Below are 56,424 nucleotides of genomic sequence, written 5' to 3'. Positions count from 1 at the left end.
GCCCGCAGCTCCTCGATCAGAGCGGCCAGAACCGCATCGCCCGTCGCATCCACCTGACGGTGCAGGCGATGGACCAGATGGTTGCGCCATTCGGTGAAGTTCACAATGCGCCGCGCGAGACCGGCCGGGTGGATGCTCAGGCGCAGCACGTTGACGGGCGGCTTCATCAGCGCCGGATCCACGTCGCCGATCAGCGACACGAGAGCATCGTTCGCGGACACGAGCGACCAGTGCCTGTCGACCGCAAGTGCGGGATAGGGATCGTGTCCCTTCAGCACGAGATCGACCGCCTGGCGCATGCTGGCAAGGGCCGGATCGTCCAGGGAGCGCTGCGAATAAACCGGCGCGAAGCCCGCCGAGACCAGCATGATGTTGCGCTCGCGCAGGGGCATGTCGAGTTTCTCCGCAAGCAGCAGCACCATTTCCCGGCTCGGCTGCGAGCGGCCAGTCTCGAGGAAACTCAGATGCCGCGTTGAAATCTCAGCTTCGAGGGCGAGATCCATCTGGCTGAGGCGACGGCGCTGACGCCATTCACGTAGATAATCGCCCACATGTCGGTCGGTGTTCACGGGTCGGGTGCTCGCTGTTGTCATGAGCGGACCATAACGTGACACGCGTTCATCTTCCATGACCTCGGAGGTAATCGACCGCGTTCAATCATTGCGAAATCCTGCATCCACGGTTGAGGCCTTCAGCCGATCGATGACAGGAGACAACCATGATGAATATCCAATCCTCCCCGCTTCTTCGCCAGGCTCTCTTAGCCGATGCCACCACAAGCGCCGCCTTCGGCCTCATGCTGCTGATCGGCGCCGGAGCCTTGAGCGGCATCTTCGGCCTGCCGGAGATGCTCCTGCGTGTCGCGGGCCTGGTTCTCCTGCCTTACGCGGCGTTCATCGGCTGGCTCGGCCTGCGGGAGCAGATCCAGAAGCCGGTGGCCTGGGCCGTGGTGCTAGGCAATGCCCTCTGGGTCCTCGACAGCGCCCTGCTGCTGATGAGCGGCTGGGTGTCGCCGACGAGCGCAGGCTATGCCTTCGCGATCGCGCAGGCGCTCGTGGTGCTGATGTATGCGGAATTCCAGTATGTCGGCCTGCGGCGCTCGACGCAAGCGATGGCGTGATCATCCATGCATCGCACGTCATCCCTCGCGCGGGAAAAGAGGAGGCGAAGGCTGGAAGCGAGTTCACCACGCAAGTCGCCTCCACACGTCATCACCGGCCTTGTGCCGGTGATCTCGATCGGAAGAACTATCCTCTCGTATCCCGCCCATTGAACGGGACAGGCTTGATCTCTGCCAGGTCCACCGTTTCCAGACAGCGCACGTTGATAGCAGCCATGGCTTCGCCCGTCGGCTGCTTGCCTTCGCCGAAGGTTGCCGATCCGCAGGTGGAGCAGAAGCGATGCTGGATGGTGTGCGTGTTGAATGTATAGGTGGAGAGATCCTCCTCGCCGCGAATGACATTCAAGGCACCGCGCGGCACGAAGGTGAGCAGATAGCCTTTCCGGCTGCAGATGGAGCAGTTGCACTCGATGACCTGATCGAGATCCGTCTCGACCTCGTACGCCACCTTGCCGCAATGACATGAGCCCTTGTGCAGCGCCATTTCCCGTCCCCTTCGATTTTGTTAGTCGAAAGCTATCATCAGCGTCACGATCAGGCCAGCGCCGATCACCGCCACGAAGCGATCGCCCATGGTGAGCGGCTCCGCCCTGCCCTGAACGGCGAGCTGGCCGATCGCGAGATCCAGGATCAGCGACACGGCGAAGGGCCACGCGGCCGGCGGCACGACCATCTGCTGCCAAGCCGGATTGAGGCGTGCGACGTAACCGAGGACGATGCCGGAAACCAGCACCGTCCCGATATAGAGAAGGCGGGAGCGAGACAGGACCATTTACGCCTGGCTCGTAGCCTTGTTTCCGAGCGCGGCCTGCGCGGCCGCAAGACGCGCAATCGGTACGCGGTAGGGCGAGCAGGACACGTAGTCGAGCCCAACCGACTGGCAGAAATGGATCGACGCCGGATCGCCGCCGTGCTCGCCGCAGATTCCGAGCTTGATATCGGCCCGAGTCTGCTTGCCGCGTTCGACCGCAAGCCTCACCAGCTCGCCCACGCCCTCCTGGTCGATGGTCACGAACGGATCAGCGGGCAAAAGCCCCTTCTGCGTGTACGGCCCCAGGAACGAGGCCGCGTCGTCGCGCGAGATGCCGAGCGTGGTCTGCGTCAGATCGTTGGTGCCGAAGGAGAAGAACTCCGCCGATTGAGCGATCTCGCCCGCGCGCAGCGCGGCGCGCGGCAGCTCGATCATCGTGCCGATCTGGTACTCGACCGCAACGCCGCATTCCTTGGCCACGGCCTCCGCCATGGCGACGATGCGCGCCTTGACGAGGTCGAGCTCCGCCTTCGTCATCACCAGCGGCACCATCACCTCCGGCACCACCGGCCGGCCGGTCTGCCGGCCCGCCTCCACGGCCGCCTCGAAGATGGCGCGCGCCTGCATCTCGGCGATCTCAGGATAGGCGACAGCCAGGCGGCAGCCGCGGAAGCCGAGCATCGGGTTGAACTCGTGCAGCTCGATGGCGCGGCGCTTGAGCTTGTCGACGGGCGCGTTCATCGCCCGTGCCACTTCCTCCATCTCGGTATCCGTGTGCGGCAGGAACTCGTGCAGCGGCGGATCGAGCAGGCGGATCGTGACGGGCAGGCCGCTCATGATCGTGAAGAGTTCCACGAAATCCTGGCGCTGCATGGGGAGCAATTTGGCAAGTGCTGCCCGGCGGCCCGCCTCGTCGTCGGACAGGATCATCTCGCGTACGGCGATGATGCGGTCGCCCTCGAAGAACATGTGCTCGGTGCGGCACAGCCCGATGCCCTCGGCCCCGAAGCTGCGGGCGGTCTTGGCGTCGAGCGGCGTCTCGGCATTAGCCCGCACCTTCATCCGGCGCACCGTGTCGGCCCAGCCCATCAGCGTGGCGAACTCGCCCGACAGCTCAGGCTCCAGCATCTTCACCTGGCCCAGCAGCACCTGGCCGTTGGAGCCGTCGATGGTCAGCACCTCGCCCTTCTTGAGCGTCTGGCCGGCGACGGTGAGCGTCTGCGCGGCATAATCGACGCGAATCGAGCCTGCGCCCGACACACAGGGCTTGCCCATGCCGCGGGCGACCACCGCCGCGTGCGAGGTCATGCCGCCGCGCGTGGTGAGAATGCCCTCGGCCGCATGCATGCCGTGGATGTCCTCCGGCGAGGTCTCGACGCGCACCAGGATGACCTTCTGGCCGGCCTTCTTGGCCGCTTCCGCATCGTCCGAGTTGAACACGATCGCGCCCGAGGCGGCGCCGGGCGAGGCTGGCAGGCCGGAGGCCAGGATCTTGCGCTCGGCCTTCGGATCGATGGTGGGATGGAGCAACTGGTCGAGGGCGGCTGGCTCGACGCGGGTGATCGCCTCTTCCTGGGTGATCAGGCCTTCCGAGGCCAGCTCCACGGCGATGCGCAGGGCCGCCTTCGCGGTGCGCTTGCCGTTGCGGGTCTGGAGCATCCAGAGCTTGCCGGTCTCGACCGTGAATTCCATGTCCTGCATGTCACGGTAGTGCTTCTCGAGAATGCCGTAGATGCGCACCAGCTCGGCGTAGGCGTCCGGCATCGCCTGTTCCATGGAGGGCTTGTCTGAGCCCGAGGCGATGCGTGCGGCTTCCGTGATGTCCTGCGGTGTGCGGATGCCGGCCACCACGTCCTCGCCCTGGGCATTGATCAGGAACTCGCCGTAGAGCAGCTTCTCACCGGTGGAGGGATTGCGCGTGAAGGCCACCCCGGTGGCCGAGGTCTCGCCCATGTTGCCGAACACCATGGCCTGCACGTTGACCGCGGTGCCCCAGCTGGCCGGGATGGCGTGCAGCTCGCGGTACTTGATGGCGCGGCTGTTCATCCAGGAGCCGAACACGGCCCCGATGGCGCCCCAGAGCTGCTCCTGCGGATCCTGCGGGAAGGGCCTTCCGAGTTCCTTCTCGACCAGGGCCTTGTAGCGCGGCAGGATCGCCTGCCAGTCGGCGGCGGTCATGTCGGTGTCGAGCGAGTAGCCCTTGCGGTCCTTGTACTCGTCGAGGATCTCCTCGAAATGGTGGTGCTCGAGGCCGAGCACCACGTTGGAATACATGGTGATGAAGCGGCGATAGCTGTCATAGGCGAAGCGCTCGTCGCCCGCGCCCTTGGCGAGCGCCCCGACGGTGACGTCGTTGAGGCCGAGATTGAGCACAGTGTCCATCATGCCCGGCATGGACGCGCGGGCGCCGGAGCGGACGGAGACGAGAAGCGGGTTCTCGGCATCGCCGAAGGTGCGTCCGGTGAGCGTGCCGACGGCCGCCAGCGCAGCCTCGACCTGGGCTTTGAGCTCCGGCGGATAGGCGCGGCCGTGGTCGTAGTAGTAGGTGCAGACTTCCGTCGTGATGGTGAAGCCCGGAGGCACCGGCAGGCCCAGATTGGACATCTCGGCCAGATTGGCGCCCTTGCCGCCCAGCAGGTTCTTCATCCCCGCTTGGCCCTCGGCCCGACCATCCCCGAAGGTATAGACCCACTGCGTCATCGCTCGATCCCCTGGCTCCGAATACGCCCTGCTGCAGCGCAGGTGTTGGCTTGAAACATATGGGACCCAAACGCAAGCTGAACAGCCGAGGTATCATCCAAGAAGGTTGGCAAGAGGGCGGGACAGATTTTTCGCCTCGCAAAAAAGACTATTCCAGCCGACTACAACCAGAAGGATATTACCTAGACATTCAATATGAAATATTATTACTATTTTCAGCTAGGTCGAGTTATGCCTTCTCCCGTCATTATCGAACAAGATCAAACCGCTTCCGTCGTCCTCACGGCCGATGTCTCCTCCTTGACCATCAACCCAGTAACAGTCACTGCCCCGACGGGTCAGAACGGAGTGGACGCGACGGCCGGTACAGGCGGCGACATTGCAGTTTACGGCAGTGTCGAGGGGGACTGGGGCATTCTGGATGGCTCAGCCACAAGGTTGAGCTACCGCGTTACCGTCTATAGCGGCGCATCAGTGACGGCCCGGGCGGTGAACGGCATCGGCGTTGCGCTCGGTGGAACCTCCATCATCAATCACGGGACGATCCAGGCCGAGAATGCTATTGGGATCAGTATTGGCGGCACGAGCGACAATACCGTTCTCAATACAGGCGCGATCACGGCTACCCGTGCGATGGAGATCCACGGGGCGAATCTCGTGATTACCAATGCCGGTTCGATCAATTCCGGCCACGGCATCTTCACATATGGCCAGAACACGACAATCACCAATTCGGGGCTGATCGAATGCGAGGGCCATGGCGTCGTCATGAAGTGGGTGGCGTCCTCCCCTCCCAGCCTGAACGTCTTCAATAATACAGGAACAGTCATTGCCGGTCTTTACTCGGTCGCGAGTGAGGGTGCGAATGTCGATCGAATCGTCAATCGTGGCCTCCTCGTTGGAGATATCAAACTTTTTGAGGGAAATGACTCGATCGATAACCGTCAGGGAACCATCCGTGGGGTCGTCGATATGGGGAGAGACAACGATACATTCCATGGCGGCGCAGGCGATGAGATCATCCGGCAGTGGCTCGGCGATGACGTCATCGACGGTGGAGATGGCATCGATACGGTCACCTTCGAGAGCACCGACATTGCTGCGGTTGTTGACCTCAGCATCACCACGGGGCAGGCGAACGGTTGGGGAAACGATGTCTATCTCAACATCGAGAACATCACCGGCGGCCTTGTGGCAGATCAGCTCAAGGGCAACGACAGTGCGAACCTGTTCGTCGGCAACGAAGGCGATGATACGCTCGCAGGAGGACGTGGCGATGATACGCTGATCGGAGGAAACGACAACGACGTGCTGGAGGGCGGCGAAGGCGAGGACACGGCGAGCTTCGAGGGCAGGAGCGCCGTAGCCGTCGATCTTAGGCTGATTACGGCCCAGGATACCGGTTACGGCCTGGATACTCTGAAAGGCATCGAGAACGTCATCGCCGGTTCGGGCGCCGACTCTCTGATCGGCAATTCAGACGCCAACCGACTTGTGGGCAATGGCGGCTTCGATACTCTGTCCGGTGATGCAGGCAACGACACGCTCGAAGGCGGCACCGGCAACGACACCATTCATGGAGGCTCGGACCAGGATCTGCTGCTTGGCGGAGATGGTTCCGATACTCTCACGGGGGGCACCGGCAACGACACGCTCGATGGCGGCAGCGGCGACGATCGGGCCATGTTCTCCGGTGCGAGAAACGATTACATCATTACGACCCTGGGCGACGGCAGCGTAACGGTGACCGATAAGGTGGCCGGTCGAGACGGCATCGATCTGCTCCGCGACGTCCAAGTCATCCAATTCGTTGACCAGACGCTCGATCTGCCTTTGCCGCCTGATCCGGTTGTTCCTTTGAGTACCAACTTAGTCCTGACGGGAACGCAGAAGGCGGACCGTCTGACGGGAGGCTCCGGAAACGATCAGCTTTCCGGGAGCGGCGGAAACGACATTCTCGTCGGCGGATCGGGGAGCGACACGCTCCGAGGCGGCGCCGGCATCGACTCACTCAGAGGCGAAGCCGGCAAGGACGTATTCATGTTCGACACTCGCCCAAGCAGCAGCAACTCGGACAAGTTGCTCGATTTCCGTATGGACGAAGATGTCATCTGGCTTGACGACAAGTTCTTCAAAGGAATCGGCAAAGGCTCCCTCGATAAGCCCGGAAAGCTAGTGAAAGCTGCGTTCTGGAAGGGCGCAAAAGCGCACGATGCTTCCGATCGGATCATCTACGACAGCAGCAAGGGCGTGCTCTACTACGATCCCGACGGCACGGGCGCGGCAGCGCAGATCAAGATAGCCACGCTTCCGAAAAAGCTGGCGCTGAGTCACACAGCTTTCTTCGTGATCTGACGGGCTGCGGAATCCCACATAGTCATGAACGGTCGGCCCACGTCAGGCGACGCAGGCCGGTCACGTCGATCAGAGATCAGACCCTATAGCGCCCGTTGCGCTTCACATAGACCGTCGTGCCGACGGGGACGCGCTCGTAGAGATCGGCTACGTCCTCATTGAGCATGCGCACGCAGCCCGAGGAGACCTGCTCGCCGATGCTCCAGGGCTCGTTGGTGCCGTGGATGCGGAAGAGAATATCGTGGCCGTCCTGGTAGAGATACAGTGCGCGGGCGCCGAGCGGATTGTCGAGCCCCGCCTCCACGTAGCGCGGCAGTTCCGGCTTGATTCCGACCATGGTCTTGGTGGGCGACCAGTTGGGCCACACGCCCTTGCGGCCGACGGATGCTGTGCCCCTCCAGGAGAACCCCTGCTTGCCGACGCCGACGCCGTAGCGCATCGCCTTGCCGTCAGACTGGACGAGATAGAGCATGCGTTCATCGATATCGACCACGATGGAGCCCGCCTTCTCGGGGCCTTTGTACTCCACCGTCTGGCGGGCGTATTTCGCGTCCATCAGACGCCGGTCGACCAGCGGGATGTCGTGCGGCTTGTCCGGCATGGTGCCGATATACCAAGCGGAATCGTCTGTTGCGGCAACCGCGTTGGGTTGCTGCTGGGCGGTCTGGCAGGCAGCGAGGGGCGCGCTCAGGAGAGCGGCGATCAGCAGGCGTCGAATCATGGTCACTCAACCAAGTGAATCAGTTGCCGCCTACCTAGGGCGTTGATGGCGGCTTGGCTGTGCCCCCCGCGCAACACCTTAACATGATTTAGCCCCGCCGGCCTCTCGAGAGATTGTCTCCAAAGGGGTGAGAACATCCCCCTTCCGAGGCAGACGAAGGACTTCGGAAGCCCGATGCCCCTATCCCTCGATGCGGGAGAAATCCGCCACGGTGCGGGTCGCTTCGCGGATGTCGTTGAGGAGCCGCAGGCGGTTCGCCCGGAGGTCTGCGTCCTCCGCGTTGACGGTCACCTTGTCGAAGAACGCATCCACGGGCTGGCGCAGCCGCGACAGGGCGCGCATCGCCCCCTCGAAATCTTCCGCCTCGATGGCTGTCTTCGCCTCCTCCTTGGCACCGTGGAGAACCACGGCCAGTGCCTTCTCCTCGATCTGCCCCTGATCGTTCACGATCTGGAGGTCGGGCGCCTCACTGTAGGCGCGCCCATCCTTCTTCTCCTCGATGCGCAGGATGTTGGCCGCGCGGCGATAGCCCGCGAGCAGGTTCCTGCCGTCCTCCGTGTCGAGGAAGCGGCCGAGCGCCTCTACCCGGCGGACGATCATGAGCAGGTCGTCCTGTCCTTCCAGGGAGAACACCGCATCGATGAGATCGTGGCGCGCGCCCTGGTCGCGGAGATAGACCTTCAGACGATCGGCGAAGAATGAGAGGAGGTCGAGCGCACGCACATACATGATGCGCGCGAGGCTCTCGGAATTCCCCAGCTGCCGCTGCCGGAAGATGGATTCGAGATCCGGAAGAGTTGGATGAGCGACAAGCCCCGCGATGGCGCTGTCGTCGATCGCCTCGACGAGCTTCTTGGCCTGCATGAACTCTTCGAAGAGAACGTCCTTCGCATCGCGGGCGAAGGGCTTCGCCAGCAGAGAGATCAGCGGCAGCTTGAGATTGTTCTCGAGCACCAGCCGGATCACGCCCAGGGCCGCACGACGCAAAGCATAAGGATCCTTCGATCCCGTCGGCTTCTCGTCGATGGCCCAGAAGCCCACGAGAGTGTCGATCTTGTCAGCAAGCGCCACGGCGACGGAAACCGGATCGGTCGGCACGCGGTCGGACGGGCCGAGCGGCTTGTAATGTTCCTCGATGGCGGCCGCCACGGACGGGTGCTCGCCCTGCAGCGTCGCATAGTAGCGGCCCATGAGACCCTGCAGCTCGGGGAATTCGCCGACCATCTCGGTGACGAGATCGGCCTTGGCGAGACGCGCTGCCCGCTCCGCCAGCGCCGGGTCGGCACCGACGATGGGTGCCAATTCCTTGGCGAGCGCCGCGATGCGCTCCACGCGCTCGTACTGCGTGCCGAGCTTCTCGTGGAACACGATGGATTTCAGCTTCTCCAGCCGGTCTTCCAGCTTCACCTTCTGGTCCGTCTCCCAGAAGAATTTCGCATCGGACAGGCGTGCGCGCACCACGCGCTCGTTGCCGCCCACGATGGTCTTGCCGCCGTCGCCGGCGATGAGATTCGAGGTCAGCAAGAATTTGTTGGCAAGCTTGCCGGTGTTGAAATCGCGCAGCACGAAGCATTTCTGGTTCGCCCGGATGGTGGTGCGGATCACTTCCGGCGGGATGTCGAGAAACGCTTCGTCGAACGAGCCCATGAGCACCACGGGCCATTCCACGAGGCCAGCGACCTCCTCGAGCAGGCCTTCATCCTCGACGAGTTCGAGGCCCTGCGCGAAGGCGAGATCCTTCGCGTCGTGCAGGATCATGTCCTTGCGGCGATCCGTATCGATCACGACCTTCGCGCGCTCCAGCGCGGGCGCATAATCGTCGAAGCGCTTCACGCGGATCTCGTCGGGAGCAAGGAAGCGGTGCCCCCTCGTGACATCGCCCGATGCGATGCCGTCGATCTCGAAACGCACCACTTCCGGATCCTCGGTCTCGGGTCCGAAGGTGCAGATGACGGAATGGAGCGGACGCACCCAGCGCAGGCTTCCGGGCTCGCGCGACGCTGCTCCCCAGCGCATGGATTTCGGCCAGGGGAAGTTCTTGACGATGCCGGGCAGGATTTCCGCCAGGACATCCGGCGTCGAGCGGCCGGGCCTCTCGATGACGGCGACGTAGAACTCGCCCTTCTTCGGATCGCTCTCGATCTTCGCCTGATCGATGGATGACAGCCCCGCCCCTTTTAGGAAGCCCTGGATCGCCGCATCGGGCGAGCCGACGCGCGGGCCTTTGCGCTCCTCGCGCACGTCCTGCCCCTTCACCGGCAGGCCGGCCACATGGAGCGCCAGCCGCCGCGGCGTGGCGAAGGTCTTTGCGCCCTCATAGAGGAAGCCGCGCTCCACGAGCGCATCGGTCACAAGCTTCTTCAGATCCTCCGCCGCACGGCGCTGCATGCGGGCGGGGATTTCTTCGGAAAAGAGTTCGAGGAGAAGATCGGGCATCGGAGAACTTTATGTCTGAGGGAAGTCAACGGATGGGGACGGCACTCAAGCCGCCACGCCTCCGCCCTCGGTCTTCAGCCATGCCGCGCCGCAGGCCTTCGCCAATTCGCGGACGCGCAGGATGTAGCTCTGGCGCTCGGTGACGGAGATCACGCCGCGGGCATCGAGCAGGTTGAACATGTGGCTGGCCTTGATGCACTGGTCGTAGGCCGGCAGCGCCATCAGGTGGCGGTTGTCGTTGGAGCCGGGCTTCGGCTCGCCGTCTTCGAGATACTTGCGGCAGGCAGCCTCCGCGTCGCGAAAGTGCCGGAACAGCATCTCGGTGTCGGCATATTCGAAATTGTGGCGCGAATATTCCTGCTCGGCCTGGAGGAAGATGTCGCCATAGGTGACCTTCCGGTCGCCGTCGAGCCCGTTGAAGTTGAGTTCGTAGATCGATTCCACGCCCTGAAGATACATGGCGAGGCGCTCGAGACCGTAGGTCAACTCGCCCGCGACGGGCGAGCATTCGAAGCCCGCCACCTGCTGAAAGTAGGTGAACTGCGACACTTCCATGCCGTCGCACCAGCATTCCCAGCCGAGACCCCAGGCGCCGAGCGTCGGACTCTCCCAGTCGTCCTCGACGAAGCGGATGTCGTGGACGCTCGTATCGATGCCGATGGCCTTGAGTGAGCCGAGATAGAGCTCCTGCAGGTTCGGCGGGTTCGGCTTCAGGATCACCTGGAACTGGTAATAGTGCTGGAGCCGGTTCGGGTTCTCGCCGTAGCGCCCGTCCTTCGGGCGGCGGGAAGGCTGCACATAGGCGGCGCGCCAGGGCCTGGGACCCAGAGCCCTCAGGGTGGTCGCCGGGTGGAACGTGCCCGCTCCGACCTCCATGTCGTAGGGCTGGAGAATGACGCAGCCCTGTTCGGCCCAGTAGCGCTGGAGGGTGAGGATCAGGCCCTGGAAAGAGCGCGCAGGGTTCATGTGCGCGGGTTCGCTCGTCATATCGGCGTCCGGTTCGTCTCGAAAATGTCAGGCGAACCCTTGGGATGGCGGGCGGCCCAAGTCAAGCGTTGGAGCATCCGGGCCCCTCACAACCCCAGCCGCGCCCAGGCTGCCCGCTCCTCGAGGGCGCCGACGATCTCGCCCGGGTCGATCAGGCTGCTCTGCCCGAGGGATCGGCGGCCGAACAGGCGCCCCAGCAGCGGCGAGCGGGCAGGCTCGATCATGCGGAATTGCACTTTCTCGCCGAAGCGCTGACGCAGGATGGTACGGATGTCGCCGAGCCCGTCGATGAGGCCGAGATCGAGCGCCTCCGCACCGACCCAGAAGGCGCCGGAGAAGAGATCGTCATAGGAATCGTTGAGCTTTTCGCCCCGGCGATCGCGGACGAGATCCTCGAAAACCTGGTGGATCTGGCGCTGGAGCCCCTTCAGGCGCACCACGTCGTCCGGGTTCTCGGGCCGGAACGGGTCGAGCATCGCCTTGCTCTTGCCTGCCGTATGAACCCGCCGCTCGATGCCGATGCGCTCGATCAGCTCATGGAAGCCGAAGCTGGCGGAGACGACCCCGATGGAGCCGACGATGGAGGCCGGATCGGCATAGATCTCGTCCGCCGCGCAGGCGATCATGTAGCCGCCGGACGCCGCCGCATCCTCCACGAAGGCGATCACGGGGAGCTTCTTCTCCTCCGCGAAGGCCCGGATGCGCTTGAAGATCAGGTGCGACTGCGCGGCCGAACCGCCCGGCGAGTTGATGACCAGCGCCACCGCCTTCGCGCCCGGCACCGAGAAGGCGCGCTCCAGGAGCGGCGCCACGCTCGCCATGGCGAGCCCCGCCCGCAGAGGCATCACGGCGCCGATCGGACCTGACAGGCGCACGACGGGCACGATCGGATCGGGATAGGTGCGATATTTGTTCGGAAGGAGAAATTGCAGTCGCGACGGGAGCATGGAGGAGAACGATGTTTGAGCCATGGCAGTTATGTAGGGTGCACGGCACGGCTTCCCAAGATGAACATACCGTTAGGGAAAATGTCGGGCTGCGTTCAGTTAAGACGGTTTAAATCTTCATCATGGACAACAGCCCGGTCGTGACACCGTTTCACCCTGGTGTCGGGGCGGTGTTGAGGAGAGAATGAATGCGTAAGCTGATGTTCGGCCTTCTTGGTTTTGCGGCTTTGGGCGTCGGCGCCCTGTCGGTCCAGCCGGCGGAGGCGCAACCCTATTATCCGGGATATGGCTATCGGGGACCTGCCGTGACCGTTCAGTACGGGGGCCCTCCTTATGGCCGCCCCTATTATGGGCGTCCCCATTACGGACGTCCCTATGGGGCTTACGGCCCGGTTCGCGCTGCGCGTCGCTGCTGGGTCGAGCCGCGCCGGGTGTGGAACGGCTATCGCTGGGTGCGCCGCCCCATCGAGGTCTGCCGCACGGTGGGCCGCCCCGGCTATCGCTACTAATCTCAGAAAAGGGCGCCGAAAGGCGCCCTTTCTCATAGAAGCGTGGCCTCCCCCCGATGCAGAGCCTCAGCCTGCGGGGTAAACCGCCCATCAGGCCCATTCAGGATCAGCGGCGGCAGGATGCTCAGCGGCCCCCTGCTCCCCTTGATCCCCGTCAACAGAAGGCGGATCGCCGGTCGGTCGGCGCTCGGGTGAACGAAGCGAAGCTCCAGGCCGCCGAGCCATTTTTCGACGACCCGAAGGCATTCGGCGGTCCGGTCGGCCCGGTGGATCAGGACGAGCCGCCCTTTCGGCTTGACCAGCCCAGCGCAGGCCTTGAGCCATGCCTCCAGCCCGCCGACCGGCAAGGCATGGGCTGCCGCCCGGCGTCCATCGGGCGAAATCCGGGCCTGCCCCTCCTCCAGGAACGGCGGATTGGTGAGGACGAGATCGGCACTTTCGGGATTGAGGCCCGCAGCTTGGCGAGAAACCTTGTCCAGCACATCCGCCACAGCCACTTCGCCCTCCACGCCGTTGTCCCGGCAATTGCGGAGGCACAATTCGGCCAAATGCGGATCGCGCTCCACGAAGACGAAGCGCGCGCGCCTCTCACGCGCCGCCACCATGAGCCCGACCGCCCCCGTGGCCGCCCCGACATCCACCACCACATCGTCCGGCCTCACCGGAGCCGACGCCGCGAGCAGCACCGCATCGGTGCCGGCCCGATGCCCCTTTTCCGGCTGGACGAGGTGGACGCGTCCGCCGAGCAGTAAATCCTCCGTGATCTCACTCATGGCGCAGCTCGGCCTCGAGCCCCGCCTCGACGATCAGCCGACGCGCCTGGAGCAGATGGTCCTCTGGCACCAGAATCCGGCGCGGGAAGGCGCCCGTCATGCCCTCCAGGGCGCTCATATGTGTGTCGGCGACGAGCACGGGGATATTGGCGTTTTGCAATAGGGATTGTAGGAAGCCGACCAGAACGAGATCGTTGGTGCGGACGATTTCGACCATCGGCGTGAGATCCTTCCTCTGCGGTAAGCGTTTGCATTGCAGCATGGAAAGTGCCATGCCAGTTGATATTCCTACCGGCCATGCCGGCCGGCAACCCGGGTAGTGACAGTGGGCGTCGTCGTTCCGTTCGAAGACAAGCATCCCGAGAAGAATGCGAGCATCGAGAAGCTCGTGTCCCTTGTGGCCTCCGACATGGAACGGGTCAATGCGATGATCCTGTCGCGCACGGGTTCCGAGGTCACGATGATCCCGGAGGTGGCGAACCACCTGATCTCCTCGGGCGGCAAGCGCCTGCGCCCCATGCTGACGCTGGCAACCGCCGGCCTCTCTGGCTACCAGGGCGACGGGCACGTGAAGCTCGCGGCCTCCGTGGAGTTCATGCACACTGCCACCCTCCTCCACGACGACGTGGTGGACGAGAGCGACATGCGCCGCGGCAAGATCGCCGCCCGAATCAAGTGGGGCAACGAGGCGAGCGTGCTCGTCGGCGACTTCCTGCTCGGGCAGGCCTTCCGCATGATGGTGGAGGTGGGTTCGCTCCGCGCCCTCGACATCCTCTCCGCCGCCGCGACCGTGATCGCCGAGGGCGAGGTGATGCAGCTCGCCGCCGCCAAGAACACCGAGACCACCGAGGACGAATACCTCGCCGTGATCCGCGGCAAGACGGCGGAACTCTTCGCCGCCGCCTGCGAGGTCGGGCCCGTGATCGCCGGTCGTCCCAAGGCGGAACAGGCCGCCTGCCGCTCCTACGGCATGAATCTCGGCATTGCCTTCCAGCTCGTGGACGACGCCCTCGATTACGGCGGCAAGGCCGCGACGCTGGGCAAGAACGTGGGGGACGATTTCCGCGAGGGGAAGATCACCCTGCCGGTGGTGCTTTCCTTCCGCCGCGGCACGGACGAGGAACGCGCCTTCTGGAAGCGGGTGCTCGAACAGGGCGAGATCGAGGATGCGGACCTCGAACAGGCCATCGCCATCATGCGCCGCCATAGGGCCCTGGAGGATACGGTCGAGCGCGCCCGCCACTACGGCGCCATGGCCCGCGACGCCCTCGCCCTCTTCCCATCGGGCCCCATGAAGCAGGCCCTCCTCGACACGGTCGATTTCTGTATCGCCCGGGCTTATTGAGGTCGAGTTCTCGGCTTCAGATGACCATGAAATCGAGATAGGTCATCTTGAGCTTCTTGGAGAGGATGGCGATCTCCACGGCTTGGGCCTTGCCCGAGCCGTCCTTGTCGTAGGAGAGCACGCCGGTCTTGTTGTTGTAGATCAGATAATCATCCTTATCCTGGGCCTTCGGCCCGATGACGAAGAATCCCTTTTTGATCTTGGCGGGCGTCATCTCCGTGCCCTTCTTACCGAGCTTGATGAACACAGCGTTGTCGAGCCAGATCGTATCATCCTTGACCTTGAAATCGGTGATCTTGTCGAAGTTCACCTTCCGGTCGGTCTTAGCCGTGCCGAGTTTCGAGGCAAAGACGAATATATCCTTGCCGTCGCCGCCACTCAGCACATCGTTGCCATACCCGCCCCAAAGCACGTCGTTGCCCAAGCCACCACCAAGGGTGTCGTTGCCGTCGCCACCCTTGAACACGTCGTCGGCCGCGCTGCCCACGGTCTTTTCCGGATCTGCGTTGCTGACATAAACCTCCAGCTGCTTGCTGTAGGTTCCGCCGAATTTGTCTGTCACCTGCACGGTTATCTTATGTGACGAGACCTGCTCGTGATCGAGCCTGAAGCCGTTGCCCACAAGAAGCTTGTTGCCGTCGATTTTAAACCGTCCGTCCGAGTTGACGATGGCATAGCTCTGCGTCTCGTCTTCATCGATATCGTTTGCTGACAGCATGCCAACAAGAGTTCCCTCGTCGGCGAGTTCCGCAGCCACGGTGCCGCTCAACAGAATATCGGTTGGGGCATTGTTGGTATCGTCATTGAGGATCGCGCCGCTCGCGTTGCCATTACCGATGGAGCTGCCAGTGCTTGGTTCGTAAAGTTCGACGGTGAAGGTCTCGTCCGCCTCGAAGATCGCGTCTCCCTTGACCTTCACGGTCACAATCTGCTCGGTCACGCCTGTGCCGAAGGAGACCTCGCCCGTCATGACGACAAAATCATTAGCCCTAAGGGTGCCGGACGGAAGCTGCACACGCCATTTTACGGTCGAATCGCCCACGTCGCTGGAGCGTGTGACCTTGAAAGTGAAGTCAGTCGTACCGCCTGCAGCGCCCTCGCGCTTGTTAGCCTGAACAGCCGCGATCGAAAGGACACTCTCTGGGGGCGTTTCACCCTGGATGGTGTTCAAGTTTACTGTCGTGCCGTTGAAGCTCACCTTCTCCACATTGCGGAGTTCGTCGGTTCCGTCCCCGGTCTGGCGCGTGTCCTTGAAGACGAACCTGCCATTGCTGAGCGAATAGATCGTGTAATCGGCGCGAGCACCGGAGAAGAGTACCGTGTCCTCCCCCGTTACACCGTCGAGAATATCGGTGCCCCGGCCTCCGTCGAGTTGATCATCGCCTGCACCGCCCCATAGCCTGTCATTGCCGCCGGCGCCATTCAGCGTATCGTTGTGATAGCCGCCATCGAGCTTGTCGGCATTGGACGTGCCATTCCAGACGAGACCGGTCACGTGGTTCGGGCTTGAATAATGATAAGTTACGACATCATTCGCGGGTTTGTGCTGCGTGGTGTAATCGGTCCAGGAGACTCCCCTGTCGGTCATCGGATTTTCGAAGGAGTAGTAGCTCCAGAGGAATGATCCCGCGAGCCATTGGCCGCCATAGTTCTCCATCACCTTGTATAGAGCGTTGTAGGCGTCGACCTGCTCCTGTGGGTCGTATGTGCCGCCGCTGCCATGGACACCTGGATCGCTGGTCGCTCCATCCATGCTGCGGTAGCCGACCTCGGTGAAGATCACCTGCTTGCCGTAATGCTCAGACAAGGACTTATAGTACTCGACGATCGTCTTGCCGCCGAGCAGCTCTCGAACCCAAGGGTTAAAATGCTGCTGCGTCCAGGCATTCACCATCTCATCGATGGTCGGATTGTAAGGCGATGCATCGCCTTCCGCATGCTTCGGGGTAAGCGGGTAATAAGCGTCGGAGCCGATGTAGTCGACCTTGTCCCAGAATCCGACATCCTTTACCGTCCAGTAGGTGGCCGCGTAGGTGACCTTGCCGGAGTAGACGGCGCGCACGGCATCAATGATCTCTCCCCATTTCTGGGTGTAGGTCTTGCCATCGCTGCAGACCCCCAACGGATTGATCATGCTGTCCATCTCAGTGCCGACGCAGATCATATCGGCGCCCGCCTGCTGCGCGACCTTGGCGTATTCGACCATCATCGCCTTGTAACTGGCGAACCAGGCCTTCGGATCGGTGGGAGTGAACGTGGCGCGCCAGACGCGAGGCTGTTCAGTTTCCACATGCGGCTTGAGCACGACCTTGAGGCCGTGGGCCTTGGCTGAGAGAATGGATTGCTTCACCTGCTCGAAGGTGTCGCTCTCATTGTCCCACTGATTCACATCCTCCGGATCGCCGAGACTCAGATAAACCGAGTTGCTGAACTTGTTCTGCTGGAAGAAGTTGGGGATGATCGTGACGGTATTGGCGCCGGTGGCGACGATCTGATTCATTGCCGCTTGGCCATCGGCATTGATGATTTGCCGACCATAATAGGAAGGCTGGGTGATGCTTTCCCACTCAAAGATTTCCTCGGAAGTCGGCATGGCTTGTCCCCTGTTCTCAATGGCGGATAACCCACGGTAGCGTTTATCAGCCGAATCTTTTTTATTTTATAACATTTCAAATAGATCTTGCCATTAAGCCGAACGGCTTAGCGTCCTCGTGAAGCGACGGACACAGTTAAGAGTGGTATCATCGCACGGCGCCATCGCTTTAGACGCGACCTTCAATGCCGATGCATCCCTCAAAGCGATTGCTTCCTGCCCAAGCCTTCTGCGCATGGCAGTTCTGTTCTTTTTACAGAACAAACCGGTTGACGAAAAATCCAATCTCTATAGAAAAGTCACGTCTTCAGGCGGCTCTCACCGCCTCAAAACCGCGGTGATTTGAGACGAGCAGCTTGCCCCGCGTGATCAAAGGCTAAAGCGCCACGAGCGGCTTCCGCCTCGTGGTTCACGAGGATCGAACGGCTATGACGCGCCTGGCTTTCGCAATCACGCCCATGCACCGGCCCTTGCCGGCCGAGCGTTGTTGTCGCTTCACCGCCTGATCCTCTCCTTCCTTCCGAACCACATGTCCGGCTTCGAGTTGAAGCCCGATACACTTTGCCTGAAAGGTCATCCCATGTCCGTTTTCACCCGCCGCAGCCTCCTGTCCGCGACCTTAGCGCTCGGTGCCGTCGTGGCCGCCGCACTGCCGGCCGCCGCCCAGCAGAAGAGCATCAAGGTCGGCGTCATGTCCGGCGCCGAGGAAGAGGTGGCGCAGGTCGTCAAGAAGGTGGCGGCCGGCAAGGGCCTGAACGTCGAGCTCGTCCCCTTCTCCGACTACGCCCTCGTCAACGAGGCGCTGGAGCGCAAGGACCTCGATGCCAACGCCTTCCAGCACAAGCCCTATCTCGATGCGCAGATCACTGCCCGCGGCTACAAGATCGTCCCCGTGGGCTTCACCTTCGTCCAGCCCATCGGCCTGTACTCCTCCAAGGTGAAAACCGTCGCCGACCTCCCGAAGGGCGCCAAGATCGGCATCCCGAACGATCCGAGCAACGGCGGCCGCGCGCTCAACCTTCTTGCCGCCCAAGGCGTGATCAAGATCAAGGAGGGCCAGGGTCTGTCGCCGAGCCTGCTCGACATCGCCGAGAACCCGAAGGACGTAAAATTCTCCGAACTCGACGCCGCGCAGCTGCCCCGCGCCCTGCCTGATCTGGACGCCGCCGTGATCAACACCGACCACGCCATCAATGCGGGCCTCGATATCCGCAAGGACACGATTGCGGTCGAGAAGCGCGAGGGCAATCCCTACGCCAACTTCGTGGCGGCCCGGCAGGGCGAGGAGAACCGCCCGGAGATCAAGACCTTCGTGGAATCCTATCAATCGCCGGAAGTCGCAAAATTCCTGGAAGAGCGCTTCAAGGGCGCCATCATCCCGGCGTGGTAAGTCATTTCACGATAGCCCACGAACTCCGCACGTCATGGCCGGGCTTGTCTCGGCCATGACGTCTTGGGAACTGTCACGATGCGATGACGTGATCGAATAATTACCGCAGGCTCGTCGCCTTCACCCACCAATCCTGCCGAGCGTGCTTGATCGTCTTCGCCGCCTCGGCAGCCGTCTCGCAATCGTCGTAGAGGCCGAACACCGTCGCGCCCGAGCCCGACATGCGTGCCAATCGGCAACCGGACGTCTCCCGTAACAAAGCAAGCGCCTCGCCGATCAGCGGCTGAAGCTGCAGCGCGGGCGGCTCGAGATCGTTGCGCGCGGCCTTCAGCGCATCGAGGAGCGAACTCCGCTCGATGCCCGGATGCCGCGCTTCCGTCAGGCGCTGACCGGGCCGCAACCCAAGCGCCTTGAACACAGCCGGGGTCTCCACCGGCACGCGTGGATTGACCAGCACGGCGAAGAGGCGCGGCAGGTTCAGCGGTTCCCCGAGATCCTCACCCACACCGCGCATCATGCGCGCTCTCGGCTCCAGGCAGACCGGAACGTCGGCTCCGGTCAGACGGGCGGCCTCGCGCAGGGCCGGATGAGACAGCGGCAAGCCGTTGAGCCGGGCCAGAAGCCGAAGGGCGGCGGCCGCATCGGAAGAGCCGCCGCCGATGCCGGCGGCCACCGGCAGGCGCTTCGTCAGATGGAAGGTGCCGAGTTGCAGGCCCTCCACGCGGTCGGCTAGAAGCCGCGCGGCTTTTAGAACGAGATTGTCGGCATCTCCGCCTGCAAGAGGTGCCGTCGGGCCGCTCACTTGAAGCGCCAGCCCGGTCCCCGATTCAAGCCGCAGATCGTCGCCCGTGCCGGCGAAGGCCACGAGGCTCTCCAGCTCGTGGTAGCCATCAGCGCGGCGCCCAAGCACGTGAAGGGTCAGGTTGATCTTGGCGGGGGCGCGGGTGGCGAGCGGCTGAGGCATGGCGCCTCCATGCCCGAGAGCGGAGCCATTGGGAAGGGCTTCTCGTGATGGTCACCCATAGCCCCTCTTCGTCATTACTGGCCCTGACCCGTGGTTCCTATCGATCAAGGCATGGCGCTTCACAGAAACGAGATGGCCGGCACAAGGCCGGCCATGACGGAAGATAGGATAGGGACAGGCTTTACCCGCCGTTCTGCTTCGGAGCTTCCGGCTCAGGCGGAGGCGCGTTCTCGGCAGCGGCCGGCTTCGGATCCTCTTCCAGACCGTTGTCGATCTTCTTGAGGATCTTCACGAGTTCCTCCTGCTCGGGATCGGAGGCCTTGGCGTGGTCCCACTGGAACTTCGCCTCGAGCTTGCGGCCGACCTTCCAATAGGCATCGCCCAGGTGGTCGTTGATGGTCGGGTCGCCGGGCTTCAGCTCGACGGCCTTTTCCAGCTCGCGCACGGCGTCGTCGTAGCGGCCCATGCGGTAATAGGCCCAGCCGAGCGAGTCGATGATCATGCCGTCGCGGGGCGCGAGCTCGACGGCCTTCGTAAGCATCTTGAAGGCCTCGTCGATATTCATGTTTTGGTCGACCCAGGAATAGGCGAGATAATTCATCACCTGCGCCTTGCCGGCCGGAAGCCCGTCAGGGACGAGTTCCAGGCTCTTCTTCAGATCGGCCTCAGCCTTGCCCCACTGCTTCGCGCGCTCATAGGACGTGCCGCGATAGAAGTAGAGGATCCAGTGGCCACGCTCCGGCTGGCCGATCAGCTTGATGGCCTTGTCGTAGGTCTCGGCGGCCTCCGCGAACTTCTTGCGTGAGCGCTGCACGTTGCCCAGCGCCATGACGACCTCCACGTCGTCCGGGCGCTCCTTCATGAGCTTTTCGAGATGGGCGATGGCGTCTTCGCCGCGGCCCATCAGCTCGAAATTATGCCCGATGGAGATATCGGCGCTTGCCCGGACAGGAGAGCCCTTGGGAATGCGCTCGAAGATCGCATTGGCCTTGTCGTATTGCTTCAGGCGCTCATAGACGTCGCCGAGGGTGACGAGGGCGAGCGGATGATCGGGCTTCAGGTCGAGACCGAGCCGCAGGTAGATGATGGCGGTGAGCTCGTCGCCTTGCGTGTTGCCGACGACGCCGAGGCCATAGAGCAGCTCCGCCGCGCCGTCCTGCGCATTGGTAACGAGCGGCTGGAGAGGCTTGTCCTCTTCGAGGGCCTTCATGGCCGCGCGGACGATCGGATGGCGCGGCGCCACCTCGTCGAAGGCCTTGTAAATCTTCAGCGCCTCGTCCTTGCGGCCGCGCTTGGCCAGGAACCGGCCATAGGCGTCGACCACCTGCAGGGTGTTGCGCTCGCTCTCGTAAGCCGCCTTGAAGCGCTTCTCGGCCTCCGCAGGGTTGCCCACCACATCCGCGATGAGGGCCGCGTGGTATTCCCTGAACTGGTCGAAGGCGCGCTCGTTCTTGAGCTTGTCGACGGTCGCGAGCGCCTGCTTGCCATCCTTGGAACCCGCATAGGTCCAGGCCGTGAGCAGCGTTGCGGTCAGATCGGCCTGACGCCCGCGCGTTCCCTTCGACAGGCGGGTGCGGGCATCGGCGTATTTCTGGCTCTTCATGGAGCGGACCGCGAGAGCGAACTGCGCCAGGTTGTTGGATGCATCCTGTGCGGAAAGCCGCTCGGCCGCGCGCACGGCCTCGCTCATGGAGCCGTTGGCCAGGAAGGCCACGAAGGCCCGCTCCAGAAGCTCCTGGTTGCGGGAGTCCTCCTGGATCGCCTCGCGGAAAAAGATGGACGCCGCCTCGGTGTCCCTGGCGGACCCCGCCACATAGGCCGACAGGAAGTTGCCCTCCAGGCTCTGGGCCGGCCTCACGGTCTCATCATCGGCCGTGTTGGCTGCGACGGCCGGGGCCGCGAGCAGACCGGCGGCCAAAAACATCAATGCAGGCAGACCCTTGTGGGCCAAAGGCAGTTTCAAAATGGGCACGAAGCGCGGCTCCAATCATCGCAGCATCTCTGGATAGCGGAGATGTGCGCCAAATCAGGCCGGAGAATGGCGTTTCCCTCTTGTAGCCGCAAGGGGAAGATTGCCGCTGGCCCCGTAAAAGCGTCGTGAGGGGTTGCGTCACCCGTCATCATCGGCCTGTGCCGACATCGAGGCCTTGGCGGCGCGGCCGCTCCGTGACGGGGCGCGTGTGCTGATGGTGCGTGTCAAAGAGCCAGCACCTTGGGGCCCGCAGCGGGTGCTGCGAGCCTGAAGGTCAGTCGAGGGAGGGTGCCAGGACCATCCGGCTCGCTATGCATGTGAGAGTGGAAGAGCCGGACGGCGTCTTGCACGCGGTTCTTTTAGGCGTTTAGACTTGGACCAGCACACGGCTGCCAAGGGCCTCCGGCCACACGCTTGCGAGGCCTGCGACCGGACCGCTTCCCGCCCCACACTGGCTGACGCCTCGCGAGCGCGCCCCTCGTCGGGCGGGAATAGAGAACGATATAGCCGAGCTTGCACCGGCTGTCAAGAACAAATTAAGAACATAACATCGGCCATTCCTGCCCCTCGACGTCATCACCGACCTCGTGCCGGTGATATCGATCCTGTGAAGCGCCGAGCCTTTCCGTATCGGGATGGCCGGGACAAGCCCGGCCATGACGTGGTGGATGTCATTTCCGGACGAAGCGTCAGCTGAGAGGAAGGGACGAGAAGACCAACCTCACATATTGACATAGTTCGGCCCGCCGCCGCCTTCCGGGGTGACCCAGGTGATGTTCTGGTTCGGGTCCTTGATGTCGCACGTCTTGCAGTGAACGCAGTTCTGGGCGTTGATCTGGTAGCGTGGACCGCCCTCGCCCTCCACCCATTCATAGACGCCCGCCGGGCAGTAGCGCTGCGAGGGGCCGCCATAGACCCCAAGCTCCGATGCCTTCTGCAGCCCCATATCCTTAACCTTGAGGTGGGCCGGCTGGTCCTCCTCATGGTTGGTGTTGGACAGGAACACCGAAGACAGCCTGTCGAAGGTCAGCACCCCGTCCGGCCGGTCGTACCTGATCGGCTTGACCTGATCGAGGGGCAGCAAGGTCTCATAGTCGGGCTTGCCGTGCTTCATCGTGCCGAAAGGCGACCAGCCGAATAGCTCGGTCAGCCACATGTCGAGCCCGCCGAGCGCCACGCCGGCCGCCGTGCCGTATCTGGACCAGAGCGGCTTCACGTTGCGCACGCGCTTGAGATCATAGCCGATCGGCGAGGCCCGCCAGGATTCCTCGTAAGCCGCGACCTCGTCGTGGGCCCGCCCCGCCTGCAGGGCGGCAAAGACGTGGTCGGCGCAGAGCATGCCCGACAGGATCGCGTTGTGGCTGCCCTTGATGCGCGGCACGTTGACGAAGCCGGCCGAGTCGCCGACCAGGCAGCCGCCGGGGAAGGAGAGCCGCGGCACCGACTGCCAGCCGCCCTCCATGATGGCGCGCGCCCCGTAACCGATGCGCTTGGCGCCCTCGAACACGTCGCGCACCATCGGGTGCGTCTTGAAGCGCTGGAATTCGTCGAAGGGCGACAGGGTCGGGTTCTTATAGTTCAGGTGCACCACAAAGCCGACGGACACGAGATTGTCGTCGAAATGGTAGAGCCAGGAGCCGCCGCCCGCGTTGTTCGGCAGCGGCCAGCCCATGGAATGGCGCACGAGACCGGGCCGGAACTTGTCGGGCTTGACCTGCCACAGCTCCTTGATGCCGATGCCGTACTTCTGGTGATCGCGACCCTGATTGAGACCGAAGCGCTCGATCATCTGCTTGGTGAGCGAGCCCCGCGCGCCTTCGCCGAAGATCGTGTACTTGGCGCGCAGCTCCATGCCGCGGGTGAAATTGGCGTTGGGCCCGCCGTCGCGGCTGATGCCCATATCGCCGGTAGCCACGCCCACCACCTTGCCGTCCTCGACCAGCACCTCTGACGCCGGGAAGCCGGGATAGATCTCGACCCCGAGCTCCTCCGCCTTGCGGCCGAGATAGCGGGCGACGTTGCCGAGAGAACCGACGAAGTTGCCGTGGTTGTTCATGAGCTTGGGCATGAACACGTTCGGCAGCGTCACGCCGCCGGCATGGCCGAGATACATGAACTCGTCGGCGGTGACTTGCGTCTTAAGCGGCCGGTCGGGATCGGTGCGCCAGTCCGGCAGGAGAGCGTCGAGGCCGATGGGGTCGATCACCGCGCCGGAGAGGATGTGGGCGCCGACCTCGGAGCCCTTCTCCACCACGACTACGGAGATATCCGCCCCCTGCTCCATCGCCTGCTGCTTGAGCCGGATCGCCGTCGCCAGGCCGGCCGGGCCCGCGCCCACGACGACGACGTCGAACTCCATCGATTCACGGGCGGGCAGATCGGCCATGGCTTCCTCCTGATACGCAGCGGCAACGTTCGAAACGACGAAAGGTTTACATATGAACCATTCGTTCGATTTCTCAAGTCGTTCTCGTCACATCACTCTCCTAGCTTCATTGCCGTGAAGCTGAAAGTTCTCTTTCCGCATAAGATTATGCCAAAATCCGATGAAGGCCGGCCTGCTACGGAGGTTGTAGAAGGCTGCCCCGGTTGTTCGGCAAGGCCGGGAGGTTTACAAAAAGAGCATGCAGGATCATCCGTCCGACCATGCGGCGTTCTATACGCTTTTCGAGACCTCCATCGGTCACTGCGGTCTGGCCTGGAACGGGCGCGGCGTCCTCGGCTTTCAGCTCCCGGAAGACGATGCGACCAGGACGCGGGGCCGGATCGCCAAACGCTTTGCCGGGATCGTCGAAACCCCGCCGCCGCCGGATATCCTAGGCATCATCGCGGATGTGACGGCGCTGCTGAGCGGTGAAGCACGCGACCTGTCCCATGTCGCGCTCGACATGGACGGCCTGACGGATTTCGACCGCCGCGTTTACGAGTTCGCCCGGGGCATCCCACCGGGCCGCGTTCTGACCTATGGTGAAGTCGCCTCCCGGCTCGGCATCGACAACGCCCGGGCCATCGGTCAGGCTCTTGGGCGCAATCCATTCGCCATCATCGTCCCCTGTCACCGGGTCATCGCGGCGGGCGGCAAGCTCGGAGGCTTCTCGGCCAATGGCGGCGCCACGACCAAACGCCGCCTCCTTGCCATCGAGGGCGCAAGGCGCGACGAGAACCCGACCCTGTTCGATCTGATCTCGTGAAGGAAAGATCGTCGGATCCCGTGCAGGTCCGAGTTGTCCACAGTCCTCGGAATGCTTACATACGATCCATGCAGGATCTCCCTTCCGACCGTGACGCTCTCCAGGCGCTCCTCGACTTCCATGTCGAGGCGGGGGTGGATCTTGCGCTCGACGAGACGCCGCACAACCGCTTCGCCGAACCCAAGGCCGAGCGAATTCAGCCGAAAGCCGGGGCTCAACCTTCCACACCCAAAGCATCTCCCGCCACGTCCAGCCCCTCCCCGCGCGCCCTGCCGAAGGCGGCCGCGAGCGCTCCGGAAGAGGTGGCCAGCATGGCCCGGGAACAAGCGCGCCATGCAAGGTCCCTGGAGGAGCTGGAGGCCATTCTTGCGGGCTTCGACGGCTGCGCCCTGAAGTTCTCGGCCAAGAATCTCGCCTTCGCGGACGGCAACCCGGACGGCCGCGTCATGCTTGTGGGCGAAGCGCCCGGGGCAGACGAGGACCGGATCGGAAAGCCGTTCATGGGCCGGTCCGGCCAGCTCCTCGACCGCATGCTCGCGACCATCGGGCTCGACCGCACCCAGGTCTACGTCGCCAACATCGTGCCATGGCGTCCGCCGGGCAATCGCACGCCGACCCCGCAGGAAATCGCCATCTGCAAGCCGTTCATCGCGCGGCAGATCGAGCTGGCAAGCCCGGAATTCGTGCTCTGCCTCGGCGGTCCCGCCGCCCAGAACCTGCTCGGCCTCAAGGACGGCATCCTGCGCACGCGCGGCCGCTGGTTCACCTACAAGACGGAGGATGGGCGGGAGATGAGGGCTCTGCCGACCCTGCATCCGGCCTATCTGCTGCGCCAACCCCTGCAGAAGCGGCTCGGCTGGCGGGATTTCCAGGCTCTGAGGCGCGCCCTCGACGGCCGGGAGTAAGAGGCTCTCGCGGTCCGGCTCGGAACCGGTCTATATGCTTAAGCCTTAAGCATCTGCGGCAAGGAATGCCGCTGCCGGAAGGTGGATCATGCGCTGGGAAGATTTTCGAACCTCGTCCAATGTTGAAGACCGTCGCGGCATGGGCATGGGCGGAGCGGGCGGCCTCGGTATCGGAACCATCGTGATCCTCGGCCTTGTCGGCTGGGCGCTCGGGATCGATCCACGCATCCTCATCGGCGGCGCCGAGATGATGACGGGCGGCGGCTCCGGTTATCAGCAGCAACAGCAGGGGCGCCAGGGCACACCGCAGGATGAAGCCGGCCGCTTTGCCTCCGCCATCCTCGGCAACACGGAAGACGTGTGGAAAGAGGTTCTGCCCCAGCAGGCCAACCGGCAATATCAGGCACCGAAGCTCGTGCTCTTCTCGGATGCGACCCGCTCCGGCTGCGGCGGCGCGCAATCGGCCATGGGGCCGTTCTACTGCCCGCTCGACCAGACCGTTTACATCGACCTGTCCTTCTTCCAGGAAATGCAGCAGCGCTTTCGCGCGGGTGGCGATTTCGCCTATGCCTATGTGTTGGCCCACGAGGTCGGCCATCACGTGGAGAACCAGCTCGGCATCCTGCCCCGCGTGCAGGAACGCCAGCAGCAGGTCGGACGGGCCGAGGCCAACCAGCTCTCCGTTCGCGTCGAGCTGATGGCGGATTGCCTCGCGGGCGTCTGGGCGCACCATTCCAACCAGCGCTGGCAATCGCTCGAACAGGGCGACATCGAGGAGGCGATCCGCGCCGCCGAGGCCATCGGCGACGACCGGCTGCAGAAGCAGAGCCAAGGGCGCGTGGTCCCCGACAGCTTCACCCACGGCTCCTCCGAGCAGCGCATGCGCTGGCTCACCACGGGTTTGAAAAGCGGCTCGATCCAGGCCTGCGATACGTTCCGGGCGGCGAAGCTTTAATTCAGTCCCACGTCGTCATCCCGGACGGCGAAAGCCGATCCGGGATCGTTACCAGGATAAAGCGACATTCTCGTCTCGCGATCCCGGATCTTCGCTGCGCTCCGTCCGGGATGACGGCAGTGGATACATAAGCGCCTCTGCGCTAGAAAACGTCTATCAGACGAGAGCCTTCCATGCCCGGCATCGACGACACGCTCCCCTTCATTCCTCTCGGCATCGCAGTGCTGACCATCTCCGACACGCGCTCGCTCGATGAGGACAGATCGGGCACGACGCTCGCCGAGCGCCTCACCTCTGCAGGGCATCGCTTGGCCGACAGAGCCATCGTGACCGACGACGTGGACGCCATTCGCGGTGCGGTTCAGGGCTGGATCGCCGATTCCACTATCGACGTGGTCATCACCACGGGCGGCACGGGCTTTACCGGCCGCGACGTGACGCCGGAGGCCATCGAGCCCCTGTTCGACAAGCGGATGGAGGGCTTCTCCGCCGTCTTCCACCGCATCTCCTACGACAAGATCGGCACCTCGACGATCCAGTCGCGGGCAACCGCCGGCGTTTCCGGCACGACCTTCATCTTCGTGCTGCCGGGCTCGCCCGGCGCCTGCAAGGATGCCTGGGACGGCATTCTGTCGACGCAGCTCGACTACCGCTATCGGCCGTGCAATTTCGTCGAGATCATGCCGCGCCTCGACGAACATCTGAAGCGGGGCAAGCTGAGAGGCTGATTATCCGAAGACCGGGTCGCGCTCGATGGTGGCGGACAGCCGCACGGGCATGCGGGCCCTTACCTCTTTCAACAGCACCCGGCGGTGAACCAGATCGCCGGCGCGCACCTTTGAATCGGCGAACAGGTTGGTGAGAGCACTCGCCACGCCGCCGCGCCGACGCCGCATTCTGGCAAGTCCTTGCTCGGGCTTGGAGAGCGCCACGAACCGGTCGAGCACCCGGATCCAGCCCTCCTGCGGAATGTCGCCGTCGTCGAGGCACAAGAGCCAGTCGCGCCGCGCGGCCTTCGCCCCCTCGATCCAGGCGCTGCGCTCCGCAATCACCAGGGTCGCCCCGGCGGCATCGGCCACCTCCGCCAGAACGTCATCCTGCCTATCCGCTAGGATGACGGCATCGCCGATCAGCCCGGCGGCGACGGCCGGGACGAGGGCGCTCAGGGTGGCGGCAAGGGCTTCAGGCCCATGGGAGACGCGGACGAGAACGGTAATCATATGAACACTATAATGGCTCTGCTCCCTTCCGTCGCTAGGACATTCTCGACTCGGCGCTCTTGATTTTGTTCCTGTTTTGTTCTTAAGCTTGGGACTTCCGACACAGATTCGTTCGAGGCCGCCATGAGCGTTCGCGCCAAAGACCCCGCCCGCGATCCTTTCCGCAACCGGCCTGTAAAGCGCACCCCTCTGGAAGCCGCTGAGGCCGCGCGGCGGCGCATGGACGATCCGGCCTACAGGGTCGAGGTGGAGCGCCGCCGGGGCCGGGGCGCCTCCGCCAATCCGTCCGGCCGCTATGAGCCGGCGCAGCGCGAAGCCTTCGACGACGGCTGGGATCTCGAGGAGGAGTTCCCCGCCCTGCCGACCGAGGTCATTCTCGAGAAGCCGCGCACGATCATCACCAGGAACGACTCGCCCGACATCCTGTTCGAGAAGTCGATCAACCCCTATCGTGGCTGCGAGCACGGCTGCTCCTATTGCTTCGCGAGGCCCACCCACGCCTTCCAGGGGCTGTCCTCCGGGCTCGACTTCGAGACCAAGATCTTTGCGAAGCCCAATGCGGCGGAATTGCTGGAAAAGGAGCTGCGGGCCTCGAACTACCAGCCGACGACGATCGCGCTCGGCTCCAACACCGACCCTTACCAGCCGGTGGAGCGCCGCTTCCGCATCACGCGGTCCATCCTCGACGTGCTGAACCGGATGAATCATCCCGTCGGCATCGTGACGAAATCGGCCCTCGTGACCCGCGACATCGACATCCTGAGCCGGATGGCCGCAAAGCAGCTCGCCAAGGTGGCGATCTCGGTCACGACGCTCGACCCGAAGCTCGCCCGGTGCATGGAGCCCCGCGCCGCCGCTCCGGCCAAGCGCCTGGATACGATCCGCAAGCTGTCCGAGGCCGGAATTCCCGTGACGGTGCTGGTCGCTCCCATCATTCCGGCGATCAACGATCACGAGATCGAGGCGATCCTGAAGGCCTGCGCCGAAGCCGGTGCGCAGGAGGCGGGCTACGTGCTCCTGCGCCTCCCTCACGACCTCAAGGACCTGATGCGCGACTGGCTCGCCGAGCATTACCCGGACAAGCTCAAGCACGTCTTCACGCTCCTGCAGGAGGCGCGCGGCGGCAAGGATTACGATGCCGAGTGGAGCACCCGCCAATCCGGCATCGGCCCCTATGCCTGGATGCTGGGCCGCCGATTCGAGACCACATCCGAACGGCTTGGACTGAACAAGCGGAACCTGAGGCTCAGAAAGGACCTGTTCCAGGTGCCGCCGAAGGAGACGGGGCAGTTGAGTTTGTTCTAGTTGCATCCCCTCCACGTCATGGCCGGGCTCGTCCCGGCCATCCCGCTTCAGTGAAGCGCCGCACCTTACCGATCGAGATCACCGGCACGAGGCCGGTGATGACGTGAGGTGCGACTCTCCTGTCCACGCATGAGGGATGACAGCGCCCCACGTTCCCGCTTTCATCCCGCCCATGACAGACCCGATTCGCCTGAAGCAGAAACCCGGCCTCGGCCTCGGCCGCGAGTTGTCCGCCCGCGCGCAGGGTTTCACCTGCATCGCCGGCCTCGACGAGGTCGGGCGCGGGCCGCTGGCGGGGCCGGTGGTGTCGGCGGCGGTCGTGCTCGATCTCGACAACGTGCCGAAGGGCCTGGCCGATTCGAAGGCCCTGACGGCGACCAGGCGCGAGGCCCTGTTTGCGGAGATTGTCGCGAAGTCCCATGTGGGCATCGCGTCGGTGTCGCATCAGGAAATCGACACCATCAACATCCGCCAAGCCTCCCTGCTCGCCATGTGCCGGGCGCTTGCCGCGCTTCCCTGCAAGCCCGACATGGCCTTCGTCGACGGCAACGACGCGCCGGCCCTGCCCTGTGCGACGGAAGCGGTCATCAAGGGTGATTCGTCCATCGCGTCGATCGCGGCGGCATCCATCGTGGCGAAGGTGGTCCGCGACCGCATGATGGCGCGGCTCGGGAACGCTTACCCGGCCTATGGTTTTGCCAGCAATGCGGGCTACAGCACGAAGGCGCATCTTAGCGTGATCGCCAGCGAGGGCCCCTGCCCGTTCCATCGCCTGAGTTTCTCGCCTCTGCGCCAAGGGTTACTGGACCTGTAACCTCCCTTAACGCTGATTAACGAAAAAATTCAATATTTTCAATGCGTAGGCAAGTTTTGCCGATCCAAAATATTTGGACTTTCTCGCATTTGGAAACCTCCTCTTTACCCTATCCGATCATGATCCTGAGTGTCAGTTGCGTAACCGGTGATCACCCATGGGTACCTTGCGTACCGGGGCTGCCGGCGCCGCCTCCCGGATCCATGTCTCGCGTACCGGGCGGTCTGCGCCGGCACCTCGGACGGGGCGTAAATCGCCCCTCTCCGTTCTGCCGCCGTCTCTTCCTCTCAATGAGATTCTTCTCGGCGACTGCATCGCCAATCTCGAGAAGCTTCCGCCTGAGAGCGTGGACGTGGTCTTCGCGGATCCGCCTTACAATCTCCAGCTCGAACAGGCGCTGACGCGCCCGGACCAGAGCCTCGTCGATGCCGTCGACGACGACTGGGACAAGTTCGCGAGCTTTGCCGATTACGACGCGTTCACCCGCGCGTGGCTTCTCGCCGTGCGCCGCGTGATGAAGAAGAACGCGACACTCTGGGTCATCGGCTCCTATCACAACATCTTCCGCGTCGGCTCAGCCCTGCAGGATCTCAATTTCTGGATCCTCAACGACATCGTTTGGCGCAAGGCCAATCCGATGCCGAACTTCAAGGGCCGCCGCTTCACGAACGCGCACGAGACCATGATCTGGGCCTCGAAGAGCGCGGAGTCGAAGGGCTACACCTTCCATTACGATGCGCTCAAGGCCGGAAACGAAGACGTGCAGATGCGCTCGGACTGGTTCCTCCCGATCTGCACCGGCGACGAGCGCCTGAAGGATGCGCAGGGGCGCAAGGTTCACCCGACACAGAAGCCCGAGGCCCTGCTCGCGCGCATCCTGCTGTCCTCGTCCAACCCGGGCGACGTGGTGCTCGACCCCTTCTTCGGTTCCGGCACGACGGGCGCCGTCGCCAAGATGCTGGGCCGCAACTTCATTGGCCTGGAGCGGGATTCGACCTACGCCAAGGCGGCACGGGCGCGAATCGACGCGGTCGAGCCGCTCTCCGACGTGTCGATTGCGGCAGCGCCGGAGAAGCGCACGGAAGTGCGCGTGCCGTTCCTGTCGCTCATCGAGGCCGGCCTCGTGAAGGCGGGCGAGACCCTGGTGGACGAGCGCCGCCGCCACAAGGCGGTGGTGCGCGCCGACGGGACGCTCGCTCTCGGCGCCATCGTAGGCTCGATCCACAAGATCGGGGCCCTGACCCAGGGGTTTCCGTCCTGCAACGGTTGGACCTTCTGGAACGTGGAGCGTGGCGGAAAGCTCATCTCCATCGACGAGTTCCGGGCGAAGGTGCGCGCCGAAATGGCCGCTTGACCTTTGCGGCGAATTGGATTTTCGAGAGGGCCAGCCGAAAGCTGGCCCTTTTCGTTTGCCGCACTAACCTATCGTCACAGAGGCGTCATCCAAGACCGCTAGCGCATCGTGCGGAAAAGTGGATCCGGTTTTCCGCGCCGAGCGATGCGCTCTTCAAAAGAAGGGAGCATCGGATGGATCCCAAAAGTGCCATCCACTTTTGGGTCCGATGCTCAGGCGGGGAAGCCTTACCGAAAGAGAGGAACTGCCCCGTGTCCTTCAAGCGCCTCCTGCCTCTGCTCGCCGTTCTGGTGCCCACCTTCGCGCAGGCCCAGGGCCTCTCCGGCAACCTCGTCCTGTATACGAGCCAGCCCAACACCGACGCACAGCAGACCATTGACGCTTTCAAGGCCAAGAATCCTGGCGTCAACGTCACCTTCGTGCGCGACGGAACGCCGAAGATCCTCGCCAAGCTCAGCGCCGAGTTCGAGGCCGGACAACCCCAGGCCGACGTGCTGCTGATTGCCGACAGCGTCACCATGGAGGGCCTGAAGAAGGAGGACCGCCTGCTGGCGCACGAGAGAGCCGACGTCTCGGCTTATCCGGCGGGCACGCACGATCCGCAAAAATTCTGGTTCGCCACCAAGCTGATCACCACGGGCATCGCCTATAACACGAAAGCGACCTTCAAGCCTTCCTCCTGGCAGGATTTGACGAGGCCGGAGGTCAAGGGCCAACTCGTGATGCCGAGTCCGCTCACCTCGGGTGCGGCCCTCATCCACGCCGCGACGCTCACCGGACATATGGACGGCGGCTGGAAATACTACGAGGCGCTCAAGGACAACGATGCCGTCGCCGGCGGCGGCAATGGCGATGTGCTCAAGCAGGTAGCGGGTGGCCAGAAGCTCTACGGCGTCATCGTCGACTACATGCCGATCCGCGAGAAGGCCAAGGGCGCTCCAGTCGAGTTCGTGTTCCCGAAGGAAGGCGTCTCGGCGGTGTCCGAACCCGTCGCTATTCTCAAGAGCACGAAGAATCCGGACGCGGCTCGCGCCTTCGTCGATTTCCTGCTTTCGAAGGAAGGACAGGAACTGGCGCTGAAGCAAGGCTACATCGCAGCCCATCCCGCCGTCGCCCTGCCCGCGGGCTATCCGGCGCGCGAAGAGATCAAGGTCATGAGCTTCGACGCGGCCAAAGCGCTCGCCGACGAGACCAAGAACAAGGCGGCCTTCGCCGACATCTTCGGACAGTGAGACATCGCATTCAGACCAAGTCATTCCTGGAGCGGGGAGGTTTCGGCCTTCTCGCTCTTGTCGCTTTGCTCGTCTTCGCCTTCGATGTCCTGCCCGCCCTGCGATTGCTGATCGCCGCGCTCTTTCCCGGCGGCGTCCTCAATCCGGATATCATGCTCGCGGCGCTCTCCAGCCGTGCCGCCATGAACGCGGCGCGCGCGACGCTGGAAACGGCGCTTCTGTCGACGCTGCTGGCGCTGCCTCTCGGCACGGCCATGGCGCTTGTCCTCGGCATCACCGACACCCGCAAGCGCCGCATCGCGTCGTTTCTCTTCGTCCTGTCGGTGATGATCTCGCCCCAGGTGATCGCGCTCGCCTTTCTGCACCTCGTCGGTCCGGCCTCACCGATCCTGAATGCGCTGGGACTTGCACCGGAAGCAGGCAGCGCCAACCCGATGCTCGGGCGCGGCGGCATCATTCTGGTGCTCGGCCTGCATCATGCACCGCTCGTCTATGTGGTGATGAGCGCAGGTTTGAAGCGCATTCCACTTGCCGTCGTCGAAGCGGCCCGCATCGACGGCGCGCGGCCTATCGATATCATGACCGACCACCTGATGCCGTTGCTGCGCCCGCATCTCGTCAGCGCGGCCCTGCTCGCTTTCGTAGCCGGGATCGGCAATTTCGGCATTCCGGCGCTTCTCGGCGCACCGGTGAACTACCTGACGCTTCCCGTTCTCATCTACCGGCGCCTGTCGAGCTTCGGCACCGGCATGATCGGCGACGTGTCGGCCCTCGGTCTTCTCGTCGCGGCCATCGCCATCGTGTGCGTTGCCGCAAGCCAGTTTCTCACGCGCAAGGATGCCGTGCATCTGGACGAAGACACGCCCCTGAAGCCGTTCTGGTTTCTCGGCCGTGCGCGCATTGCGGCCGAAATCTTCGTCGGTGCCGTCCTGGTCACGACCCTTGTTCTTCCGATCCTGTCGCTCATGGCATCGGCTCTCGTCCCGTCCTACGGCATGCCTCTTTCCTTCGCGACGATCACCTTCGACAATTTCGTCGAGGTGCTGGCGCGTCAGGACGTCACGATCCGCGCCTTCACGAACTCGCTGCTCTATGCCGGTGGAGCGGCATTGCTCCTGTCCTTGGTCGTCGTGCCTGTCGCCTATGGGCTGATCCGCCTGATGGGGCGATGGAGAATCCTCGCGGCATCGCTCCTCGAAATCGCCTACGTGCTGCCCGGCATCGTGCTGGCCATCGCGTGCATTCTGCTCTTCTTGAAGCCGTTGCCGCTCGTGCGCGTCTCGCTCTACGCGACGCCGTGGATCATCGTCTTCGCCTATCTCGCCCGCTTCCTCTCGGTGGCGCTGAAACCCGTGCTCGCGGGCATGGCGCAGGTCGATGTCGCCCAGGAGGAAGCCGCAGCCATTGACGGTGCACGTCTGGCGCAACGGCTCTTCGGCATCGTGCTCCCCTCCCTGCTTCCCGCCGCCGTCGCTGGCGGATTGATGGCGTTCCTGCTCGCCTTCAGCGAACTCACGGTCTCGGCCCTGCTCTGGTCGGCCGGGACAGAGACCATCGGGGTGGTACTCTACAATCTCGAGGAAGCGGGCCTTGCGAGCCAAGCCTCGGCAATCGCCATCGTCATCGTCGCCGTGGTGACCGTTGCCATGCTCGTCCTCGATGCATTGGGCAAGTATCTCCCCGAGGGGGCCCTGCCCTGGCAATGCGAGATCGAAAGCGATGGGCGTATGCAGAGGCAGGCTTTTCAGGCGCCCGCTCGCTCTGCCGCAATCAGCCGGCTCGAACCCAAGGCCGCATTGAGCTGAGTGTTCCACTTCCTCCAGATACGGCTCGCCGGGAATGATGCTCTCCGATGTCATGGCCGGCCTTGTGCCGGCCATCCCGATAAGGAAAAGCGCCGCACTTTCTCGAATCGAGATCACCGGCACGAGGCCGGTGATGACGTGCGGAGTGATCGTGCGACATCGCCTCCATCAAAACTGAACGGGTCTCTCACGCTCCTGGCGGGCTGTGAGGGAACGGCCCTTGCACGATAGTGCGGCTTGTCCCCTTAGCCGGAACATCCCCCTATGCCGAACCCGGTCCAACGCTTTAGCATCCTGTCATGGCTTCTTCGTCTCTCGACCCCTTCCGCCTCGCCTTTTCCGAACCGTCCTGGGACGACCTGCGGATCTTTCTCGCCGTGGTGGCTCATGGATCGATGAACAGCGCCGCCAAGGCGCTCGGCCAGAGCCAGCCGACCATCGCGCGGCGCATCAAGGTGCTGGAGGAGACGTTGGGCCTCAGCCTCTTTCAGCGCGGGCCGAATAATCTCGAATTGACGGAAGCAGGCGATGCCATCCTCGAAGCGGCGGGCCCCATGGGGGACGCCGCCGCCGTCGTGTCGCGGACAGCCGCGGCCTACAGGCCCGATCCCGACGCGCCTGTACGGATCACGGCCACCGCCTCGGTGACCCTGTTCCTGTCGCTTTACGCGGCACAGCTTCACGAGGCCGCAGCCCCCGTGGAGATCGCCTATATCCCGACCCGCCGCAGGCTCGATCTCGCCTCGGGCGAGGCCGATATCGGCCTGCGGATGCGCAGCCTGCCGGAGGGCACGGACGATCTCGTGGCGAGGAAAATCGGCCAGATCGCCTTTGCCATGTATGCCCGCACGGAAAATCCCATGGCGGTCATCGCGCCGCCGGAAGACCCAACGCTTTCGCGTCAGGCCGCCTATGTGGCCGAGTTCGCCCAGGGACGCACCATCGCGGCGCGCATCGGCGACATGCCGATCCGCTACCAGGCGGCCAAAGCAGGGCTCGGCGCCGCCTTCCTTCCCTGCTGGCTCGGTGATTCGGACTCCGACCTCATCCAGATCACGAAGCCGGAGGGCGACCTGATCGAGGACGTCTTCCTCGTCATGCACCGGCGCAGCCGGAACCGCCCTAACGTGACGCGGGTGGCGAATGCCCTGGCGGCGCTGTTCAAGAAGAACCAGAAGGCGCTGATCGGCGCCTGATCAATCCTTTGCGGAAGCCTTCGCCTTCCCGCCCGGGATCTCCCCCAGCGCATGCACCAGCACCTTCTTCATGGCGCCGGGCAGCGCCTCCTCGTGCAGCTGAAGGCGCGGCATCCAGCGCATGTCCTCGGGCGCCGGCGTCCCCTTCGCGACCTTCGCGAACAGCACCGTGAGTTCCAGGGGGAAATGGGTGAAGACGTGTTTCACCGTACCCGGCAGGCGCTGCCAGCGGGCCTCGATGGGTGCGTCGAGCACGGCGCGGGAGGGCTCGTAATCCGGCTCCCAGGCGCTCGTCGGCGGCTCGACCATGCCGCCGAGAAGCCCCTGCGGCGGGCGGGTGCGGAGCAGGATCGTGTCGTCGGCGCGCAGAACCACGAAGGCCGCGCCTTTGCGCAGCTGCCCGCTTTCCTTCTTCTGCTTTCTAGGGAAGGTTTCCTGTAGGCCCTCCGCCCGGGCCTTGCAGGGCACCATCCACGGGCAGAGCGCGCAGGCCGGGCGCTTGGGCGTGCAGATGGTGGCGCCGAGATCCATGACGGCCTGGGCGAAATCGCCCGGCCGGTCCTCTGGCACCAGGTCCTCGGTGAGGGAGCGGATCACGGGCTTGGCCTTCGGCAGCGGTTCCTCGACCATGAAGATGCGGGCCATGACCCGCTCCACGTTGCCGTCCACCGCGGCGGCCTTCTCGTTGAACGCGATGGCCGCGACGGCTGCCGCCGTATAGGCGCCGATGCCGGGAAGCTTTAGAAGTTCGGCCTCCGTCCCTGGAAAATGCCCGCCATGCTGATCCACGACCGCCTTGGCGCAGGCATGGAGGTTGCGGGCGCGGGAATAATAGCCGAGCCCCGCCCAGGCCTGCATCACCGCCTCCGAGGGCGCCTCGGCCAAGGCTTCAACACTCGGAAACCGTTCGAGAAAACTCAGGTAATAGGGTCTGACCGCCGCCACCGTCGTCTGCTGCAGCATGATCTCGGAGAGCCAGACGCGGTAGGGATCCGCCGTCACGCCGGGCTTGGCGCGCCACGGCAGGTCCCGCCGGTGACGGTCGTACCAGGCGAGAAGATCCTGCGGGTCGGGCTTGGTCGCGCTCGGGGCGGGCGTTAACATGGGATTCGGAATAGCGTTCTACACGGAATATTCCAACGCGGCTTTTGGACATTCAACATGAGACGACCGAGGCCTCTTGCCCGCCCCCTTGCCGAGTTTCTCGACGTCTGCCTGTCCCCCAGCTTGGCGGCGCAAGGCTTTGCGACCTCCGACATCATCATGGCCTGGCCCGATATCGTCGGCGAGCGGCTCTCCGCCTTCACCCAGCCGCTCAAGATTGAGTGGAAGCGGAAAGCCCCCCATGCCGATCCGGAGGCACGACCCGATCCGGCCACCCTCGTGATCCGGGTCGAGAGCGCCTTCGCCCTTGAGCTCCAGCACTTGGCTCCCACCGTCATCGACCGGGTGAACACCTATTACGGCTGGCGCTGCATCGGGAAGCTGGTGCTGAAACAAGGCCCCGTGCGGCGGGTCGAGAAGAAGCGCCCGGCCCCCCGCCCCCTTACCCCTGCGGAGAGGGAGAAGGTGGACAAGGCCGTCGGGCCGATCGAGGAGGAATCCTTGAAGGCGGCCCTTGACCGGCTGGGCCAGGCCATCGTCAGCTCCGGTTCACGCACGAAAGCGTGAGATATTGGGCGCTTGCCTCCAAGGCCAAGTCATTCTACCGCAGGACGAAATCTCTTCAGGAGCTTCCCCACGATGATCACCCGGCGTCAGACGCTTCAGCTTCTCGGAACCGCAGCCGCGACCGTCTATTTCGGCATGAGCCTTCCGGCCCTCGCCCAGAACGTGTCCGTTCAGGACCTCGCGGTCCAGGGGCCGCTGGGCGATATCGCGCTCGGCCCTGCCGACGCCAAGGTGACGATTATCGAGTACGCCTCGATGACCTGCTCCCACTGCGCCCACTTCCATGCCACGACCTGGCCCGAGCTGAAGAAGCGGTACATCGATACCGGCAAGATCCGCTTCGTCCTGCGCGAATTCCCGCTCGATCCATTGGCTACGGCCGGTTTCATGCTCGCCCGTTGCGACGGCAACGACAAGTACTACCCGATCACGGACCTGCTCTTCGACCAGCAGAAGAACTGGGCTTTCGTCGACAAACCCCTCGATGCTCTCCGGGCCATGCTCAAGCAGGCAGGTTTTTCACAGGAAAAATTTGATGCTTGCCTCAAGGACCAGAAACTATATGACGCAGTCAACGCGGTGAAGAACCGGGCAATGGAGCAGTTCAAGGTAGACTCCACGCCCACTTTCTTCATCAATGGTCAGCGCCATCCTGGAGCCCTGTCGATCGATGAGCTTGAGAAGATCATCAAGCCGATGCTCGGAGAGTAAGCTCCGCTACCCTGCCCCTCGGGCATCGGGCCCAAAAGTGGTGCCCACTTTTGGGGTCAATCCGATGCCCTCTCCCTTGATGCGCACATCGTTCGAGGCGGAAAACCGGATCCACTTTTCGCTGGCGCGGCCCGCTGGGTCCGCACGATGTGCTAGCGGGCGGGACGGAAAGGCGCGTCCATGAAGCTGACGCGCCTTCGCATTGCAGGCTTCAAGACCTTCGTCGAGCCGACTGACTTCCTGATCGAGCCGGGCCTGACCGGCGTCGTCGGCCCGAACGGCTGCGGCAAGTCCAACCTCGTCGAGGCCCTGCGCTGGGTCATGGGGGAGAACTCCCACAAGAACATGCGCGCCACGGGGATGGACGACGTCATCTTCTCCGGCTCCTCCGGTTCGGGGAGCCGTCCGGCCCGGAACTGGGCCGAGGTGATGCTCACCATCGATAATACCGGGCGCACGGCCCCGGCCGCCTTCAACGATACGGACCTGCTGGAAATCTCTCGTAAGATCGAGCGCGAGGAAGGCTCGACCTACCGGGTCAACGGCAAGGAAGTTCGCGCCCGCGACGTGCAGATCCTGTTCGCAGATGCCGCGACCGGCGCCCGGTCCCCGGCCCTCGTCCGCCAGGGCCAGATCAGCGAGATCATCTCCGCCAAGCCCCAGGCCCGTCGCCGCATCCTGGAAGATGCCGCCGGCATCGCCGGTCTCCATGCCCGTCGGCATGAGGCGGAGCTGCGCCTCAAGGCCGCCGAGGACAACCTCGTCCGTGTCGAGGACGTGATCCGCGAGCTGGAAAGCCAGATCGAGAGCCTAAAGCGCCAGGGCCGTCAGGCCTCCCGCTACAAGAACCTTTCGGCCGAGATCCGCCGCCTCGAAGCGCTGATTTACGCCATCAGCTTCGCCGACGCGCGCGAGCAGGCCGCCACCGCCGAACGGCAGGTCGCCGAGGATCTCAAGGCCGTCGCCGACGCCACCGAGGAGCAGACCCGGGCCGCCACGGCCCAGGCGGTCGCCGCCCATGGCCTGCCGGCCCTGCGGCAGGCGGAGGCCGCCGCAGCAGCCGCCCTGCAGCGCCTGACCCATGCCCGGAACGAGCTCGAATCGGAAGAGCGCCGTTCCAAGGAACGCGTGGTCGAGCTCGAGCGCCATATCGGAGACCTCAATCGCGACATCGCCCGCGAGGCGGCGCAGCGCACGGATGCCGAGGCCACCATCGAACGGCTTCAGTCCGAGGCGGCAGAGATTGCGCTCACCACCGACGGGGCGGACGATGTCCGCGCTGAGGCCGAGGAGCGCCTTCAGACGGCCGAGGCGGAGCTGGCGGAAGCCGAATCGGCCTTGAGCGCCCTTCAGGCCCAGACGTCCGACCTCAACGCCCGCCGGGCCGCCCTGGAGCGCGCCGTGCGCGAGGAGATGGAGCGCGCCTCCCGTTTCCGATCCGAGAAGGAGCGGCTCGAACGCGAGATCGCCGCGCTCTCCGCTTCGCCCGAGGATGGCCCCTCCCTCGACGACCTGCGTGAGGAAGCGGCGATTGCCGAGGAAACAGCGCATGGCGCTGAAGAATCGGTGATCGAGGCGCGCGAGACCCTGTCGGCTGTCCGCGAGGCCGAGAATCGCCTGCGACAGCCCCTCAACGAGGCCGAGCGGACGGCCCAGCGCCTGGAAACCGAGGCGCGCACCCTCGCCAAGCTCGTCACCTCCGCGACGGGCGACCTCTGGCCCCCGGCGGTCGACCAGATCACGGTTCGGAAGGGCTACGAGACGGCCCTGGGCGCCGCTCTTGGCGACGATCTCGAAGCCTCGATCAACCCTTCGGCTCCTCACCACTGGGCCGAAACCAATTCCGGCGAGAGCGACCCTGCCCTTCCGGAAGGCGTCGTCTCCCTGGCGGACCTCTCTCAGGCCCCTGCTCAGCTTCAGCGCCGGCTGCGCCAGATCGGCGTGGTGAGCAAGGCCGATGGCCTGCGCCTGCGCGGCCTCCTGAAGCCCGGTCAGCGCCTCGTTACCGAAGAGGGCGACCTCTGGCGTTGGGACGGCTTTACGGCCGCCGCCGAAGCGCCTTCCCCGGCCGCCCGCCGCCTGGCGGAAAAGAATCGCCTCGGCGACCTGGAACGTGAGGCAGCTTCAGCCCGCGAACAGGCCGAACATCTGCGCCAGGAGGCCGAAGCGGCCCTCGAGGCCGTCCGCAAGGCTGCCTCCCATGAGATGCAGGCCATCGAGGCCGCGCGCCAGACCCGGCAGGCGCTCGATGCCGCCCGGACGCGACTGACCGCGGCCGAGCGCAAGGAGGCCGAACTCGGCCAGCGCCGCTCGGCCCTGCAAGAGGGCCTCGCCCGTCTGAGCGAGAGCGAGGCGGAAGCCCTTGAGCGTGTGCAGGATGCCGAAGGTGCCCTGCAGGACCTCGCCCCCGCGCCCGATCTCGAAAGCCGCCTGCTCGAAGAACGCACCCGGGTGGCGGAGCGCCGGGCCGCCGCCTCCGAGGCGCGCGCCGCCCTCCAGTCCCTCATGCATGAGGGGGAACTGCGCCGCCGCAGGCAGGAGTCGATTGCCGCCGATATCCGCCTCTGGACCGAGCGCGTTGCCCGTGCGGCCAGGGCTTTCGAGGATCTGGGCGAACGCTTGGAGCGTGCCCAGGACGAGCACCAGCGCCTGCTGGAGGCTCCCGATACCTACCTTCAGCGCCGCCGCGCCCTCCTGGCCGAGGTCGAAGAGGCTGAGGCGAAGCGCAAGGAAGCCGCCGATCACCTCGCCGATGCGGAGACGAGCCTCGCCGAGTCGGACCGGGCCGCCCGCGCCGCCCTCGAGGCGCTGTCGGCCGCCCGCGAGGGGCGCGCCGGTTCTCAGGCCCGCCACGAAGCGGCCGTTGCCCGCCTGGCCGAGATCACCCGCAATATCGCCGAGAACCTGGAGACGACGCCGGCCGGGCTCATCGAGCTTGCGGGCCTGAAGGAAGGCTTCGAGCTGCCCTCCCATGGGGAGATCGAATCCAAGCTGCACTCCCTCAAGAGCGACCGGGAGCGCCTCGGCGCCGTGAACCTGCGCGCCGACGAGGAGCTGACCGAACTCGAGACCAAGTACAACAACATCGCCGGCGAGCGGGATGACCTTGTCGAGGCCATCAAGCGCCTGCGCCAGGCCATCGGCAGCCTCAACCGCGAGGGCCGGGAGCGCCTGCTCGCCGCCTTCGACGTGGTGAACAATCACTTCAAGCAGCTTTTCTCCACCCTGTTCGGCGGCGGCACGGCGGAATTGACCCTGGTCGATTCGGACGACCCGCTGGAAGCGGGCCTCGAAATTCTCGCCCGTCCGCCCGGCAAGAAGCCGCAGAGCATGACCCTGCTCTCGGGCGGCGAGCAGGCCCTGACGGCCACGGCGCTGATCTTCGCGGTGTTCCTCACGAATCCATCGCCGATCTGCGTGCTCGACGAGGTGGATGCGCCGCTCGACGATGCCAACGTAGAGCGCTACTGCGCGCTCCTGGAGGACATGTCCCGCCAGACCGAGACGCGGTTCGTGGTCATCACCCACAACCCGATCACCATGGCCCGGATGGACCGCCTCTTCGGCGTCACCATGGCCGAACGGGGCGTGTCGCAGCTCGTCTCCGTCGATCTGCAGAGCGCCGAGCGCATTCTTGAGGTAGCTTAAGGCTTTCAGCCTCGCCTTGCTCCGGCCTCAAAAACATGTGCGCTTTCGGCCGAAAGCCGCCCGAAAACAGCGTTTTATAAGCCATTTCAATTATTTAGATCTTTTTAGACGCTTCTTGACAGGGTGGACCCCCGCTCATATGGTGCGCCCGGCTTTCGGGGCTGGGCTTCCAAGCATTTTCCCGCAACGCTTCAAAGGAGATCGCAATGGCGGACCCCAACGAGCGGAACGGAGACGATGAGCGGAAACCGGGCAGCGCCGACGATGCCGACCTGTCTGCGAGACTGCAATCGCTCGACGCACGGATCTCCCATGCATCCGCGCAGCGAGCCGAAGCGGAACCTCGCCCCCGCCCGACGTCCGATTCCAGCGCTCTCGGTCAAGCCTTCAGGCTCTCGGCCGAATTCGTTGCAGGAGTGGCCGCCGGAGGAATTCTGGGTTGGATTGTCGACCGTTTGTTTGGGACTTCCCCTTGGGGTCTGATCGTTTGTCTGATACTCGGCTTCTGCGCCGGGATGCTCAATCTGATGCGAGCAGCCGGGATGGTCAAATCCGCCCGGTATGACGACAAGCGGTGACGGACTTCGAACGCCGAACGGCAATTGATAACATCGAACTTTGAGAGCGGATCATGGCGAGCCCGATCGAACAATTCCAGATCAAGCCCATCATTCCGGTTATCAATTTCACCAATTCGTCCCTGTTCATGATCGGCGCTGCCGCCGTGATCGTGGGCGGCCTGCTGCTGGCGACCCGCAAGCGCGCCGTCGTTCCGGGCCGCGCCCAGTCCGTGGCGGAAGTCCTGCACGATTTCGTCGCCAACACGCTGGTCGATGCGACAGGCAAGGAGGGGATGAAGTTCTTCCCCCTCGTCTTCTCCCTCTTCATGTTCGTGCTGACCGCGAACATGCTCGGCATGATCCCGGGCTTCTTCACGGTCACCAGCCACATCATCGTCACCTTCGCCCTCGCCCTGCTCGTCATCGGCACGGTCGTGGTCTACGGTTTCATGAAGCACGGCACCCACTTCCTCGGCCTTTTCGTGCCGTCGGGCGTGCCGGCATGGCTCCTGCCCTTCATCGTGGTGATCGAGCTCATCTCGTTCCTCTCGCGCCCGATCTCACTCAGCCTGCGTCTCTTCGCGAACATGCTCGCGGGACACATCGCGCTGAAGGTTTTCGCAGGCTTTGTCGTCAGTCTCCTGGCTGCCGGCGGGGCCCTGACGATCCTCGCTCCGCTGCCGCTTCTCATGGCGGTTGCCCTCATGGCGCTCGAGTTCCTCGTCGCCGCTCTGCAGGCCTACGTCTTCACGGTGTTGACCTGCATCTACCTCAACGACGCGCTGCACCCGGGCCACTAGGTCTGCGCTGAGTTACACCTTCCCTCCCGATCACAGTATTCCCAAGGAGATCACAATGGATCCGGTTGCTTTCAAGTACCTCGGCGCGGGCCTCGCCTGCATCGGCATGGGTCTCGCCGCTATGGGCGTTGGCAACATCTTCGGTAACTTCCTCTCCGGCGCTCTGCGCAACCCGTCGGCTGCCGACGGCCAGTTCGCCCGCGCATTCATCGGTGCGGCGCTCGCAGAAGGTCTCGGCATCTTCTGTCTCGTCGTCGCTCTCGTTCTGCTCTTCACCTAATCTCAAGACGGTGATCGGGAGGTCGAGGCGCGCTCGAGCGCTTCGCCTCGACAGGGGTGACGGCGGATTGAACCGCCGTCATTCATGTTTCCGGCGTATCGTACGGAAAAGTGGGAACCGGTTTTCCGTGGTGAACGATACGCCAGTTTAGGGATCGAGCATCGAATTGATCCCAAAAGTGCAATCCACTTTTGGGTTCGATGCTAGGACTACTCATCCTTTAGGATCTGCTCCATGGCTCAGGCTCAGACGAACCACGCCACAACAGAGGCCCCCGGCGGCGCTCACGAGGATATCGGCTTTCCGCCCTTCGAGACGGAAACCTATGCCGGTCAGCTCCTCTGGCTGGCGATCACCTTCGTGGTGCTCTACACCCTGCTTTCCAGGCTGGTTCTCCCGCGTCTGGGCGGAATCATCGAGAACCGCCGCGCGATGATCGCTAGCGATCTCGACGACGCGGCCGCCATGAAATCCCGCGCCGAAGAAGCCGGCGCCGCCTACGAGAAGGCTCTCGCCGAAGCCAAGGGCCGCGCCCAGGCTCTCGCGCAGGAGACCCGCGCCAAGCTCTCGGCCGAGAGCGATGCGAAGCGCAAGGCTCTCGAGGCCGACCTCAACCAGCGTCTCGCCGACGCGGAGGCGACGATCTCCGCAAAGAAGTCCGAGGCCATGAGCCACGTGGATGCCATCGCCCGCGATACCGCTTCCGCCATCATCGAGCGCCTGACCGGCAAGGCTCCGGCCCCGCAGAAGGTCGAAGCCGCTCTCAACCAGATCAAGGCCTGATCGGGAGGTCCCCATGTTGCACAGCGCTGAATTCTGGGTCGCGGTCGCCTTCGTCATCTTCTGGGGCATCCTGTTCTACAAGGGCGTCCCGGGCAACGTGCTCAACCAGCTCGATTCCCGCGGCAGGCGCATTGCCAACGAATTGGCCGAGGCCCAGCGCCTGCGCCAGGACGCCGAACGGCTCCTCAAGGAATACGAGGCCAAGCGCGCGGCTGCCGAGCGTGAAGCCGCCGACATCGTCTCCACCGCCCGCGACGAGGCCGAGCGCCTTGCCCGCGAAGCCCAGGAGAAGATGACGGATTTCGTAAAGCGCCGCACGGCCACCGCCGAGGCGAAGATCGCCCAGGCCGAGGCGCAGGCTTCCGCTGAAGTGCGTGCTGCTGCGGTCGACGCCGCCATCAAGGCCTCCGAGCGTGTCCTGCGCGACGAGATCACCGGCGCCACGGCCGCCTCGCTCATGAAAGCAAGCCTCAACGACGTGCGCACGAAGCTGCAATAAAGGCACCGCTTCGGACGAACCCACTCAAGGCCGCCCTTCGAGGCGGCCTTTCTGCTTGGAGACCATGATGCTGCTGATCTTCGATTGCGATGGCGTGCTGGTCGATTCGGAGCCCCTGAGCTGCCGCATCGATGCCGAGGTCCTGACGGAATGCGGCGTACCCTACACGGCCCAAGACGTGGCGCGCGAGTTTACCGGTGTCAGCATTAAGGACCAGATCGCCCGGATCGAATCGGAGCGCGGCATCCGGCTTCCCGAGGATTTCACCGAACGGCTCAACCGGACCCTGTTCGCGCGTTTCGAAACCGACCTGAAGCCCATCGCGGGCGTGCGCGACGCCATCCTGTCGCTCCCCGTCCCCCGCTGCGTCGCCTCATCATCCATCCCGGAACGAATCGCCCTCTCGCTGCGCGTCACGGGCCTCTCCGACCTGTTCGACCACATCTTCAGCTCGACCCAGGTGGCGCGCGGAAAACCCGCACCGGACCTGTTTCTCTATGCGGCGCAACGCATGAGCACTCGTCCTGAGGACTGCCTGGTCATCGAGGATTCCGTCGCAGGCGTTCAGGCGGCGGTTGCCGCCGGCATGCGCGTCATCGGGTTCACGGATGGCGGCCATTGTGGGCCCGAGCATGGGGAGAGGCTCCGGCAGGCGGGGGCATTGCACATTGTCGAGCACATGGAAGACCTGCCAGGAACGATCCGGAATCGATAAGAATCGACTCCCGATCCGACGCTTAGAGCTGTTTCCCCTTACGTGGAATCATCTCTCGTCTTTGCTTTGCCGCATTTTTTGACGGTGAACCGGATCCACTTCACCGGAAAATGCTCTAGCCTCCAGCCCCCACGCTCGGACGCATGTCCGTGGTTCTCTGGGCATCCACGGTAAAAAGATCCGGCCGCACCTGCTTCATGCGCTCGCCGAGAGTGGAGGCAAGAGTACGGGAGAACGTTGCCGTGATATGATTGTCGTCCTTGTAGATCAGCACATTCCCGCTGATCGGATAGCATTTCGTCCGGTCGCAGAATCTGTCTGTCAGATCGACAAATGAGACATTCGCAGGCCTTCTCTCCAGCCGCTTGGCCGGATCCACATCGTCCATCATCAATTTGCGATAGACGCTACATCGGGTCATATCCGAGACTCTTATCTCTAGGCAGTCAGGTATGCTCATCAACATCCAAGGGTTGTCTCGAATGGCGATGACACTCAATCCCTTGTCCGCAAGACGCATCCATTGAGCAAGATAACCTTCCGGCACATATTCCCTTGCGCCTTCAGCCATGTCTTTGTCAGGACCATCCCTGCGAGACCTCGTTGAGGTCGTAAAGACGGCGTCCGGCTTCAACTCGGCCAGCCGCTCGATCACGTGTTCGTTCCATTCAATGCAAGCTGGCGTATAGTCTGGATTGAGTTCAAACGGGCAGGCACTCTTCGTGATGGTGACGAGCCGCCAGCCGTATCGTTGTGCAAGGGCTTCCAGAGCAGGAAACCAATGCGCTGAGTGCGATCCTCCAACCAAAACAATCGTCCTAGTCGCACCATCGACTTTTCCATAGTCACACTGAATGATCTCCGCGGGCCTTGGGCCCTGGTGGCACTTCTCTCGATAGATCCTGGCGTTATCAAGCTTTGCGGCAGCAGGTGTCGGCAGCAGGGGAACTTCCGGCTTCATCATAGTTTCCGCCGATGCCGGAACGTTTCCCCCAGGATAATCCGCGAGCGAGCCTGCATCGAAGCGTTCACTGAAGTCGTTGTGAATTGTCCAAAGACCGGCCCCTAAAAGTATAGGAGCAGCAAGGGCAGCTGCCATGGCATGCACGTGCCATGTCCTGTCTTTGCCGATCTTGGATTGTTGAATGGGTCGTTCGAACCAGCGGGAGGACACATAAGCGCAGCATAGACTCATTGCGATGACCTGCAGACCGGCCTGCAATCCAAGCTGCGTTTTGTCGCTGATGAGCAATGCGAAAATGAGGACGGGCCAATGCCACAGATAAAAGGCAAAGGAAATGTCGCCCAAAGCGGAAAGAGGCTTGGACCCAAGGAGGCGATCAGCGCCGAACGTCAGAGTCCCACCGCCTGAGAGCAGGACCAAGGCTGCACCGATCGTAGGCCATAAAGCGACATAGCCAGGGAAATGGACAGACCGTGGAAAGATGAATCCGCAGCTGACGATTGCCAGAAGTCCGATCCACCCTGCGATGAAACGCATGATTGGAGAGATCGTCACATAAGGAAGCGCGATCGCGATGATTCCCCCTAAGGCGAACTCCCACATCCTTGCAAGTGTGTCGAAATAAGTCGGGGACGGATCGGCGCGCGTCTGCAAAATCGAATAGACAAGAGACGTCAAGAGTATTCCGCTCAAGGTCGCAATATAGGCTGGTGCGCCGATACGGGCCCTTCTCGCTGCGACCGCAACCGCCAAAAGAACGAACGGCCAGACCAGATAAAACTGCACTTGGACGGACAACGCCCAGAACTGCTGGACTGGGCTAGGAGCCTCACCTCGAGCGAGATAGTCGACCGAGTTCATCATGAGCTTGACGTTCTCAAGATGAAAGGTGCTGTAGAAAACCTCAGACAGGAATCCATCCTGTCTGCTCTTCGGCATCCAGATCAAGGCTGCCAGGAGAGTGAGGCACAGCACCAAATAGGCCGTTGGAGTCACGCGTTTCGCGATTCGGCCCCAGAAGGCAAGGACATCGATCGTTTGGTTTCGCTTCACCTCCTTGTAGAGGGATCCGGTGATGAGAAACCCGGATATGACGAAGAAGACGTCCACACCGCCCGATACGCGAGCTCCCCAAATGTGGAAACATGCGACGAGCAATGCTCCAATGGTGCGGACGCCTTGAATCTCAGGACGGTAATTCGATGAGGAAATCTGCCTGGAAGCTGCCATCGCGTCTGTCTTCACAACTCACGATGTCGGGGCTCTGCCTGCCTGAGCGAAGTGATAGGTTCACTGAAGCGCCTTTGCCCGCTGGGCATTGGCAGCGCGCGTGCCAAGCCAAATAGCCTCAGCCGCCATCATGAAGATTGATGTTACGCTACAGTATATGGACGAGCAGAGTGATTTGTCCCCTCTCTAAACAGATAGGCGCAGGCCATGGATGCGCGCCTGTAGAGCCCAGGGAACGCATATGAAAATGCCGCCCTAAAGGGCGGCATTTCTAGAATGAGATCAGAAGGGGTTTTACTCCGCCGCTTCGGCCACCTGCTCCGGTGGCGTCCACTTCAGCACCGGGTTGCGCGCGGCGCGCGTCTCGTCCAGACGGCGGCGCGGGGCGTGGTACGGTGCGCCCGTGAAGCGCTCCTTGTCGCCGTTCTTCGCAGCCATCGCAAGGTCGCGGAGCGTCGCGATGAAGAGGTCGAGGGACGCCTTCGATTCGGATTCCGTCGGCTCGATCAGCATCGCGCCATGCACCACCAGCGGGAAGTACATGGTCATCGGGTGATAACCCTCGTCGATCATGGCCTTGGCCACATCGAGCGTGGTCACGCCGGTGTCCTTCAGCCACGCGTCGTCGAACAGCACCTCGTGCATGCACGGCTTGTTGCCGAAGGGCAGCGAGAGGAGATCCGACAGGCCTGCACGGATGTAGTTGGCGTTGAGCACGGCATCCTCGGAGGCCTGCTTCATGCCGTCGGCCCCATGCGAGAGCATGTAGGACAGGGCGCGCACATACATGCCCATCTGCCCATGGAAAGCGGTCATGCGGCCGAAAGGCTTCTCGGCCGCATCGCTTTCCTGCTCCACCATTTCGAAACCGCCGTTCTGGCCGGCGTGGACGAACGGCACCGGCGCGAAGGGCGCGAGACGCGCGGAGAGCACCACCGGACCCGAGCCCGGGCCGCCGCCGCCATGCGGCGTCGAGAAGGTCTTGTGCAGGTTGATGTGCATGGCGTCGACGCCGAGATCGCCCGGCTTCGCCTTGCCCACGATGGCATTGAAGTTCGCGCCATCGCAGTAGAAATAGGCGCCGGCATCATGGATCGCCTTGGCGATTTCCGCCACCTGGGGCTCGAAGAGGCCGCAGGTGTTGGGGTTCGTGAGCATGATCGCCGCCACATCGGGGCCGAGGAGCTTCTTCACGTCCTCCACATGCACGGAACCGTCCTCGCGCGCCGGCACCGGCTTCACCGTGAAGCCGATGAGAGCGGCGGTGGCCGGGTTCGTGCCGTGCGCCGAATCGGGCACGAGCACCACGTTGCGGGTAGCCCCCTCGCCCTTCGCCTCGATGGCGGCCTTGATCGCCATCATGCCGCACAGCTCGCCATGGGCGCCGGCTTTCGGCGACAGCGCGACGGCCGTCATGTTGGTGAGCGTGACCAGATAGCGCCCGAGCTCGTTCATGAGCTCCAGCGCGCCTTGGACGGTCGAGACCGGCTGCAGCGGGTGCACGTCGGCAAAGCCCGGCAGACGGGCCATGCGCTCGTTCAAGCGCGCATTGTGCTTCATCGTGCAGGAGCCGAGCGGAAAGAGGCCCGTGTCGATGCCGTAGTTCTGTTGGCTCAGGCGCACGTAATGGCGCATGGTCTCGGGCTCGGAGAGACCGGGCAGGCCGATGGCCTCCTTACGCTCCAGGCCGCCGAGGCGCGGCTGGAAATCCTCCGGCTCGTCGAAGTCGACGCCGGTCGTGTCATAGCGTCCGATCTCGAAGAGCAGCGGCTCGATCTGCGCCAGTGCCTTGTTGCCGGTGAAGGTCGGATGCGTGGTGGTGCCGGCTTCTCCGGCGGAAGAGGGACGTCCCTGGCGGTTCAACATCACAGAACCTCCTTCAAGGCGGCGACGAGGGCCGCACGGTCATCATCGGTGTTCACTTCTGTGGAAGCGACGAGCAGCAGATTGTCGAGGCCGGCACCCGGCATGAGGCGAGACGCGGGCACGCCCGCGAGCACGCCCTTCTCGGCCAGACGCTCGACGACTTCGGCAGCGGGCTTGGCGAGTTTCACGGTGAACTCGTTGAAGAACGTCTTGTTGAGAACCTCGACGCCCTTCACGGTGCCGAGCTGATCGGCGAGCTTCACCGCATTGGCATGGTTGATGCGGGCGAGGCGCGACAATCCCTTCTCGCCGAGCAGCGTCATGTGAATGGTGAAGGCGAGCGAGCAAAGCCCTGAATTCGTGCAGATATTCGACGTGGCCTTGTCGCGGCGGATGTGCTGCTCGCGCGTCGAAAGCGTCAGCACGAAGCCGCGGTTTCCGTCTGCATCCACCGTCTCGCCGCAGAGGCGGCCCGGCATCTGGCGGACGTATTTCGACTGCGTGGCGAAGAGACCCACATAGGGGCCACCGAAATTCAGCGCATTGCCGATGGATTGGCCCTCGCCGACGACGATGTCCGCGCCCTGGCTTCCCGGCGATTTCACCAAGCCGAGCGACACGACTTCGGTGAATACGGCGATCAGCAGTGCGCCGTGCTGGTGCGCCTTGTCGGCGATTGGCGTCAGGTCGCGCACGTTGCCGAACACGTCCGGCGACTGCACGACGACGCAGGACGTCGTATCGTCGATCTGCGAGAGGATATCCTCGGTGCCGCTCACATCCGGCGCCAGGATGACGGTCTCGTCGCTCGCCATATCGGAGAGCGTCTTCACCACATCCGTGTAATGCGGGTGCAGGCCGCCGGAGAGCACCGCCTTGCGGCGCTTGGTGACGCGATGCGCCATGAGCACCGCCTCGCCCGTGCCGGTGGAGCCATCATACATGGAGGCATTCGCCACATCCATGCCGGTGAGCGCGGCCACCTGCGTCTGGAACTCGAAGAGATATTGCAGCGTCCCTTGAGCGATCTCCGGCTGATACGGCGTGTAGCTCGTCAGAAATTCGGAGCGCTGGATCAGGTGGTCGACGGTCGCCGGCACATGGTGCTTGTAGGCGCCCGCGCCCACGAAGAACGGCACGGACGATGCGGACATGTTCTTCGCCGACATGCGGGAGAGGATGCGCTCCACCTCCAGCTCGCCCTTGCGGCGCGGCAGGTCCATCGGCTCCTTCAGGAGCAGGCTTTTCGGCACGTCAGCGAACAATTCGTCCACCGTTTTGACGCCGATCCGCGCGAGCATCTCGCTGCGGTCGGTGTTGGAGAGAGGCAAATAACGCATCGGCTAAAACCTTGGGTGAGTTCAGTGCGAGGGAATGCCCGCCACGACAATCTCCGTAAGAACGGAGTTGGCGATGAAGCATTCCTTGTGGGCGAGGTGGTGCATGTCGGCGATCTGTTCCGGGGTGGGGATTTTCTCACCCGAGAACACGATCTCTGGATCGAGTGTAACTTTGGAGACGAAGAGCTTGCTCTTCTCGTTGGGCGCCATCACGCCAACCGCCTTGTCCTTGTAGGAGTCGACGACGAAGCGCTTCTTGGCGGCGATCCCAAGGAAAGTAAGCATGTGGCAGCTGGCGATAGCCGCCACGAACGCCTCTTCCGGATCGACCGCGTCTTCGCGCGACAGGGGCAACGGCACCACCGAAGGCGACGCCGACGCCAAAACGTCGATGCCGCCATCGAAGGACCATCGATGGCCACGGCTGTACTTGTTGTCGGAGAAGGCTTCGCCCTCCCCGCGCGCCCAAACAACGGTTGCCGTGTATTCGTGCGACATTGCCATGCCTGACTTGGAAGCCTCCAACGAAGCCTCATCCTGAGGAGGTGCGCAGCACCGTCTCGAAGGACGAGGCGTCTCCAGTACACTCTGGATCATCCTTCGAGACGCCGCTAACGCGGCTCCTCAGGATGAGGCCAGAGGTTCTGGACCTTAGGCTCTTACGAGATGGACTTCACGAATTCCTGGTACTGCTCCTCGGTCATGAGGCCGTCGAGCTCGCTCTGGTTCGTGAGGCGAATCTTCATGAACCAGCCGCGTCCGGCGGGATCCTCGTTCACGGTGCCGGGAGAGGCTTCGAGATCGCGGTTGACATCCACCACTTCGCCGGAGACCGGCGCATAGACCTCGCTCGCGGCCTTCACGCTCTCGACGACGGCGGCTTCATCACCCTTCGACAGGGTCTTGCCGACACTCGGCAGCTCCACGAAGACGACGTCGCCGAGCTGGCTCTGCGCGTAGTCGGAGATGCCGACGATGCCGGCATCGCCCTCGACGCGGATGTATTCGTGATCCTTGGTGTAGCGCGTGGTCATGGTGAATTCCCTCTTGTGAAGTGTCAGCGCTTGTAGCGATGGGGGGCGAACGGCATGGCCGCGACCTTGGCCGGCAGCGGCTTGCCGCGAACGATGAGGTGAAGATCCGTGCCGACAGCGGACACGTCCTTGGCGACATAGCCCATGGCGACCGGGCCGTTGACCGTGGGGCCGAAGCCGCCGGAGGTCACGATTCCGACCTCGCGGCCCTCGGGCGTGGTGATGATGGTGCCCTCGCGAGCCGGTGCGCGGCCTTCGGGCCTGATGCCGACGCGCACGCGAGCGGCCCCGTCCTTGATCTCGCGCTGGACGCGCTCGGCTCCGGGAAAGCCCCCCTCCTCGCGGCGGCGCTTCTGGATCGACCAGATCAGGCCGGCCTCGATGGGCGAGGTCGTGGCGTCGATGTCATGGCCGTAGAGGCACAGGCCCGCTTCGAGACGCAGCGAGTCGCGCGCGCCGAGGCCGATGGCCTTCACCTCGGGATCGGCGAGCAGCTTGTTCCAGAGCGCGGGCGCATCCTTGCCTTGGCAGGAGATCTCGAAGCCGTCCTCGCCGGTGTAGCCGGAGCGGGAGACGTGGCACCAGATGCCGTCGATCTGCACGTCGGCGGACATCATGAAGGCGAGGCCCGCAGCCTCGGGCGCAAGCTTGGCGAGCACGGCCTCAGCGGAGGGCCCCTGAAGAGCCATCAGGCCCAGGCCATCCCTGCGCCGCAGCGCGACGCCCTTCGGAAGGCGGGCCTCGATATGGGCGTAGTCCTGCTCCTTCATCGAGGCGTTCACCACCAGGTAGAGCCAGCCTTCGTGGCCGGGCGCGCCGACGCGGGTGACCATAAGGTCGTCGAGGATGCCGCCATCGTCCGCCAGCAGCTGCGAATAGCGCTGCTGATTGGGCTTGAGGTTCAGCACGTCGGCGGGGATCAGAGCCTCGATCGCCCGGGCGACGGTCTCGTGGCTCTTGTCCTCGGCGACGAGGAAGGCCTGGCCCATATGCGAGACGTCGAACAGGCCCGCATGCTCGCGGGCCCAGTTGTGCTCGGCCAGGATGCCGGTGGGATACTGCACCGGCATGTCGTAGCCGGCAAAGGGCACCATGCGGGCGCCAAGGGCCACATGCTGGGCATGAAGCGGGGTCTGCAGGAGCGGCTCATCGCTATGTGCATGCTCGGCCATCGGGTTCCCTCAAAGGTGCGCGTTCCATCGAGCCTTGCGGCCCGTTGCTGTGCGCCCCCTCTGTCCCGAGACCTGAGAGATTTCCCTCACCGCTTTCGCGGCAGGTTACGCCCGTCGGTGGGCGACGCCTGTTCGAACGTCGCCGCTTTCCAGAGTGCCAGCTCCCGCGCGGTCCTTTGGCCTGAGCGTTTCCGGGGCGGTTGCGCCTTCGGCGCCGGACCTGGGTCCGGTCTCTTCCGCGGGGATCATCGGCTTGATTTAGCTCTGAAGAGGAAATGCGATCCTGTCAACAAAGCAGGCCGTCGCTTCGAATATGTCCCTGCCTTAATTGACGGCAGGGCACCGACACTCCATCTTAGGGGCCATCTTTCACAGAAGGGGAGAAGCGCGGCCTGGTCCGGTCGGCAGCTCCACGCATCGTTGCTCGAACTGATCATCGCTCTTGCTCTCGTCGCCCTGAACGGCGTCTTTGCTCTTTCCGAACTTGCCATCGTTTCCGCCCGCCGGGCCCGCCTCAAGGCCATGGCCGAGCAGGGCCGCTCGGGAGCCACCACGGCCCTGACCCTCATGGAGGATTCGGGCCGCTTCCTGTCCACGGTCCAGATCGGCATCACCCTCGTGGGCATCCTGGCCGGCGCCTTCTCGGGCGCCGCGCTCGGTGACAGGTTGACCCAGATCTTCCTGGCTCAGGGCATGCCCGAAGGAGCGGCCCAGCCCTTGGGCTACGGCCTCGTGATCGGCATCATCACCTATCTCTCCATCGTCATCGGCGAATTGGTGCCGAAGCAGCTGGCGCTGCGCCATCCGGAAGGCATCGCCTGCACCATGGCTCCGGTGATGCTGGTGGTCTCGAAGGTCGCGGCCCCGGCTGTCTGGCTTCTGAACGCGTCGACCGGCCTGATCTTCCGCCTCCTGGGGGCCAAGTCCGACGATTCGTCGACGGTTACGGAAGAGGAAATCAAGATGCTCGTCGGCGAGGCCGAGAGCGCCGGCGTGATCGAGGAGGAGGAGCGCCGCATGATTTCGGGCGTGCTGCGCCTCGGAGACCGGACGGTGCGCGGCCTCATGACGCCTCGCACGGACGTGGACTGGATCGACCTGGACGACGACGAGGCTGCGATCCGCGCCCTGCTGATCGAGACCCCGCATTCCCGCCTGCCGGTGAGCGAGGGGACGCCCGACAACGTGATCGGCGTCGTCCAGTCCCGCGAGCTGCTCGCGGCCATGCTGGCGGGCCAGCCCCTGGACATCCGGAGCCATATCCAGGCAGCCCCGGTCATTCCGGACACGCTCTATGCCCTGGACGCTCTGGCCACCCTGCGCGATGCGGAGGTGCCCATGGCGATCGTCCATGACGAATACGGGCATTTCGAAGGGGTCGTGACCCCGGCCGACGCCCTGGAAGCCATCGTCGGCGCTTTCCGATCCGACGGCGAGGCACCGGAGCCCGACGCCATCCGGCGCGAGGACGGCTCCTGGCTGCTCGCGGGCTCCATGCCGGTCGACGAGATGGCCGAGGTTCTGGGCGTCACGCTGCCCGAAACCCGCAGCTATCACACGGTCGGCGGCCTGGTGATCAGCGAGCTGCAGCACCTGCCCAGTACGGGCGAGCACGTGGACACTCTGGGCTGGCGCTTCGAGGTGATCGATCTGGACGAGCGCCGGATCGACAAGGTCCTGGCCGCCCCCCTTAATCAGAGAGCGGGCGCTGCCGCTCTCTATTGAGACTGATGAAGCTTAACCGCGGCGGCGGCGGTTCGGGGCGGCGCGACCGCCTCCGCCGAGGCCGACCTCAATCTCGAAGCTGTTGGCATAGGATGGGGGCACCACGATGCCGTCCTCGATCACCGAGACGGTCGTCTGGGTCTGGCCGGCCGGAATGGCGGCCGCCACCCGGCGGGAGCGGTCGGCGAAGATGGTCGAGCCGTCCTTTACGACGATGTGAAGCGGCACGTCGTAGCGGCCGGACGCCCCGCCGACACCCAGGAGCGCCCGCGCCTCGACGCCGATCTTGACCAGGGTCGAGCCGTCCGGCTGGCCGATGCATTCGCGGGCGATCTCGCCCAGGGTCACCTGGCTTCGGATCGAGCCCTCCTCACCGCCCCCGCGCACCTGGAGAGCGGCGCCGCCGTCCACCACGTCGACGGTGGGGCAATACACGTCCCGGATCTCGGCCGATTGGGCCGGCGCCTGGTGCGTTCCCGCCGTGAGCAGCATATCGCCCATGCCGAAGCCGCCCTCGCCCGGCGCACCGCAGCCCGTAAGGGCCGAAAGGCCGAGTACCGCGAGCGTCCATCCGGCCTTCCGGCTCAATCCGTCTCTCATGATTGCCCCACCTTATTTTGGTCAAGTGTTACGGAAGGGCGTCGAACCCGGCCGCAAATCCGTTCAGGGACACGGGAATCCCGATCCCCTCCTCAGGCGTCTGGAACACGATGAAGGTGGCCGCCTGTCCCGTCTTCATCTGGTTGATCAGGTTGTCCTCCATCACGACCTCGGCCACGCAGCCCGTGGCCAGGCAGCGCACGAATCCGGCGCGGCCGATATCCGTCTGGTCGATCTTGAGGCCGAGGCCCGACGGCAACAGAATACCAAGAGGTGCGACCACGCGCAGGAGGCGGCTTTTGCCGTCGGCGGTTTTCAACACGATAATGACGAGAGTGACGTTAGGGCGGTCCTCGGCGACGACGTTCTGCACGAGGGCGCATTGCTCGGCCGTGGCACCCGCCGGGGTCTCGCAGCGCATCTGCCACTCGCCGTAGGTGTTCTTGACCATGCCCTGAGCGCCGGCGCCACTGGCCCCGAACAGGGCCGACAGCCCCAGGATTGCCGCCGCACCATGGCGAGCCCATCGCGATGCGCCCATCGGTTTCTCCATTCGCTAACCCTGATCAAGGGTCGCGGCCTGCCGCCGCTTCAGGTCCATCTTTGGCCCGTTGGGACCATGGCAGAGGGCGCGATGTCAAGCGAGAGAGGCCGTTTGGAGGGTCGAAATGATTTTTGGCGGTTATGACGCACAGTTTGGAACGCTTCTACCGTTGCGCTTGAGCGCGTCCTGTGATCTTTGACGCAGATCAAAGGTGATGGCGCAAGCCGGGCGCCGCTTTCCGCACGCCCGCGCCTTCTCCGATGCTTTCATGGCCCTGGGCCATCACATCTTTAGGAGCTTAGGAACGCCGATGCGGATCGAGACTGGACGTCGATCGGTGACCGCCCTCTCCACGGCAGCGGTCGCACTTGTGTTGGGCATAAGTGAGGCGTGGGCCGCCGCCGGTCGCCCTTCCCCTTGGGAAATGGGCATGCAGGAGATGGTGACCGAGTTGGGACACAGCGTGTCCAACTTCCACACCTACCTGGTTTGGCTGATCACCGTGATCTGCCTGTTCGTGCTGGCCCTGCTCCTTTGGATCGTTGCCCGCTTCAACGAGAGCAAGAACCCGGTTCCCTCAAGGACCACTCACAACACCCTCCTCGAGGTGGCCTGGACCATCGTTCCGGTCCTGATCCTCGTGGCGATCGCCATTCCGTCCTTCCGCCTCCTGCGCCAGCAGCTCGTTCCGCCGCAGGCCGATCTCGTGGTCAAGGCGACGGGCTATTCCTGGTACTGGGGC

General features: G+C 63.8%; 51 protein-coding genes and 1 riboswitch (2 of these 52 running past the window's edge). Of the genes, 27 read left to right on the top strand and 24 right to left on the bottom strand.

Annotated elements, in window-relative coordinates; genetic code table 11:
• Positions 1–569, bottom strand: the 5' portion of a protein-coding gene (locus AB4097_RS02575) for a helix-turn-helix domain-containing protein (protein ID WP_442036956.1). The gene continues 256 nt to the left of window position 1, outside the view; 569 of the gene's 825 nt are visible here — the first part of the coding sequence; it begins with the start codon at positions 567–569; its stop codon lies off the left edge, out of view.
• A 149-nt stretch (positions 570–718) separates the two neighbouring features.
• Here AB4097_RS02575 and AB4097_RS02570 point away from each other — a divergent pair, with 149 nt between their 5' ends.
• Entirely contained in the window at positions 719–1,120 is a 402-nt protein-coding gene (locus AB4097_RS02570) for a hypothetical protein (protein ID WP_442036954.1), read from the top strand.
• Between the two features lie 127 nt (positions 1,121–1,247).
• Here the strand turns inward: AB4097_RS02570 and AB4097_RS02565 are convergent, their stop codons facing one another.
• The 3 genes from AB4097_RS02565 to ppdK are packed head-to-tail and all read right to left on the bottom strand — an operon-like array spanning position 1,248 to position 4,571.
• Positions 1,248–1,604, bottom strand: a complete 357-nt coding sequence (locus AB4097_RS02565; protein ID WP_442036952.1) for a GFA family protein — start codon at positions 1,602–1,604, stop codon at positions 1,248–1,250.
• 21 nt (positions 1,605–1,625) lie between these two features.
• Positions 1,626–1,892, bottom strand: a complete 267-nt coding sequence (locus tag AB4097_RS02560) for a hypothetical protein (protein WP_442036950.1) — start codon at positions 1,890–1,892, stop codon at positions 1,626–1,628.
• Positions 1,893–4,571, bottom strand: a complete 2,679-nt coding sequence (gene ppdK, locus AB4097_RS02555; RefSeq protein ID WP_442036948.1) for a pyruvate, phosphate dikinase — start codon at positions 4,569–4,571, stop codon at positions 1,893–1,895.
• A gap of 195 nt (positions 4,572–4,766) precedes the next feature.
• On the opposite strand from ppdK, the gene AB4097_RS02550 reads away from it, so the two are divergent.
• Positions 4,767–6,926: a calcium-binding protein gene (locus tag AB4097_RS02550; RefSeq protein ID WP_442036946.1), complete on the top strand. Its 2,160-nt coding sequence runs from the start codon at positions 4,767–4,769 to the stop codon at positions 6,924–6,926.
• A gap of 76 nt (positions 6,927–7,002) precedes the next feature.
• On the opposite strand, the gene AB4097_RS02545 is transcribed toward AB4097_RS02550, so the two are convergent.
• The 4 genes from AB4097_RS02545 to AB4097_RS02530 all read right to left on the bottom strand — a co-directional run bounded on the left by AB4097_RS02545 (position 7,003) and on the right by AB4097_RS02530 (position 12,041).
• Positions 7,003–7,647, bottom strand: a complete 645-nt coding sequence (locus AB4097_RS02545) for a L,D-transpeptidase (protein ID WP_442036944.1) — start codon at positions 7,645–7,647, stop codon at positions 7,003–7,005.
• A gap of 180 nt (positions 7,648–7,827) precedes the next feature.
• A complete protein-coding gene (gene glyS / locus AB4097_RS02540; protein ID WP_442036942.1) occupies positions 7,828–10,083 on the bottom strand; it encodes a glycine--tRNA ligase subunit beta in 2,256 nt (751 codons plus the stop codon).
• A gap of 45 nt (positions 10,084–10,128) precedes the next feature.
• Positions 10,129–11,070 (bottom strand): glycine--tRNA ligase subunit alpha, encoded by a 942-nt coding sequence (locus AB4097_RS02535; protein ID WP_442036940.1) that lies wholly within the window; start codon positions 11,068–11,070, stop codon positions 10,129–10,131.
• A gap of 86 nt (positions 11,071–11,156) precedes the next feature.
• Positions 11,157–12,041, bottom strand: a complete 885-nt coding sequence (locus AB4097_RS02530; RefSeq protein ID WP_442036938.1) for a S49 family peptidase — start codon at positions 12,039–12,041, stop codon at positions 11,157–11,159.
• 164 nt (positions 12,042–12,205) lie between these two features.
• Here AB4097_RS02530 and AB4097_RS02525 point away from each other — a divergent pair, with 164 nt between their 5' ends.
• A complete protein-coding gene (locus AB4097_RS02525) occupies positions 12,206–12,526 on the top strand; it encodes a hypothetical protein (protein WP_442036936.1) in 321 nt (106 codons plus the stop codon).
• A gap of 32 nt (positions 12,527–12,558) precedes the next feature.
• On the opposite strand, the gene AB4097_RS02520 is transcribed toward AB4097_RS02525, so the two are convergent.
• Positions 12,559–13,299: a tRNA1(Val) (adenine(37)-N6)-methyltransferase gene (locus AB4097_RS02520; RefSeq protein ID WP_442036934.1), complete on the bottom strand. Its 741-nt coding sequence runs from the start codon at positions 13,297–13,299 to the stop codon at positions 12,559–12,561.
• On the bottom strand, positions 13,292–13,516 hold the full coding sequence (locus AB4097_RS02515; RefSeq protein WP_442036932.1) for a putative signal transducing protein: 225 nt from the start codon (positions 13,514–13,516) through the stop codon (positions 13,292–13,294). The genes AB4097_RS02520 and AB4097_RS02515 overlap by 8 nt, the downstream gene beginning before the upstream one ends.
• A 108-nt stretch (positions 13,517–13,624) precedes the next feature.
• Between AB4097_RS02515 and AB4097_RS02510 the strand changes: the two genes are divergently transcribed.
• Complete coding sequence (locus AB4097_RS02510) at positions 13,625–14,644, top strand: polyprenyl synthetase family protein (RefSeq protein ID WP_040639358.1); 1,020 nt, start codon at positions 13,625–13,627, stop codon at positions 14,642–14,644.
• 16 nt (positions 14,645–14,660) lie between these two features.
• Here the strand turns inward: AB4097_RS02510 and AB4097_RS02505 are convergent, their stop codons facing one another.
• The gene (locus tag AB4097_RS02505; protein ID WP_442036929.1) at positions 14,661–17,237 is read right to left on the bottom strand and encodes a glycoside hydrolase family 113; all 2,577 of its coding nucleotides are present in this window, start codon (positions 17,235–17,237) and stop codon (positions 14,661–14,663) included.
• A gap of 142 nt (positions 17,238–17,379) precedes the next feature.
• Here AB4097_RS02505 and AB4097_RS02500 point away from each other — a divergent pair, with 142 nt between their 5' ends.
• Positions 17,380–17,583, top strand: coding sequence for a hypothetical protein (locus AB4097_RS02500; protein WP_442036927.1), 204 nt, complete (start codon positions 17,380–17,382; stop codon positions 17,581–17,583).
• A gap of 234 nt (positions 17,584–17,817) precedes the next feature.
• Positions 17,818–18,627: a MetQ/NlpA family ABC transporter substrate-binding protein gene (locus AB4097_RS02495; protein ID WP_442036925.1), complete on the top strand. Its 810-nt coding sequence runs from the start codon at positions 17,818–17,820 to the stop codon at positions 18,625–18,627.
• Between the two features lie 100 nt (positions 18,628–18,727).
• Here AB4097_RS02495 and AB4097_RS02490 read toward each other — a convergent pair whose 3' ends face one another.
• From AB4097_RS02490 to AB4097_RS02480, 3 genes are all read right to left on the bottom strand, one after another.
• Positions 18,728–19,591 (bottom strand): 4-(cytidine 5'-diphospho)-2-C-methyl-D-erythritol kinase, encoded by an 864-nt coding sequence (locus AB4097_RS02490; protein WP_442036923.1) that lies wholly within the window; start codon positions 19,589–19,591, stop codon positions 18,728–18,730.
• A gap of 181 nt (positions 19,592–19,772) precedes the next feature.
• Positions 19,773–21,563: a tetratricopeptide repeat protein gene (locus AB4097_RS02485; protein WP_442036921.1), complete on the bottom strand. Its 1,791-nt coding sequence runs from the start codon at positions 21,561–21,563 to the stop codon at positions 19,773–19,775.
• 721 nt (positions 21,564–22,284) lie between these two features.
• Complete coding sequence (locus tag AB4097_RS02480) at positions 22,285–23,949, bottom strand: electron transfer flavoprotein-ubiquinone oxidoreductase (protein ID WP_442036919.1); 1,665 nt, start codon at positions 23,947–23,949, stop codon at positions 22,285–22,287.
• A gap of 238 nt (positions 23,950–24,187) precedes the next feature.
• Here AB4097_RS02480 and AB4097_RS02475 point away from each other — a divergent pair, with 238 nt between their 5' ends.
• The 4 genes from AB4097_RS02475 to moaB all read left to right on the top strand — a co-directional run bounded on the left by AB4097_RS02475 (position 24,188) and on the right by moaB (position 27,342).
• On the top strand, positions 24,188–24,754 hold the full coding sequence (locus AB4097_RS02475; protein ID WP_442036917.1) for a methylated-DNA--[protein]-cysteine S-methyltransferase: 567 nt from the start codon (positions 24,188–24,190) through the stop codon (positions 24,752–24,754).
• 68 nt (positions 24,755–24,822) lie between these two features.
• Positions 24,823–25,659: a uracil-DNA glycosylase gene (locus tag AB4097_RS02470; RefSeq protein WP_442036915.1), complete on the top strand. Its 837-nt coding sequence runs from the start codon at positions 24,823–24,825 to the stop codon at positions 25,657–25,659.
• Between the two features lie 88 nt (positions 25,660–25,747).
• Positions 25,748–26,614, top strand: a complete 867-nt coding sequence (ypfJ, locus tag AB4097_RS02465; RefSeq protein ID WP_442036914.1) for a KPN_02809 family neutral zinc metallopeptidase — start codon at positions 25,748–25,750, stop codon at positions 26,612–26,614.
• Between the two features lie 173 nt (positions 26,615–26,787).
• On the top strand, positions 26,788–27,342 hold the full coding sequence (moaB, locus tag AB4097_RS02460) for a molybdenum cofactor biosynthesis protein B (protein ID WP_442036912.1): 555 nt from the start codon (positions 26,788–26,790) through the stop codon (positions 27,340–27,342).
• Here the strand turns inward: moaB and AB4097_RS02455 are convergent, their stop codons facing one another.
• Positions 27,343–27,834 carry a hypothetical protein gene (locus AB4097_RS02455; RefSeq protein WP_442036910.1) on the bottom strand — a complete coding sequence of 164 codons (492 nt, stop codon included), beginning with the start codon at positions 27,832–27,834 and terminating at the stop codon, positions 27,343–27,345.
• A 219-nt stretch (positions 27,835–28,053) separates the two neighbouring features.
• On the opposite strand from AB4097_RS02455, the gene AB4097_RS02450 reads away from it, so the two are divergent.
• From AB4097_RS02450 to AB4097_RS02425, 6 genes are all read left to right on the top strand, one after another.
• Entirely contained in the window at positions 28,054–29,139 is a 1,086-nt protein-coding gene (locus AB4097_RS02450; RefSeq protein ID WP_442037071.1) for a PA0069 family radical SAM protein, read from the top strand.
• A gap of 172 nt (positions 29,140–29,311) precedes the next feature.
• Positions 29,312–29,953: a ribonuclease HII gene (locus AB4097_RS02445; RefSeq protein ID WP_442036908.1), complete on the top strand. Its 642-nt coding sequence runs from the start codon at positions 29,312–29,314 to the stop codon at positions 29,951–29,953.
• Between the two features lie 157 nt (positions 29,954–30,110).
• Entirely contained in the window at positions 30,111–31,307 is a 1,197-nt protein-coding gene (locus tag AB4097_RS02440; RefSeq protein ID WP_442036906.1) for a site-specific DNA-methyltransferase, read from the top strand.
• A 251-nt stretch (positions 31,308–31,558) separates the two neighbouring features.
• Entirely contained in the window at positions 31,559–32,539 is a 981-nt protein-coding gene (locus tag AB4097_RS02435; RefSeq protein ID WP_442036904.1) for an ABC transporter substrate-binding protein, read from the top strand.
• Positions 32,536–34,344, top strand: a complete 1,809-nt coding sequence (locus tag AB4097_RS02430) for an ABC transporter permease (protein WP_442036902.1) — start codon at positions 32,536–32,538, stop codon at positions 34,342–34,344. The genes AB4097_RS02435 and AB4097_RS02430 overlap by 4 nt, the downstream gene beginning before the upstream one ends.
• A 299-nt stretch (positions 34,345–34,643) precedes the next feature.
• Positions 34,644–35,540 carry a LysR family transcriptional regulator gene (locus AB4097_RS02425; RefSeq protein ID WP_442036900.1) on the top strand — a complete coding sequence of 299 codons (897 nt, stop codon included), beginning with the start codon at positions 34,644–34,646 and terminating at the stop codon, positions 35,538–35,540.
• On the opposite strand, the gene mutY is transcribed toward AB4097_RS02425, so the two are convergent.
• Positions 35,541–36,644, bottom strand: coding sequence for an A/G-specific adenine glycosylase (gene mutY / locus AB4097_RS02420; RefSeq protein ID WP_442036898.1), 1,104 nt, complete (start codon positions 36,642–36,644; stop codon positions 35,541–35,543).
• Positions 36,645–36,701: 57 nt separating this feature from the next.
• Between mutY and AB4097_RS02415 the strand changes: the two genes are divergently transcribed.
• From AB4097_RS02415 to AB4097_RS02375, 9 genes are all read left to right on the top strand, one after another.
• A complete protein-coding gene (locus AB4097_RS02415; RefSeq protein ID WP_442036896.1) occupies positions 36,702–37,211 on the top strand; it encodes a DUF721 domain-containing protein in 510 nt (169 codons plus the stop codon).
• Between the two features lie 72 nt (positions 37,212–37,283).
• Complete coding sequence (locus AB4097_RS02410) at positions 37,284–37,922, top strand: DsbA family protein (RefSeq protein ID WP_442036894.1); 639 nt, start codon at positions 37,284–37,286, stop codon at positions 37,920–37,922.
• 180 nt (positions 37,923–38,102) lie between these two features.
• On the top strand, positions 38,103–41,570 hold the full coding sequence (gene smc / locus AB4097_RS02405; RefSeq protein ID WP_442036892.1) for a chromosome segregation protein SMC: 3,468 nt from the start codon (positions 38,103–38,105) through the stop codon (positions 41,568–41,570).
• A 206-nt stretch (positions 41,571–41,776) separates the two neighbouring features.
• Complete coding sequence (locus AB4097_RS02400; RefSeq protein WP_442036890.1) at positions 41,777–42,148, top strand: AtpZ/AtpI family protein; 372 nt, start codon at positions 41,777–41,779, stop codon at positions 42,146–42,148.
• Positions 42,149–42,201: 53 nt separating this feature from the next.
• The gene (locus AB4097_RS02395; RefSeq protein WP_442036888.1) at positions 42,202–42,930 is read left to right on the top strand and encodes a F0F1 ATP synthase subunit A; all 729 of its coding nucleotides are present in this window, start codon (positions 42,202–42,204) and stop codon (positions 42,928–42,930) included.
• A gap of 55 nt (positions 42,931–42,985) precedes the next feature.
• A complete protein-coding gene (locus tag AB4097_RS02390; protein ID WP_150949349.1) occupies positions 42,986–43,210 on the top strand; it encodes a F0F1 ATP synthase subunit C in 225 nt (74 codons plus the stop codon).
• 234 nt (positions 43,211–43,444) lie between these two features.
• Complete coding sequence (locus AB4097_RS02385; RefSeq protein ID WP_442036886.1) at positions 43,445–43,993, top strand: F0F1 ATP synthase subunit B family protein; 549 nt, start codon at positions 43,445–43,447, stop codon at positions 43,991–43,993.
• 16 nt (positions 43,994–44,009) lie between these two features.
• A complete protein-coding gene (locus AB4097_RS02380; protein ID WP_442037069.1) occupies positions 44,010–44,492 on the top strand; it encodes a F0F1 ATP synthase subunit B family protein in 483 nt (160 codons plus the stop codon).
• Between the two features lie 67 nt (positions 44,493–44,559).
• Complete coding sequence (locus AB4097_RS02375) at positions 44,560–45,207, top strand: HAD family hydrolase (protein WP_442036884.1); 648 nt, start codon at positions 44,560–44,562, stop codon at positions 45,205–45,207.
• 115 nt (positions 45,208–45,322) lie between these two features.
• Here the strand turns inward: AB4097_RS02375 and AB4097_RS02370 are convergent, their stop codons facing one another.
• The 6 genes from AB4097_RS02370 to gcvT all read right to left on the bottom strand — a co-directional run bounded on the left by AB4097_RS02370 (position 45,323) and on the right by gcvT (position 52,813).
• Positions 45,323–47,401, bottom strand: a complete 2,079-nt coding sequence (locus tag AB4097_RS02370; protein ID WP_442036882.1) for an acyltransferase family protein — start codon at positions 47,399–47,401, stop codon at positions 45,323–45,325.
• Between the two features lie 294 nt (positions 47,402–47,695).
• Complete coding sequence (gcvPB, locus tag AB4097_RS02365; RefSeq protein ID WP_442036880.1) at positions 47,696–49,267, bottom strand: aminomethyl-transferring glycine dehydrogenase subunit GcvPB; 1,572 nt, start codon at positions 49,265–49,267, stop codon at positions 47,696–47,698.
• Positions 49,267–50,607 carry an aminomethyl-transferring glycine dehydrogenase subunit GcvPA gene (gene gcvPA / locus AB4097_RS02360; protein ID WP_442036878.1) on the bottom strand — a complete coding sequence of 447 codons (1,341 nt, stop codon included), beginning with the start codon at positions 50,605–50,607 and terminating at the stop codon, positions 49,267–49,269. The genes gcvPB and gcvPA overlap by 1 nt, the downstream gene beginning before the upstream one ends.
• Before the next feature lie 21 nt (positions 50,608–50,628).
• Positions 50,629–51,105 carry an OsmC family protein gene (locus AB4097_RS02355; RefSeq protein WP_442037067.1) on the bottom strand — a complete coding sequence of 159 codons (477 nt, stop codon included), beginning with the start codon at positions 51,103–51,105 and terminating at the stop codon, positions 50,629–50,631.
• 161 nt (positions 51,106–51,266) lie between these two features.
• Positions 51,267–51,641: a glycine cleavage system protein GcvH gene (gcvH, locus tag AB4097_RS02350; protein ID WP_442036876.1), complete on the bottom strand. Its 375-nt coding sequence runs from the start codon at positions 51,639–51,641 to the stop codon at positions 51,267–51,269.
• Between the two features lie 23 nt (positions 51,642–51,664).
• A complete protein-coding gene (gene gcvT / locus AB4097_RS02345) occupies positions 51,665–52,813 on the bottom strand; it encodes a glycine cleavage system aminomethyltransferase GcvT (RefSeq protein WP_442036875.1) in 1,149 nt (382 codons plus the stop codon).
• 159 nt (positions 52,814–52,972) lie between these two features.
• Positions 52,973–53,062: riboswitch (glycine riboswitch) on the bottom strand.
• A gap of 171 nt (positions 53,063–53,233) precedes the next feature.
• Here gcvT and AB4097_RS02340 point away from each other — a divergent pair.
• Positions 53,234–54,538 (top strand): hemolysin family protein, encoded by a 1,305-nt coding sequence (locus tag AB4097_RS02340; RefSeq protein WP_442036873.1) that lies wholly within the window; start codon positions 53,234–53,236, stop codon positions 54,536–54,538.
• 12 nt (positions 54,539–54,550) lie between these two features.
• Here AB4097_RS02340 and AB4097_RS02335 read toward each other — a convergent pair whose 3' ends face one another.
• Both AB4097_RS02335 and AB4097_RS02330 read right to left on the bottom strand, forming a co-directional pair.
• Positions 54,551–55,138 (bottom strand): hypothetical protein, encoded by a 588-nt coding sequence (locus AB4097_RS02335; protein WP_442036871.1) that lies wholly within the window; start codon positions 55,136–55,138, stop codon positions 54,551–54,553.
• Positions 55,139–55,166: 28 nt separating this feature from the next.
• A complete protein-coding gene (locus AB4097_RS02330; RefSeq protein ID WP_442036869.1) occupies positions 55,167–55,679 on the bottom strand; it encodes an invasion associated locus B family protein in 513 nt (170 codons plus the stop codon).
• A 313-nt stretch (positions 55,680–55,992) separates the two neighbouring features.
• Between AB4097_RS02330 and coxB the strand changes: the two genes are divergently transcribed.
• Positions 55,993–56,424 carry the 5' portion of a cytochrome c oxidase subunit II gene (gene coxB, locus AB4097_RS02325; protein WP_442036867.1) on the top strand. Its footprint extends 423 nt past the window's final position, so only the first 432 of its 855 coding nucleotides appear in the window; it begins with the start codon at positions 55,993–55,995; its stop codon lies off the right edge, out of view.

The sequence above is a fragment of the Microvirga sp. 2MCAF35 genome, from assembly GCF_052115545.1.
GTDB lineage: Bacteria > Pseudomonadota > Alphaproteobacteria > Rhizobiales > Beijerinckiaceae > Microvirga.
The sequence above is the reverse complement of the archived record's forward strand: the minus strand, read 5'-3'. Positions and strand labels throughout refer to the sequence as shown.

What these genes read in the sequence shown, in the direction of transcription:
- AB4097_RS02335 (WP_442036871.1), bottom strand. Translation starts at nt 55,138, where the DNA reads ATGAGAGACGGATTGAGCCGGAAGGCCGGATGGACGCTCGCGGTACTC.
- moaB (WP_442036912.1), top strand. Translation starts at nt 26,788, where the DNA reads ATGCCCGGCATCGACGACACGCTCCCCTTCATTCCTCTCGGCATCGCA.
- AB4097_RS02470 (WP_442036915.1), top strand. Translation starts at nt 24,823, where the DNA reads ATGCAGGATCTCCCTTCCGACCGTGACGCTCTCCAGGCGCTCCTCGAC.
- AB4097_RS02535 (WP_442036940.1), bottom strand. Translation starts at nt 11,070, where the DNA reads ATGACGAGCGAACCCGCGCACATGAACCCTGCGCGCTCTTTCCAGGGC.
- AB4097_RS02570 (WP_442036954.1), top strand. Translation starts at nt 719, where the DNA reads ATGATGAATATCCAATCCTCCCCGCTTCTTCGCCAGGCTCTCTTAGCC.
- AB4097_RS02370 (WP_442036882.1), bottom strand. Translation starts at nt 47,401, where the DNA reads ATGGCAGCTTCCAGGCAGATTTCCTCATCGAATTACCGTCCTGAGATT.
- AB4097_RS02415 (WP_442036896.1), top strand. Translation starts at nt 36,702, where the DNA reads ATGAGACGACCGAGGCCTCTTGCCCGCCCCCTTGCCGAGTTTCTCGAC.
- AB4097_RS02385 (WP_442036886.1), top strand. Translation starts at nt 43,445, where the DNA reads ATGGCTCAGGCTCAGACGAACCACGCCACAACAGAGGCCCCCGGCGGC.
- AB4097_RS02375 (WP_442036884.1), top strand. Translation starts at nt 44,560, where the DNA reads ATGCTGCTGATCTTCGATTGCGATGGCGTGCTGGTCGATTCGGAGCCC.
- gcvPB (WP_442036880.1), bottom strand. Translation starts at nt 49,267, where the DNA reads ATGTTGAACCGCCAGGGACGTCCCTCTTCCGCCGGAGAAGCCGGCACC.
- gcvT (WP_442036875.1), bottom strand. Translation starts at nt 52,813, where the DNA reads ATGGCCGAGCATGCACATAGCGATGAGCCGCTCCTGCAGACCCCGCTT.
- AB4097_RS02560 (WP_442036950.1), bottom strand. Translation starts at nt 1,892, where the DNA reads ATGGTCCTGTCTCGCTCCCGCCTTCTCTATATCGGGACGGTGCTGGTT.
- AB4097_RS02505 (WP_442036929.1), bottom strand. Translation starts at nt 17,237, where the DNA reads ATGCCGACTTCCGAGGAAATCTTTGAGTGGGAAAGCATCACCCAGCCT.
- AB4097_RS02390 (WP_150949349.1), top strand. Translation starts at nt 42,986, where the DNA reads ATGGATCCGGTTGCTTTCAAGTACCTCGGCGCGGGCCTCGCCTGCATC.
- smc (WP_442036892.1), top strand. Translation starts at nt 38,103, where the DNA reads ATGAAGCTGACGCGCCTTCGCATTGCAGGCTTCAAGACCTTCGTCGAG.
- AB4097_RS02490 (WP_442036923.1), bottom strand. Translation starts at nt 19,591, where the DNA reads ATGCCTCAGCCGCTCGCCACCCGCGCCCCCGCCAAGATCAACCTGACC.
- AB4097_RS02450 (WP_442037071.1), top strand. Translation starts at nt 28,054, where the DNA reads ATGGACGATCCGGCCTACAGGGTCGAGGTGGAGCGCCGCCGGGGCCGG.
- AB4097_RS02455 (WP_442036910.1), bottom strand. Translation starts at nt 27,834, where the DNA reads ATGATTACCGTTCTCGTCCGCGTCTCCCATGGGCCTGAAGCCCTTGCC.
- AB4097_RS02395 (WP_442036888.1), top strand. Translation starts at nt 42,202, where the DNA reads ATGGCGAGCCCGATCGAACAATTCCAGATCAAGCCCATCATTCCGGTT.
- AB4097_RS02545 (WP_442036944.1), bottom strand. Translation starts at nt 7,647, where the DNA reads ATGATTCGACGCCTGCTGATCGCCGCTCTCCTGAGCGCGCCCCTCGCT.
- glyS (WP_442036942.1), bottom strand. Translation starts at nt 10,083, where the DNA reads ATGCCCGATCTTCTCCTCGAACTCTTTTCCGAAGAAATCCCCGCCCGC.
- AB4097_RS02530 (WP_442036938.1), bottom strand. Translation starts at nt 12,041, where the DNA reads ATGGCTCAAACATCGTTCTCCTCCATGCTCCCGTCGCGACTGCAATTT.
- AB4097_RS02445 (WP_442036908.1), top strand. Translation starts at nt 29,312, where the DNA reads ATGACAGACCCGATTCGCCTGAAGCAGAAACCCGGCCTCGGCCTCGGC.
- AB4097_RS02425 (WP_442036900.1), top strand. Translation starts at nt 34,644, where the DNA reads ATGGCTTCTTCGTCTCTCGACCCCTTCCGCCTCGCCTTTTCCGAACCG.
- AB4097_RS02515 (WP_442036932.1), bottom strand. Translation starts at nt 13,516, where the DNA reads ATGGTCGAAATCGTCCGCACCAACGATCTCGTTCTGGTCGGCTTCCTA.
- gcvH (WP_442036876.1), bottom strand. Translation starts at nt 51,641, where the DNA reads ATGACCACGCGCTACACCAAGGATCACGAATACATCCGCGTCGAGGGC.
- AB4097_RS02550 (WP_442036946.1), top strand. Translation starts at nt 4,767, where the DNA reads ATGAAATATTATTACTATTTTCAGCTAGGTCGAGTTATGCCTTCTCCC.
- AB4097_RS02520 (WP_442036934.1), bottom strand. Translation starts at nt 13,299, where the DNA reads ATGAGTGAGATCACGGAGGATTTACTGCTCGGCGGACGCGTCCACCTC.
- AB4097_RS02355 (WP_442037067.1), bottom strand. Translation starts at nt 51,105, where the DNA reads ATGTCGCACGAATACACGGCAACCGTTGTTTGGGCGCGCGGGGAGGGC.
- AB4097_RS02475 (WP_442036917.1), top strand. Translation starts at nt 24,188, where the DNA reads ATGCAGGATCATCCGTCCGACCATGCGGCGTTCTATACGCTTTTCGAG.
- AB4097_RS02495 (WP_442036925.1), top strand. Translation starts at nt 17,818, where the DNA reads ATGTCCGTTTTCACCCGCCGCAGCCTCCTGTCCGCGACCTTAGCGCTC.
- AB4097_RS02525 (WP_442036936.1), top strand. Translation starts at nt 12,206, where the DNA reads ATGCGTAAGCTGATGTTCGGCCTTCTTGGTTTTGCGGCTTTGGGCGTC.
- AB4097_RS02565 (WP_442036952.1), bottom strand. Translation starts at nt 1,604, where the DNA reads ATGGCGCTGCACAAGGGCTCATGTCATTGCGGCAAGGTGGCGTACGAG.
- AB4097_RS02400 (WP_442036890.1), top strand. Translation starts at nt 41,777, where the DNA reads ATGGCGGACCCCAACGAGCGGAACGGAGACGATGAGCGGAAACCGGGC.
- ypfJ (WP_442036914.1), top strand. Translation starts at nt 25,748, where the DNA reads ATGCGCTGGGAAGATTTTCGAACCTCGTCCAATGTTGAAGACCGTCGC.
- AB4097_RS02410 (WP_442036894.1), top strand. Translation starts at nt 37,284, where the DNA reads ATGATCACCCGGCGTCAGACGCTTCAGCTTCTCGGAACCGCAGCCGCG.
- gcvPA (WP_442036878.1), bottom strand. Translation starts at nt 50,607, where the DNA reads ATGCGTTATTTGCCTCTCTCCAACACCGACCGCAGCGAGATGCTCGCG.
- AB4097_RS02480 (WP_442036919.1), bottom strand. Translation starts at nt 23,949, where the DNA reads ATGGCCGATCTGCCCGCCCGTGAATCGATGGAGTTCGACGTCGTCGTC.
- mutY (WP_442036898.1), bottom strand. Translation starts at nt 36,644, where the DNA reads ATGTTAACGCCCGCCCCGAGCGCGACCAAGCCCGACCCGCAGGATCTT.
- AB4097_RS02440 (WP_442036906.1), top strand. Translation starts at nt 30,111, where the DNA reads ATGGGTACCTTGCGTACCGGGGCTGCCGGCGCCGCCTCCCGGATCCAT.
- ppdK (WP_442036948.1), bottom strand. Translation starts at nt 4,571, where the DNA reads ATGACGCAGTGGGTCTATACCTTCGGGGATGGTCGGGCCGAGGGCCAA.
- AB4097_RS02330 (WP_442036869.1), bottom strand. Translation starts at nt 55,679, where the DNA reads ATGGGCGCATCGCGATGGGCTCGCCATGGTGCGGCGGCAATCCTGGGG.